Source organism: Brevundimonas sp. GW821-FHT09G01, from assembly GCF_059416065.1.
This window is the reverse complement of the sequence record NZ_JBWKOL010000009.1, coordinates 1-57671: the sequence shown is the minus strand read 5'-3', so window position 1 is coordinate 57671 and position 57671 is coordinate 1. Positions and strand designations below refer to the sequence as shown.

Here is a 57671-nt window from a genome sequence, read left to right as displayed (position 1 = left end):
TTCTCGTTGAAGGCCACCGGAGCGCCGTTCAGGGTCACCGACTGGAACAGCGGGCCGAGGCCGCGCACGCTGACGAACTGGCCCTCGCCGACCTCGCGTTCCACGGCTACGCCGGGCGCGCGCTGCAGGGCTTCGGCCAGGTTGGCGGCGGGCAGATCGCCGATCCGCCCCGCCGTGACGACGTCGGAGATGACGTCCGCCTCGCGCTTGCGGCGCAGGGCTTCGTCGATCTGCCCTGACAGCCGGCCCACGACGACGACGGCTTCCAGCTCGACCGGTTCGTCTTCTGGGGGTGGAAGAGACGGGCGCTGTGGCGAGGCGGCGGGCGGACGGGGATCGGCCCAGACGCGCACGCCGTGGGCGCCGATGAAGCGGTGGCGCAGGTCCGTGCCGCGAAGCATCTGCTCCAGGGCGGTGCGCCACGACATGCGGCCGCGCACGGCCCGGGTGCGGACGGTGGCGCCCGGGCGCTGGACGAAGGCCAGTTCGCAATCGGCGACGGCGCAGAGCTGGATCAGGGCCGAGGAGGCGTCCTGGGCGGGGATGTCGAAGGTCTGCAATCCCGCCGTCTGGGCATGGACCGGCGTCGCCGCCAGAAGCGCCAGCGCCGCCGCCAGACCTGGCGCGCGCCACGCGTTGCGCGCCGGCAGCGATCGAGCGGTCGGAGCCAAGCGCGGGACCCTGTCAGGTGGCGGTGGAAGGAACCGCGAGTCCTTACAGCCCAGGCATGACAGGTCTGCGATAGGGCCTATTCGGCCCGGACAAGGGCGCGGCCGTCCGCCGTCCGTTCGACCGTCACCGGCAACAGGGCGTCGATCCGGTCGACCAGCGACTGATCGCCATCGAGCGGCAGGATGGCGGTGACGCGCAGGGCGCCCAGCCGGGAATCGACGATGGTCAACGGCCGGTCGGAATAGCGGGACGCCGCGGCGATGACCTCCGACAGGGGGGCGTCGCGGAAGATCAGGCGGCGCTTGCGCCAGGCGGTCGCGACGTCGAGGTCGTCGCGGATGCGCCGGACGACCGGCCGCCCGGGCTGGAAGACGGCCTGATCGCCGGGGGCCATCGCCACCCCGTCCGTCAGCGCCCGTCCGTCGGCGGCGTCGCGCGTGCTGATCACGACCCGGCCTTCCAGCAGGGCGACTTCGGCGGCTTCGTTTTTCAGGGTGGTGGTGAAACGCGTGCCGGTGACGATCACCTTGCGGTCCATCAGACCGACCTGGAACGGATGGGCGGTGTCATGCGCCACCTCGAAATAGGCGGCGCCGCGCTCCAGCGTCACGCGGCGCACCTTGTCGTCGAGGGACACGCGGATCGCCGAGCCGGCGTCCAGCGTCACGTGCGAGCCATCATCCAGCACGACGTCCGAAATCCGGCCGGGGGCGCTTTCGTACAACCGCCCCGCCGGCGCGGACAGGGAAGGCCACATCAGAACGCCGCCGACCGCGGCGGCGGCGACCAGGCCGCCGGACAGCAGGAGCCGCCGCGACAGGGCGGGGTCTCGGCGCCGCCACCGGATCCTGGCCAGATCGGCCTCGAAGACTCCGCGCAACGGCTCCAGGGCCGCACTCCGCGCCTTGGCGCTTTCATAGCGGTCCAGATTGCCCGGATCGGCCTCCAGCCAGGCCGTGAACCGGTCCTGCTCACGTGCGCTGACGCCCGGCCGGCCCATGCGGGCCAGCCAGTCCTCGGCCGTTGCCGGCCGGCGGGCGAACAGTGCGGTCAGGCGGTCGATCATGGACGGGCGAAACTCTCGTGGGGCCGGCCGCGCTCAGCGTGCGCGACATGTGCTTCACAACTCACAACGACGGGGAAGCCAAACACCTCAGTCCTCCGCCGATATCTTCAGCTGACGGAGCGCTTCGGCGATGTATTTCTCGACCATGCTGACCGAGACGCCCAGCCTGGCGGCGATCTGGCGATAGGTCTGGGTCTCGAACCGATGCATCAGGAAGGCCTCGCGCGTGCGCGGGGGCAGGGCGCGGATCACGGCGGCCGCGGCGGCCAGATTCTGTCGGCCGATCAGCCGGTCGTCAGCGGGGCGGTCGTCGCTGGCGATGGCGCGCGGACCGGCGTCCAGGGTCGCGACGTCCTCGGCGACCAACCGGCGGGATTCCCGCGCGGCGGCCTTCCACCGGTCGTTCTGGATATTGCGGGCGATGACGAACAGCAGTGGGCGGGCGTCGGGAGACGACAGGTCATGGCCGGCGCGGTGGAAGCGGACGAACGCTTCCTGAACCGCGTCCTCGGCGTCGCCGAGCGGTTGTCCCTTGCGTTGCAGATAGCTGACGACATCCCGGCGCAGGCCCGCGACGGCTCCGGCCTGCCGCGCGGCCTCGCCCGCCGGACGCGCGAAGACGCCCCCTCCCTCGGAGGGGGCGTCCACCTGGGCTGTCGTCCCGGGGATCAGGATACAGCCCGTGCGCGGGTGCAGGCTTCGTGCAAGGTCAGAAGTCCATGCGCATGCCGAAGGTGACGCGGCGTCCCGACATTTCGTCCATCACCGGGAACGACGGATCCAGGGTGTAGCCCGTGGTCCGCTCGTCCGTGAGGTTGATGGCCTCGAGGTTCAGCTGGACGTTGTCGGTCAGGTTGTAGCTGAAGGACACGTCGGTCTGGCCGTAGCCGTCGCGGGTGATCGGATACATTTCGTAGCCGATGCCTTCGACGTAGGCGTCCTTGTAGTTGTACGAGACGCGGCCCTGGAAGCGGTCGTTCTCGTAGAACAGGGTGACGTTGTAGGTGTTGTCGGCCAGGCCGATGGGCGGGGTCGGGATGCCCAGGGTGGAAGAGCCGGTCAGCGAGCTGTCCAGCATGGTGTAGTTGGCGTTGATGCCGAAGCCGTCCAGCGGCGCGTAGAACATGCCGAACGGAACGACGGCCACCAGTTCCACACCGCTGACATCATACGAACCCGGCTCGTTGATCGGGCTGTAGACGTCGAAGTCGAAGATGCCGTTGACCGTGCCGTTGGCGTTATAGACGGTGACGTCCTGCACGGTGCCCGTCAGGGCCTGACGGACGACGCCCTCGATGGTCTTCGAGAAGTAGGACACGGCCAGCAGACCGCCTTCCGGCAGATATTTCTCCAGACCCACTTCCCACTGCTTGGCGTAGGTCGGCTTCAGGTTCGGGTTGCCGTCCGTGAAGCGGAACGAGCCCCAGTTGGCGGTGCGCTTGTAGGCCAGGTCCGTCAGCGCCGGGCGGATCAGGGTCTCCGACGCCGCGCCGCGGAACACGATGCTGTCGGTCAGCTCGGCGGTGAAGTTCAGGCTGGGCAGCAGCTTGTCATAGGCGCCGTCGCTGGACACCGGCGTCGGCGTATAGGTGGTGCCGCCGGTCGGCGTCTGGATCTGGTGATAGCCGGACGAGGTGATCGAGGTGTCGACGTAGCGCACGCCGGCGTTCACGCTGACCGGGACCGGCCCGAGGTCGAAGTCCAGGTTGGCCATGGCGTACGCCCCGAGGACCTGTTCGGAGACTTCGTAGTAGTCGCCGACGTTGAACGGGGTCGAGAAGCCGGCGTAGCGGAAGGTGCGACGGGCGTAGTCGTTCGAGACTTGGCTCCAGGCCAGATCCCGGATGGTGTAGGCGCCGCCGGGCGCCAGGTCGTCGCTGCGCGTCAGGGTGCTGTCTGACAGGCGGCGGGTGTTGAGCCAGGCGGTGCTGCCCGCCGTCGGACCCTGGATGTTCAGGGCGCCGTACTGGCGTTCCTTGTTCCTGTCGGTGTAGCGCAGGCCGACCTGGACGCTGGTCAGGGCCGGGAAGACGTCCAGCGCGAAATGCTGGGTGAAGTCCACCTGGGCGGCGTATTTGTCGTCGGTGATGTGCTCGAGCGTGGTCTCGTAGGCCTCGAACAGATAGCGGTCGAACGAGCTGTACATGTCGAAGCCGCCGGAGGTGGCGCTCGGGATGGTCTCGCCGCCGTTGGCGGTCCAGCGGGTCCGCGACGGGGCGTAGGCCACGTGCTTCAGGTTGGACGAATCCAGCGTCTTCTCGGCGCCCGAATAGCCGACCATGGCGTTCAGCTCCCAGCTGTCGCCGCTCCAGTCCAGCGTGCCGGCGAACTGGGAATAATCGGTCTCGTTGATCCGCTCCTTGCTCAGCATCTCGTGCTGGGTGGCGGTGTAGGAGACGTCGCGCAGGACGATGATGCCCTGGTCGGCCAGGGTGGTGGCGTCGTAAGAGTGGATGGTTTCCAGCGTGCTGCGGCTGGAGGCCGAGTAGGCGGCGGCGTCGTACTCGTCCTCGGTCGTCTCATAGCCGCCCAGCATGGCGTCGAACGTCAGGCTGAGGGTGGACGAAGGCCGGTACTGCAGCGACAGGGTGCCGCCCCACTGGTCCTGCTCGTTCATGTAGATGCGGTCGCCGACCTTGTCCTGGAAGATGATCCGGTTGGTGATGGCGGTGTTGTTGCGGTCAGCGGCCGGGATGATGATGCCGGCATCGCGGGCGAGCACGGCCAGGGCCTGCGTGCCTCGCGCGCCGGTGGAGCTGGCGAGGAAGCGCGACATCGGGCGGAAGTTGATGCCCGAGTTGGAGTCGGTGCGGTTGGAACGCTGGGCGGTCGAGAACGAGATCAGGGCGCCGAATTTGCCCCAGGTGTCGCTGGCCAGGAAGGAGACCTTCGGGTCGATCTCGTCCGAGATCGAGTTGTGCGAACCCTCGACGGAGGCCACCAGCTGGCGCTCGCGATAGTCGAACGGGCGAGCGGTCGAGATGTCGACCGTGCCGGCGATGCCGCCTTCCTCGTCCGAGGCGCGGGGCGATTTCTGGACGACGACCTGCTGGATGACCTCCGAGGCGAAGATGTCCAGCTCGACCTCGCGGCCGCCGCTGCCCGAGGCCGTGGCCAGGTCGTTGATGCTGACGAAGGTGAACTCGGCGGGCAGGCCGCGGACGCTGACCCGGCCGCCCAGGCCGCGGTTGCGTTCGATGGTCACGCCGGGGATGCGCTGCAGCGCCTCGGCCAGGTTCTGGTCCGGGAAGTTGGCGACGTCGGTGGCGACGATGGCGTCCGAGAAGCCGACGTTCTCGCGTTTGATGTCGATCGCCTGCTCCAGGCTGCGCTGATAGCTGCCGCCGGTGACGACGACTTCGTCCAGCTGGGTCGACTCGTCTTGCGGGGTGGCGGCCGGGGCCGTCTGGGCCGCCGCGGCGCCAGCGCTCATCAGGCTGATGGCGGCGCAGCCGCCCATCAGGAAGGCCATGCGGCCGATGTGGGCCTGGCCGCGATTCTGGTTCGATCCGGTCACTTCGAAATCTCCGCTGGGTCGATGTTGACGTCGGCGGCCGCCGGCGGATCGTTCCGTCCGGCCTGCGCCCCCGTGGCCCTCAACGACCTCGCGGCGAGGTCCCTCAGCGTGTGACAGCAGGTTTCATTCAAAGTTCACGGCGGTGTCGTGTTCGCCGTCCGAGCCGACCTTCGCCAGCGCCGCCTGCACCTCCGCGCGGGCCGCCTCCATGTCGCGGCGGAAGGTCTCCGAGCGCTGTTCGGCGCCGTAGATCACAGCCCCGGACAGGATGCCCGCCTCGGCGGCGCTGTAGCTGTGCGAGCCGCAGATGTAGCGGCTCTCGGCGAACTCGCGGCCCCGGGCGTAGAGGATGTCGGCCCGCTGCGGGGCCAGTTCCGCCAGGATCATGGCCACATGCATGCCGTGGGCGGAGTGGCCGGACGGATAGTCGGGATTGCCCGCCAGATGATCGGTCTTCGCCTCGCAGATCGGCTGGTACGTGCCGATGTAGGGCCGCTGCGTGGCCCAGTGGGTCTTGGCGTCGCCGACCACGGAGCGGTCGTCGCCCGACCGCTGGAGCAGGGCAGTCAGCACCGGCGTTTCGGCTTCGCTCAGTTCGATCCCCAGGGCGCCGGCGAAGTGGTGGTACATCGTCCCGCGCACGTCGTCCGCCGCCAGCGCCCAGCGCGGCGTGCCCTCAAGGGGGCGAGTCTCGCGGAAGACGCCCGCGTTGGCGATGTCGCGCGCCGAGCCGGGGGCGGGGGGCGGGGCCAGCACCGTGGTCAGATCCGGGCGATCCTCGCGCGCCAGATAGCCGCGCTGGGGCGCGCCCGCCGTCAGTTCGATCGCCAGGCCGTCGCAGCGCCCGGGGGTCCGCACCGGATTGCAGACCGCCGCCGCCCCTCCGGGCAGGCGGACCTCATAGGTCGGGAAGCGCGGGTCGGCCCACAGATAGTCGGTCGAGACATACTGGGCCCCGCTGGACAGGGCGGCGCTGCGCCGGGCGACGCTCGCCGCGCGCGCCTCGACCGTGTCCGCGTCGGCGCGGGTGCGCACGACGAAGCCCGCCTCCACCGCCGCCCGGATGCGCGCCTGCTGGGCGACCGGGTCGTTCAGGGTCAGATAGGCGGCGGCGGGGGAGGCCTCGTCCGTGTTGATGAACATGGCGCGGCCCTCCAGCGAGCGCCGCTCGCCCCGATAGCTCGCGACCTTCCGGGGACCTTCGTCGAGGGCGAAGAAGACCTTGCCGCGCGCCTGACCCAGCGTCGGCCAGCCGCCCGCCAGGACACCCTCGCGCAGGGTGCGATGGCGGCCCTGGACCTGATCCGGGGTGATCAGGCTGTCGAGAGCGAAGACCGAGCGGATCTCGGCGTCCAGCGCGTCCCAGGCGGCGGAGTCGAAGTCCAGCAGGGCGACGCCGCCGGGCAGGGAGGGCGCGCCGGTCTTGGCGTTCAGCATGATCAGGATGGGGGCGTGATCAGGGTGGGCGCGCGACCAGTCGCGGATCTCGCCCAGGCAGGCGACGAAGGTCAGGCAGGAACTGCGGAAATCCACATCCGGCATATGCAGGGTCTTGAAGCCCGGCCGGGCCATGGCTTCGGCGAAGGCCGGGCTGACCGCCGTCCCGCCGCCCAAGGCCGTGCGCGGATGGGCGTAGCGCCCGCCCTCGGGATCGTTGAGCACGTCGATCTCGATCTGGCGCGCGCCGCCGTCCAGCTGTTCGGCCAGCGAACGGTGGGCGTAGTCCAGCCCGCGCGCCGCCGGATTCGCGGCGGTCATGACGGCCATCTCATCGCCCGGAACGGCCAGCTTGTAGCTGTTGTGCGTCCCGACTGCAGACAGGTCGTTGAGGCGCAGGGTCCGATCCATCCAGGGCCGGGCGCAGGCGTCGCCGCCCGCGGCGCCGACGTCATCCGCCGTGGGAATGCAGGTCGGTTCGGGCGCGGTCTGCAGCGAGCCCGCCAGCAGGATGGTCAGCAGGGTGAACATGGCGCGCTCCTTCGATTCCGACGGCGGCCCTCCTAGCCGCGGTCCGTGAAGGATCGATGTCGTGTCGCCCGATGAACGTCAGGCGCGCCGGATCAGGGTGTCGTAGACATGGGTGACGGTGTCGAACCCGACCCTCTGGTCCTGGCCGCCGAACGGCGCCGGATCGAACCACGGGGCCGTCAGGCCCGCCTGGACGGGATCCTCGACCTTGTCGGTATTCCAGCCCAGCAGGAGCCGGCCGCCAGGCCGCAGGATCGCGGCCATCGCCGCCACCGCCCGGCCTTGCTGTTCGGCCGCATCGACCCCGTAGCCGAAGACGCCGTTGCAGATGATCGCGTCGAAGGTGATGTCGGGGAAGATCGTGTCGATCTCGCACACATCGCCGGTCCGGTGGCGGCCGCTACGGCCCCAGCGGGCCGCTTTGGGATCGATATCGGTCGTCCAGACCTCGGCCCCGCCGGTCTCCAGCGCCGCGTAGTCGGTCGCGGTGTAGGCGCGGCACCCGACCCACAGGATCCGGCCGCCGGCCGCGGCGAAGGCGGGAATATAGGCCTCGGCCATGAGCCGGCGGTCGGGCAGGTCCCGAATGTCGCCGGCGCGCGCGGCGCGCATGCGCGCCGCGGTCTCCTTGCCGAAGAGAAGAGTTGTCAGAAAGGTGCGTCCGCCCATGGCAGGCCTCGGTCAATCACGGGGGATCCGGAAGATTGGCCGATCATGCGCAGGCGTGACGGATGATGGCCAGAGCGGACGCGACCTTCATCAGCGATACGTTGGCGCAGGTCGTCGAGCTGTTGAGCCCGCACCACGGGATTGTGGATCGCCATGACATGCGTCTGGCCCGCCGAGGCCATTCTCCGGCGCAGCTTGTCGTCGGTGACCAGGCGGGTGATGGCGTCCGCGAGCCCTGGCGCTTCCGGCGGGTCGACGTACAGGGCGTGAACCCCGCTCGCCTCCCTCAGGCCGCCGCGTCCGGAGGACACCAGCGCCGCGCCGGCGGCGTGGGCTTCCAGCGCCGTCAGGCCCAGCGCTTCGGCGACCCGTGACGGGGTCACGGCGATGGCGGCGCGACGCGACACCTCGATGACCTTCGCCATAGATGCGGACTTGTGGAGTTCGACCCGGTCGCCGAACCGCTCGAGGGCGCGAACGTGCGGTTCGGCCCAGGCCTGGTTCCGCTCCCATTCGCCGAGCATCAGGGCGCCGCGCCATGTCGGGTTCCCGTCCAGAACAGTCGCCAGCGCCTCGCAGAAGGCGTCGAGCCCCTTCTCGGGCAGGGCGCGACCCGAAAACAGGATCAGCGGCTCGCGCGCCGCGACATCGCCGCGCCAGGCTTCGATGTCGATCGGATTGCAGACCGCCGAAATCGCTCCCTTGAACCGGGGATAGTCGCTCCGGAACTCGGCGCAGGCCGCCTCGCTGACGAACACGAGGTGGTTGAAGGCCTGCAGCCGGCGGCGGTAGCGGAACCGCTCGATTGGATTGCTCGGCGGCTTGATGCGTGTGTGGCGATACAGGACGTGCATCGGACCGGGCAGGAGGCGGGCCAGCTCCGCGGCCGGCCCGAGCTGCTGGTGATACTCGACGATGTCGGGCGCCAGGTCCCGCAACACGCCGGCGACGACCTTGCGGCGTTCCGCCTTGCTCAGCCCGCCGGGAATGGTCATCAGGCCGGGCATCGCCGGATCGGCGGCCCCTGCGTCGCAGATGATCCGGATATCGTCCTCGAACCGGCTGCGCAGGTTCAGCGTCAGGGCGACCGTCTCCATGGAGTTGGTATGGCCCCGCTCCATCAGGCAGCCACGGGGCATGACAACGGCGATGCGCATCTCAGGCCGCCTTGGCGCGCTGCGAGCGCGGACCGTTCAGTCGGAACAGTCGGCGCAGCTTGTACTGGGCGCGGATATAGCGCTCGAGCGGGGAACGATTGACGCTCTTGACGTCGATGAAGGTCATGCCGCCGGTTCCTGAAAGGGTGTGAAGGCCGTCGCTGAAGCCGTCGAGAAATCCGTCCGGCTCGAACCGGCGGACTTCGGTCGCCTCGAACCGGTCCGGTCCGAGGCTGTCGATCCGCAGCAGCCGGATCCGGGAGCCGTAGGCGCCGGAGCAGTCCTGGACCGGCAGGTGAAGGACGCCCTCGCGCTCGAACGCCGAGCCGCCGGGACGGGAGTCCGCCGCGCCGGTCCGCACCGGATTGCCGGCATGGGCCGTCCAGGGGCCTTTCAGCCGGTCGGCCCAGGCGACATGCAGTTCCCGCATGGCGCGGTCATCCGGTCCGGGCAGGGCGTAGAACATCCACCAGCGCGCACCGGACCGAACGACGGTGGCGTCGATCGCGGGGACATCGAGAAGGGTCTGAACGGGTTCCCACCGGTCGGGAAAACGGACGCATCGATAGAGGGTCAGGACGCCGCTCTTGTACCCCTCGGGCAGCATGTAGAGCTCGCCGCCGTCCTCGATCAGGCTGGGGTAGGAGAGGTGGAACGGTTCGGCCAGCGCCACGCCCTTATCGATCAGGACATCGTTCCGGTCGTACTGGAAATAGTGGATCTCGCCGCGGCGAACCCGATAGTCGAACGCCTCGACGAACACGGTGACGACCCCGTCGCGCTCGATGCCGAAGGGGTCGGCCACGAACTGGAAGGAACGGTCGCCCGCGGGCAGCCAGACCACTTTCGCCGGGTCCAGTCCGCCGGGTTCGAGCGCGTGGGAAAGGGGGCTTCGGATATAACCCGAGCGCCAGAGGTCAAACATCTGAGCGTTCCGGAGCTTCGCGGGTCAAAGGGGCCGCACGGTTGCGTCGGACGGCGGACGTTTCGGAGCCTCGAAGGGCTGTCCGGGACGGATCGTCTTGCGCGCCGGGGTCTGCATCGCGTCGTCACTCTCAGGGGGGTCGTCCGGACCCGGCCAGCAAGCCGGGTCCGGACGACAGGAGGGCATGTCAAAAGGGGCTCACATGCCCTCGATGGGTAAGACGGCGCCCTGGGCGGCTTGCCTCAAAAGAAACTGCGCGGCATGAAACGGCGTTGTCTGGAGAAGGCGGCGTCCATCCGACGGCGTCGGGTGTTCTGAACCGACGAGAGGGCCGCACTCTTTTGACCGCGCCGACCGCGCATCCTTTGACCGACGTCTATTTCGAGCAGCGGGACGCGCTTGCGCGGTTCCTGCGCGCGCGCCTGGGCGGCGCGCCCGATGTCGAGGATCTGCTGCAGGACCTCTATCTCAAGGTGTCCGCGGTCAGTCCCGAGGTCGAGATCCGGGATGCGCGCGCCTTCCTGTACCGGCTGGCGTCCAACCTGCTGCTGGACCGGCGGCGTTCGGCGCTGAGGGGAGCGGCCCGTGACGGGGCCTGGCGTCTGGCCTCTCACGTCGTCGGCGCGTTCGAGGACATCGACGACGCCCCGTCCGCCGAGGCCGTGGTGGCGAGCCGTGAACGGCTGGCGGCGCTGATCGCGGCGCTGGAGACGCTGCCCCGCAAGACGGCCACGATCTTTCGGATGCACAAATTCGACGGTCTCAGCTACGCTGAGGTGGCGACCCGCCTCGGGATCTCCCGCAGTTCAGTCGAGAAGCATATGATGGACGCGCTGAAGATCCTGGCCGCGAGGGCGCCGCGGTGACGGGCGCATTTTTCGCGTTTGGCGTGATTTTCCTCGGAGGTGGCGCCGCGGCAGCGACGTCTACCCTCAGAGAGCCGCTCGCCGTGGCTGAAGGTCGACAGTCGTACAGATGAATATCCATACCGATATCGAGGAGACGGCCCGGGGCTGGTTCGTGCGCCTGAACGGTCCGGACGCGTCCGAGGCGGAATGGCTCGCCTTCCAGGACTGGATCGAGGCGGAGCCCGCCCATCGCGACGCCTACGACCGTGTGGAAGCCCTCTGGATCGCGCTGGACGAGGTTCCCCGCTCGGCCCTGCCGGCGAACGACGACCTTCCGCGTCCGCGCCGGTCGCGGCCCGGCTGGCTCTACCCGGCGGTCGGCATGGCCGCGGCTTTGGCTCTGGCCGTCGGTGTGTGGCCGCTGTTCGACGCCCCCACCGAGATCTACCGGACGGAATCGGCGCCGCGCACGGTCGAGCTGTCGGACGGCTCGGTCATTCACATGAACCGCCACTCCGATCTGAGCGTGCGCATGGAGCGGGGACGACGCGAAGTCGTCCTTTCCGACGGCGAGGCGGCGTTCGATGTCGCACACAACGCCTCGCGCCCCTTCGTGATCACCGCCAGCGACCACAGCGTTCAGGTCCTCGGAACGGCGTTCAACGTGGTCAACCACGACGGACGTTTCTCCGTGAGCGTCGAACGTGGCGTGGTCGCGGTGACGCCGGCCAGCGGCAAGGAGGCCATGCGGCTGACGGCGGGTCAGAGGGTTGATCAGCTCGGCCGCCAGCCGGCCGTCCTCAGCCGCGTCGATCCCGCCAGCGCTTCGACCTGGCGCAGTGGCGTTCTGGTCTATCGCAACGCCTCTCTCGCGGAGGTCGGAGACGACCTGTCGCGCTACCTCGACAAACCGGTTAACCTATCGGTTTCAGCGCAGAATCTTCGGTTTACCGGAGTTCTGCGGGTGGCGGATGAGGCGGTCATGCTGGAACAGCTCAAGGAGCTGGCTCCGGTCGAGGTCGTCCGATCCGCCGACGGGGTGGATTTGACTGGGCGTGACTCGCGCTGATCCTTCTGCAGGCGGCAGTACGGGGCGATTTGGCTTCGTCGGCCTCGGCCTTATCCTGACTATAGCCGCACTCGGCGTGGCCCGGCCCGCCGAGGCGACGCCTGACCGGCGGTTGAACCTTCACATCCCCTCGCAGCGGGTCGAGAACGCCCTTCTGGAGCTGGCGCTTCAGGCCCGCGTTTCCCTGGGCGGCGATCTGTCGGCCTGCCGCGGCGTCGCTCCCGCCCTGAACGGAACCATGGGGCTGGACGCCGCCCTGACCCGGGTGCTCGCCGGCTCGGGCTGCACATGGTCGGCCAGCGGGAGCGGGGCGATCATCATCCGCCGCGCCGGGCGGACCCGCGCCGTGGTCGCCCCGCCGCCGCGGCTCCCCCGGCTTCCTCCGCTCACGCCGGCGCCGCTGCTGGAGACCGCCTCGGAACTCAGCGACGTCATCGTCACCGCCGAGCGCCGGCCGGAATCGCCCCAGCACGCCGCCACTCCGGTCACGGCGGTGTCCGGCGAGCAGATCAATTTCGCCGGAGCGGCCAACGCCCACGATCTGAGCAATCTGATCGCGGGAATGACGGTCACCAACCTGGGCTCGGGCCGCAACAAGATCCTGCTGCGAGGCATGTCCGACGGCGCCTTCACGGGGCTGACCCAATCAACGGTGGGGCTGTACCTCAACCTTGTTCCCATCACCTACAGCGCCCCGGATCCGGACCTCAAGCTGATCGACCTTGACCGGGTCGAGGTGCTGCGCGGGCCGCAGGGCGCGCTGTACGGCACGGGTCCGATCGGCGGCGTGGTCCGCATCGTCACCCGGTCGCCGGATCCGCTGGCCTATGCCGTGGATGTGTCCGGGACCCGATCCGTCACGGCCGGCGGCGGCGCCAACACCGAGTATTCCGCCGTCGTGAACGTGCCGTTGCCGGGCGAGCGGGGCGCCATTCGCGGGCTGGCGTACGAAGAGTCCTTCGACGGCTATATCGACGATGTCAGCCTGAGCCTGCGTCGGGTCAACGCCTCATCGCGGCGGGGTGGACGGCTGGCGGCCAGCGTGCGCCTCGCTCCCGACTGGAGCACGACCGCGGGAATCGTCCATCAGTCGATCGACACCGAGGACACCCACTACGTCTACCGCACCCTGGGCGGGCTGAAGCGCGCCAACCTGGTGCGGGAACCCCATACGAACGATTTCAACCAGGCCTACGTCAGTGTCGAAGGCCGGGGCGACTGGGGGCGGGTCGATGGATCAATCGCCTATCTCGATCACCGCTTCCTCAGCCGCTACGACGCCTCGACCGCGCTTTTGCTGTTCGGCTCCCTGGCGCGGACAGGTGCCCTGGACGAGGCGAAGTCCATCAATCTGGTGGTGGGGGAGCTGACGTTCCGGTCGCCGCCGTCCGACACGATCGAATGGCTGGCGGGCGCCTTCTTCTCGTCAGGCGAGACGCGGTCCGAGACCCTGCTTGCGGCCCTGCGGCCCACGCCCGCTGACGTCTATAATGAAGTGCGCAATGATGAGCTCCGCGAGGCGGCGGCGTTCGGCGAAGTCTCATACGCCCTGACCCCGACCGTGACCCTGACGGCGGGGGGGCGGCTCTACGGCTTCGACTACGACACGCATTCCGATGTGACCCAGAGGTTCGGGCAACGACAGTTCGAGGGCAGCCGCAGCACCTGGGGCTTTTCGCCCAAGCTGGGACTCGACTACCGCCCTGACGATCAGCTGAGCCTCTACGCCCTGGTCAGTCAGGGCCACAGGACGGGCGGGTTCAACACGGGGGGGCCGCTCTGGCAGAACTTCAACGGCGGCCCGGGCAATCCCATGCGGGAATACTCCGGCGACACGCTGTGGAACTACGAGATCGGGGGCAAGGCTCTGCTCTGGGATGGGCAGGTTCAGGCGCGCGTCGCCGTCTTCGCGGCCGACTGGCAGAACATCCAGAGCGACCAGTTCCTCCCCAGCGGCCTGGCCTATGCCGTCAATGTGGGCGACGGCGCCAACCGGGGGATCGAGATCGAGGCCAACTGGCGGCCGAACGACGAGATCGAGATCCGCGCCAACGCCCTGCTCGCCGATCCGCGGATCACCCGGCCCAACGCGAACTTCAACTCGCGGGGGGATGCGGGCCTGCCCGGCGTTCCCTCGGCGTCGGCCAACATCAACGTCTCGTGGCGGCGTCCCGTCGGGGGAGGGCTGACCGCCTTCGTGGACGCCAGCCTGGCCTATGTCGGCCCCTCGCGGCTGACGTTCGACGCCGAGCGCCGCTACCGGATGGGAAACTATCTGAACGGCCGCATGTCGACCGGTCTGGAAGCGGACAACTGGGCGATCATGGCGTTCGTCGACAACCCCTTCAACACCACGGCCAACACCTTCTCGTTCGGCGACCCGTTCCGCCTGCCCGAGGCCCTGGCCACCACGCCGCTGCGTCCGCGAACGGTGGGCGTCACCCTCAGATTTTCGAAGTAGTCCCGGGCAGCGGGCCGGCGGCCCCGCCGTCGAGGCGTCCAGCTGACGGACTTCGACTTCCGCGAGGGCGAGGTCGCGCGGTCGAGCCGCAGGGCCAGGCCTGCGCCCTGGCCGAACCGGATCCGCGGGTGCACCGCTCGCCGGTCGGGGCGTTCAACCCGGTTGCCGGATCGAATTTCGCTCCTGAGCGATCAGCCTTGGCCAAATGGCCTTCAGCTTATTGATTTCACTGCAGAAGGCCGGTGGCGGAGAGGGTGGGATTCGAACCCACGGTACCCGTAAAGGCACGCCGCATTTCGAGTGCGGTACATTCGACCACTCTGCCACCTCTCCGCGGGGCCGAAACGCTTTGGTCGAGCGAGCGGCTTCTCTAATCGGGGAGCCCCTGCGCCGCAAGCAGGGAAATGACGAAAATCGTCAGCGTAGGGCCGGAAGGGGGAGGCCCAGGGCTTCGCCGGTCGACGGGTCGCCGTCGGCGACGCGGAAAAGCTCGGCCGGGCGGCCGCCGGTGGCCGCCGACAGACGGCCCGTGGCCTCGACCAGGCCGGTGCGCTCGACGCCCCGGCGGAAGTTCTGCTTGTGCAGGGACAGGCCTGCCACGGCCTCGGCGGCGGCCTGCAGGCCGGACAGGGTGAAGGTCTCGGGCATGAGATCGAACAGCACCGGACGGTACTTCAGCTTGCTGCGCAGGCGGCCCAGCCCGGTGGCCAGGATCCGGCGGTGGTCCGAGACCATGGGGCGGCCCGGCGCGGCGGCGGGCGGAGCCTTGTCGAGGTCGCGCGCCGCTTCGTCGACCAGTCCGGCCTCGTAGAGCAGCTCATAGCGTTCCAGCACCCGGCCCTCGTTCCAGCGCTGGCCGGGGGCGGCGGCGAACAGGGCGTCGATCCGGGCGGCGCGGCGGCTGTCGCCGGCGGTCCAGTCGCGCAGGCCCTCGATCAGGGCGGCCTGGCACGAGGCGGCGCCGTCACGGCGGTCCTCCCAGGGGAAGAAGTCCAGCACGGGGGTCCAGCGGGCCTCGGCCGCTGGGGCGTCGGCGGCGTCGGCCGTCAGGGCCAGATAGCCGACCGAGACCTCGCGGTGGTGCTCCGGTCCGGGGGTGGCGCGGGGACTGGCCCGGCCCAGGTCGCCGAAGGTGTAGAGCTGTTCGACGAAACCGAGGCGGAACCCGGTCTGCGCCGTCACGAAGGCGCGCAGGGCCAGTTCGAAGGTGCGGTCGCGGGTCGGGTCGAAGGGGCCGAAGGGCAGGGCCGCCGAACCGTCGTCGCCGGTCGTGGTCAGGACGCAGGCCTTGCCGTCCCTCAGCGCGATGACCACGGCCGACAGGCCGATGCGGACCCCCTGTTCGGCCATGGCTATTCGGTATGCCAGGCGTCGGGGGCGGAGATCAGGCCCACCGCCTCGGCCAGCACCCGGTAGCGCTCCAGATAGCGCTGCTGGGCCACCGGGGCGGGCAGGGGCTCGATGAGCAGGTCATAGCCGGCCGGCGGCGCGCCGAAGATGGTCAGGGACTCGGCCTTGTTGAAGCCCGCCAGCTGGGTCGCCTCGAAGTAGGCGCAGGCGCGGTCGGCCTTCTTGATCAGGGTCTTGATGGCCACCGGGTTCTTGGGCGGCAGGCCGAAGCGGACGTGAATGGCGCTTTCCAGCCGGGCCTCGAAGGCCTTGTAGTTCACGCCCAGCGCCGCCTTGAACGGCGAGATCATGTCGCCGATCACATACTCGGAGGCGTCGTGCAGCAGGGCGGCGAGGCGCCATTTCGGCTCGAGCCCCGGCTTGATGTGGGCGGCGATCTCTTCGACGACGCAGGAGTGCTGGGCGACCGAGAAGGCGTGCTCGCCGATGGTCTGGCCGTTCCAGCGGGCCACCCGGGCCAGGCCGTGGGCGATGTCCTCGATCTCGATGTCGAACGGCGACGGGTCCAGCAGGTCGAGGCGGCGGCCCGACAGCATGCGCTGCCATGCGCGGGGCGCTTTTGACGAAGGTCGAGGTGCGGAAGCCAAGGCGTGATCCAGTTCGATTGGCTGGACGTGGTGGCCCATAGAGCCCGCGTGATCAAGGCCGGAGCGGAATCGGCGCCCCGGATTCCGTGCACGGTCCGAGGCGGAGCCTGAGCGGCGGGGCTATTCCCCGGCGTTGAGCGCCACCAGGTCTTTGGCGTCCTCGAACACCCGGCCGCGGTTGCGGTCGCGCGAGCGGACCGTGGCCACCACCAGCGGGCCGCCGACGGGGCCGCGCGCCTCGTAGCCGACCAGACGCCAGCCCCCGGCGGAGGGCCGGTTGTCGGTCAGGATCCAGCTGGCGCGGGTGGCGTCACCCGCGGCCATGGCGCGGACCTCGGCGCTGTCGTTCTGGGCGCGGACGCTGACGCTGTCGCCGTTCTCGCCGCCTTCGATATCGACCGTGCCCGAGTCGTCGTTGGCGTCGATGTGGATGCCGCCGATGCGGACGGAGGCCTGATCGCCCTTGGTCTCGATGTGCATGCCGGGCAGGCGGATGTCGGCGTCGTCGCCGTTGGCCTGGACGGCCACGTCGGCCGCGGCCTCGGCGCGGGCCTCGGCGCGGGCGGCCTCGGCCTGGGCTCGGGCGGCGTTGGCCTCGCTCCGGGCCGCGACGGCCTCGGTCCGGGCGGCGGCGTCGGCGCCGGCCCGCAGACCCGCGACGGCCTGGGGCATGTCGGACGACAGGCGTTCCTCGAAGGTCTTGAGAACCTGGGGCGGGGTGCGGTCGCCGAGCGGGACCAGCTGGAGCGTCACCTCGGCCCCCTTGGGCCCCACGTAGGTGCAGACGGTTCCCTCATTGGACGCCGAGCCCTTGCGGGTCAGCGAACCCATGGTCTGCGGGCATTGCAGGGTCTCGACGACCTTCAGCACGCCCTTGGCGTCGCTGTCGTCCGTCGTGGTCGAGGAGATGTGCACCGAGCGGTCGCCGTCGCAAGCGGCGGTCAGCGCGGCCAGGGCGCAGACGGTGGGCAGAAGGAAGGGGCGGAGCGGCATGATCCTGATCCTCAAGTCACTGACATCCTGCGCGTCGCGGGGGCTGAATCCAGTGAAATCGCGGTAACCGGCGTGACGAAACCTGTCCGCACGTGTGGCGGATCGCCCGCAAGGGCGTGATGCGGCCTCGCATCCGTAGAGCTGATCATTGTGTCCCCCCGGACCCATCGCCAATCAGACTGCCTCTATTTGCGCGCCGCGTCACCCTTGCCGTCAGGCGCCGGGACGGCCGCCCTCGCGGCGGTTGAGGAAGGCCAGGCGCTCGAACAGATGCACGTCCTGCTCGTTCTTTAGCAGGGCGCCGTGCAACGGCGGGATCAGCTTGTTGGGCGTCTTCTCGCGCAGGGTCTCGGCGTCGATGTCCTCGACCAGCAGCAGCTTGAGCCAGTCCAGTAGTTCGGAGGTCGAGGGCTTCTTCTTCAGGCCCGGCGTGTCGCGGATTTCGTAGAAGGTCTTGAGCGCTTCGGACACCAGCCGGCCCTTGATGCCGGGGAAGTGGACCTCGACGATGTCCTTCATCGTCTCGGCGTCGGGGAAGCGGATATAGTGGAAGAAGCAGCGGCGCAGGAAGGCGTCCGGCAGCTCCTTCTCGTTGTTCGAGGTGATGACCACGACCGGGCGGATCTCGGCGCGGATCGTCTCGTCGATTTCCTGGACGTAGAACTCCATGCGGTCGAGTTCCTGGAGCAGGTCGTTGGGGAACTCGATGTCGGCCTTGTCGATCTCGTCGATCAGCAGGACGGGGCGGACGGGAGAGGTGAAGGCCTCCCACAGCTTGCCCTTCTTCAGATAGTTGCGGACCTCGTGGACGCGTTCGTCGCCCAGCTGGCTGTCCCGCAGGCGGCTGACGGCGTCGTACTCGTACAGGCCGTTGTGGGCCTTGGTCGTGGACTTGATGTGCCAGGTGATGAGAGGGGCGTTCAGGGCCCGCGCCATCTCATAGGCCAGCACGGTCTTGCCGGTGCCCGGCTCGCCCTTGATCAGCAGGGGACGCTCCAGGGCGACGGCGGCGTTGACCGCGATCTTGAGGTCGTCGGTCGCGATATAGTTCGACGTGCCTTCAAACCGGGACATGGCGGCTCCTGCGTAGCGTTTGAAAACGCCTAGCGAAGGCCGGGCGGGTAAACAACGATCATGTTTGGGTTCCGGCTCGGCGGCGCGTTTTCAAAGTCGGCTCAAACATAAAGTACGATATCTGCGCCACCGGGGGCGGGGGGCTAGTTTAACCCGGTGCGGCGCGGGCGCGGGTTCAGGGCCACATTATCGAGCGTGATCAACAGACTAAGCCGCGAAAGACGCGCGGGTGCGGCTACCCGCCCCTGCGGATCAGCTCATCGGCCAGGTCGGCGGTCAGATAGCCGTCGGCGAGGCGGTTGTTGGCGATCTGCCAGCGGCGCAGGGCGGCGCGGGTGTTGGCGCCGATGACGCCGTCGACGCCCTGGGTGTCGAAGCCCAGCGCCGTCAGGGCCCGCTGGGCGCCGATCCGCTGGTCGCGCGACAGGGGGGCGTCGGTCGGCCAGGCCTTGACCAGCCCCGGCTTGCCCTGGACGCCGTCGGCGGTCAGGCCGATGGCCAGGGCGTAGCTGACCGAGTTGTTGTAGCGGCGAATGACGTAGTGGTTCGGCAGGGCCAGGAAGGCCGGGCCGCGCGCGCCCTGGGGCAGCAGGATGGCCGCCTCTTCCAGCGCCTCCGAGTCATTGGGCTGGCCGCCGCCGGCCAGGGTGACGCCCTTGGCCGCCCATTGCCGCCAGCTGTGGCGCGGACCCTCGGCCTCGGCGTAGTCGAAGCCGGCGGGCAGGGTGACCTCGTAGCCCCAGGTCTGGCCGCGCTTCCAGCCGCCCTGGGCCAGCAGGTTGGCGGCCGAGGCCAGGGCGTCGGCGTCGTCGCCCCAGATGTCGACGATGCCGTCCTGATCCTGATCGACGCCGAGGCTGAGGTAGTTGTCCGGCATGAACTGGGTCTGGCCCATGGCGCCGGCCCAGCTGCCCTTCAGGCCCGCGCGGGCGCGCCTGCCGTCGACGACGATGTCGAGCGCGTTCTTCAGCTGGCCCTCGGCCCAGTCGCGGCGGCGGCCGTCGTAGGCCAGGGTCGCCAGCGAGCGGATGACGTCATAGTCGCCCTGGACCTGGCCGAAGGCCGATTCCTGGGCCCAGATGCCGACGAGGATCTCGGACGGGACGCCGAAGCGCTGGACCACGGCCCACGGCACCCGGTCGGTGCGCTGGCGCGCCTGGGCGATGCGGGTGGCGGTGACCGCGTTCTGGACATAGGCGCCGGCGGGGCGGCTGAACTCGGGCTGGTTGCGGTCCAGGCGGATGACGGACGGATCGGGCGTCAAGCCCGCCAGCTCGCGCTCGTACTGGGCGCGGCGCACGCCGCCGTGGCGGGCGAGGAAGCCCTGCTTCCAGCCGTCGAACCCGGCCTGATCGACGACGGGCGCCGGCGCGGGCGTCGAGGGCTGCGCGGGGGCGGGGGCAGGCCGTTCCGGGGCAGGCGCGGGCGTCGGCAGGACCGTCGGCGGCTCCGGCAGCATGGGAGCGCAGGCGGCGACGGTTCCGAGCAGGAGAAGGCGAAGGCTGATACGCATGATGGTGAGTCTAGTGTCCCCGGGGGCGGCGGCCTCATAACAAGTGCGCGAGTCGCCATCCCGCCATAAAGCGCCTGGATGGCGAAAGCGTTGCCGTGTGGTTCGCCCGGCGGCGTCATTAACCCTCTTTCTTTTTGGAATGGTGAACGTGTCGGGCGTAGGGAGAACGTCGTCCTCTGATACGGCCTGGTGGCGGAGGGGCTACGCGGCGGAGGTGCAACTCCGCAGACCCTCCGTTCAACTCGGAGGCCAGGCCTCCAGGGCGAAGCCCTGGTTTTTAGTGGCGCTAGCGCTCGCGACGCGGTCGCTCGCTGCTTGAGCGCGGATGCTGACCCTTCGGAAGTCCTATAGCGGACGCTCAAGAGGCGATTTAGAATCCGGTAACGACGCGATTGGAGAAACGCGGTGCAAAACCGGTTTGTTTTGACCTTGGCGGCGTCGGAGCGGCAGCATAGGTCAGGCAAAGGTCGAGGGGGACAAACGATGGGTCAGCTTCAGAAGTATGGCTTTCCGCTCATTGGCGCGCTTTTCCTCGCGTTAGGCGTCTTCAAGTTCCTTCAGGGTGATAGCTGGGTGGTGTGGATCATCATCGGCGTCCTGTTTGGCGGTCTGAGCGCACTCAGCCGACGTAAGGACAAGCAGCCCTGACAGTCATCCGTCAGCAGGTCTGATTGTCGTTGACGCTTCGGTTTGCCTTCGTTGAGATCCAACGAGAGGCCACTTCCTTAGGTGACTGTCGGCTCCCGACCCTTAGCCGACATCAGGCTTCCGTCGTCGTTTCGAGGCGAGGGTGATGGCGGCCAAGCCCAAAAATCCTATCATGATGCCGATCGAGAACTCGGCGTAGATGTGGTTCACAAGCCAACGCCATGTTTCATCTTCGAAGCCGGGAAAGATGCCACGGGGTTGATCGTAATAGAGAAACCTAAGGCCAGCCGCCCAGCAGACGGGCAGCCCCCCAAGCACCAAACCTACGATGATGAGCCTGTCCGCGATCCTGTCTCGCAAAAGGAACCCGCATGCACCGCACGCGGCAAACCCAGCCCACGCGAGGATCACGTGCGCACGAGCGAAAATCGCAATCTCCCATAAATCTTGCACGTCCGGCCCACCGCCGTTCAGGCCTGCTAAGACAAATGCGCAATAGGCAACCGCGCATATCGCAGCTCCGAATAACGCGACAAATCTGACAGCACGCGTCTTGGTCACGATTGAGCCTACACCTGAAAGGTCCGCAATCCACCCATTGCGGACGTGAGGGCGCGCACCTAGGTCGGGGGTATGTCCTTGCTCGACAGGCTGGCGCTTCAGATCCCGATCATCCAGGCCCCGATGGCCGGAGTGTCGACGCCGCAGATGGCGGCCGCCGTTTCGGATGCGGGCGGGCTGGGGTCCATCAGCGTGGGCGCGACGAACGCCGCCGGCGCGGCGGAGATGATCCAGGCGCTTCAGCGGCTCACCGACGCCGCCTTCAACGTCAATGTGTTCGTCCACGACTCCCCGCGTCGCGACGCGGACCTGGAGGCGGCGTGGTTGAAGGCCCTGACGCCCCTTTTCAGGGGTTTTGACGCCGAGCCGCCGTCTTCGCTCACGACGATCTATCAGAGCTTCGCCGACGACGACATGCTGGCGGTGCTGATCGACCGGGCGCCGGCCGTCGTCAGCTTCCACTTCGGCCTGCCGGATGAGGGAAAAGTCAGGGCCCTCAAGGCGGCGGGCTGCGGCCTGATCGCGACCGCGACCAGTCTGGATGAGGCGTCCAGGGCGGAGAAGGCGGGGATGGATGCGGTCGTCGCCCAGGGGTTCGAGGCCGGCGGGCACCGGGGCGTGTTCGATCCCGACGGCGACGACGCCCAGCTGGGCACGATGGCGCTGAGCCGGTTGCTTGTGAGCCAGGGGCGGCTTCCGGTGATCGCCGCCGGAGGCATCATGGACGGGCAGGGCGTTCGGGCGGCCTTGAGCCTCGGCGCGGTGGCGGCCCAGCTTGGGACCGCCTTCATCGCCTGCCCGGAGAGCGCGGCGGACCCCGCCTATCGCGCCGCGCTGCAGAGCGACGCGGCGCATCACACGGTGATGACAAGGGCCGTCTCCGGAAGGCCCGCGCGCTGCCTGCGCAATCGCTTCACGGCCTGGGGCGAAGGGGTGGGGGTCCAGGTTCCGGACTATCCCGTGGCCTATGACGCCGGGAAGGCGCTGAACGCCGCCGCCAAGGCGCAGGCGGAAGGCGGCTACGGCGCCCAATGGGCGGGCCAGGGCGCGCCCCTGGCGCGCAGCCTGCCGGCCGCCGAACTGATGCGGACCCTTGCGCGCGAGCTGGCCGCATAGGGGACGCCGGAACCGCGTCTCTCCCGGTTGACCTTCCGGCGAGTCCTCTCTATACGCACCGCTCCGCCGCAGGTCCGCCCGCGGCTTTTCTGTTTTGATTTGCCTAGGACGACGACCATGAAGGTCCGTAGCTCGCTCAAGTCGCTGAAGACCCGCCACCGCGACTGCAAGGTCGTGCGCCGCAAGGGCAAGGTCTATGTGATCAACAAGACCGACCCGCGCTTCAAAGCCAAGCAAGGCTAAGCAGCCTTCTTGCGCTAACGCGCGCGACGCGGTCGCGCGCTGCTTGAGCGCCGGGTATGAACAGGGCTGCGGACATTGTCCGCAGCCTTTTTCGCGTCCGGTGTTGAGCCATCGGCTTGGGCGTGGTTAGCGTCCGATCCAACATCGTCCACGCCGCCCTCGGGCAGGGCGCGGACCAGTTCCCTTCTTCCGGAGTTCCCCCATGGCCGATGACGCCGCCTTCGATTCGTCGCCCGACGTCCTGACCGCCACGGCCCAGGGCCGCCTGCGCTCCATCATCGAGCGCCTGGAACGCCTCGAAGAGGACAAGCAGGCCGTCATGACCGACATGAAGGAGGTCTTCGCCGAGGCCAAGGGCGAGGGCTACGACGTCAAGGTGCTGCGCAAGGTCATCCGCATCCGCAAGCAGGACAAGGCCAAGCGCCAGGAAGAGGAAGCGATCCTCGACCTGTATCTGTCGGCCCTGGGCGAAATCTGAGCCTGAAGCGGACAGGGTTCGGCGGCGGCAAGGGCGGTTCGAAGAAACCGCCCGCCAGCCCGTTCGAGGCTGAACGCAAGGCCGCCCAGCGCGCGGCCCTCAACGCATTGAAGCGCGCCCGCCGCTCGGCAGAGAAGGCGGGCGTTTCGCTGTCCGAATGGGAGGGCGAGTTCCTGGACTCGGTCTCGGAGCGGGTGAAGACCCACGGCCGCGCCTTCGGCGATCCCGAACTGGGTGCGCCGGGGCAGGCCCTGTCGTCGATGCAGGGCCGCAAGCTCAAGGAAATCACCGCCAAGGCCAACGGCGAGGAGCCGAAGCGGCGATGGGGGCGGAAGGCTCCGCCCCCCAAGGCCGACGACTAGAACAGGATCTTGCGCAGCGTCAGGCTGACCACGCGGCCCTGCGGGTCGAGATAGTCGGGCTGGTAGTTGGTCGGCACCTCGCCGGACGCCACGGAGGCCTCCGGGCGGGTGTCGAACAGGTTCTGGATGCCGAACTGGATGCGCGTCCCCTTCAGGATCGGATATTTGGCGACCCAGCTGGTGCGCTGGTTCAGATCCATGAAGAGGTTCAGGTTGACCGTGGTCTGATCGGCGAAATTCAGGTCCGGACCCGTGCCGCCGTCGACGCGGGTGCCCCCGCGCCAGTTGGCGAACATGAAGCCGCCGAAGCCGTTGCGGAACACGCCGGTGACCAGCTGCAGCTCGTTGCGCGGGCTGCCGCCGCGGGACGAGGTGGCGCCGCCGTCCAGCAGGTCGATGACCGGCAGGCCGTCGGCGATGGTGATCTCATCCTGCAGGCGGATGGTGTGGTACAGCGAGATGTTGAAGCGGCCCTGGCCGGGCTGCATCGGCGGGCCGCCGCGACCGCCGCCGCCCATGCGGATCTGCTGACCGCCCCCACCGCCGCCGCCGCCCGGACCCTCGACGCGAATCTGCATGCCGCCGCCGCCGCCGCGGGGCGGACGCATGCCGCCGGGCATGCCGGGCAAGGGCGTCTGGCCGGCCGCGGCCGGGTTCGGCGTCCCGAAGGCGCGCGAGTAGTTGATGCCGGTGCGGATGTCCTGGCGCTCGTACCTGGAGAAGTTCAGCGGGCGGGAATCGATCGCCGTCAGCACGCCGTTGACGCGGGTGAAGCGGCCCGGGAGGGCGGCCTCGAGGTCCGGGGTGATGGTGGGGAAGGCGGCCAGATAGTCGTCGGTCCGGCTCACGGTCCAGGTCGTCTGGAACGACAGGTCCTGGCTGGTCATCGGCCGCCAGGTGCCGCCGATGCGGATGACCTTGCGGTTGTCGGCGTTCAGGTTCGGGTTGCCGCCGGTGGTCTGGGTGACCAGCACGGTCCGGTTGGTGGCGAAGTCGAAGACCGGGACGTTGGGCGTGGAGACGGCCGGGTCGTTCAGTTGGCTGATGCTGGGCGCGCCCTGTTCGTCGGCATAGCTGACGAGGAAGCTGAGCGGCGCGATCGGTGACCAGTTCAGGCCGATGTTGTAGCTGGGCAGGCCGCCGAAGTCGGACAGCTCCTCATAGCCGACGGTGGCGTTGACCGAGAGATCGCCGAGGAAGGGCAGAACGTCCTGGCGGCGGCTGGCGATGGGGAGGTTGAAGGTGCCCTGGCCGTTGACGCGGTCGCGCGACTGCGAGCGGTCGGTGGTCACCAGCAGGCCGGCGTTGTCCGCCCGGGTGCTGGTGGAGTCCAGCGAGCGGGTGTCGGCGCCGAATTTGAAGGTCGAGGAGACGCCGCCGGCGGGCAGGTCGAAGATGTCGCCGTTCAGTACGACCTCGGCGCTGAGCAGTTGCGAGACCGAGTTGGCGGTGTCGTTGGGGCGACGGGTGAAGTCGGCCGGGTTCAGCGCGGCGAACGGATTGGCCGCGGCGTCGTTGGCGTTCAGGCGGGTCTGGAACGGCGTGATGTCATAGCCCCGGCCGGTGGTGGTGTCGGTCTCGGTGCGCTCGTAGTTGCCGGTCAGGGTCCAGCGCCAGTCCTCGCCGAGGAAGCCGTCGACGACCACGCCCAGCTTGGCGTTCAGCGAATCCGTCTCGCGGCGCAGGGAGGCCGCGTCGTCGATGTAACGGAAGACCTGAACGGGGCCCGCGAACGGCGAGTAGGTGTTGGTGTCCGAGAGACTCAGGTTGACGCCCGGCAGGCCGTTGAAGCTGCGGCTGGAGTTGTCCTCGATGCTGCCGCTGACGGTGGCCTGGGTGGTGCTGTTGAGGTCGCGCTTCATCGTGCCGCGAACGGTGGTGCGCTCGCTTTCCGACAGCAGGGTGCGATAGGCGCCCAGGTCGCCGGTGCGCGGACCGCCGCCGGCGGCGGCGATGAAGTCCGCGAGGGTCGGGGTGGTGGTCGAACCCGGAACCCGGGTGATCGCGCCCAGCGCGGGATCGATCACGGTGCAGGTGGCCGGATTGGCCGTCAGACAGCCGGGGGAATAGCCGGGGCTGGTGACGTTGCCGATCAGGTCATAGGGCGTGGAGCCCGCCTGGCGGGTGATGTCCCGCTCGGATTCGAACAGGGGGGTGGAGCGCTCGTGCTCGGCGTCCATCGACCAGCGGTTCGAGCCGCTGATGCGCAGGACGTTGCCCTCGATCTCGGCCGTGGTGCGGCCGCCCTGGGTCGGGCCTCGGGCGGTGAGCTCGCCGGTGATGGAGTTGAAATTGGCCTTGAGGACGAAGTTCACCACCCGCTGCTCTGCGCGGTAGCCGAACTGCAGGGCGACCTGCTCGGGCAGGATGTCGGTGCGCTCGATGGCCTCGGTCGGGATGCCCTGGATTTCCTGGAAGCCCGAGATGCGGCGGCCGTTGACCAGGAAGACCGGCTGCAGGTCGGTGCGGCCGCTGGAGCTGCGGGTCAGCGGCTCCAGATAGGTCATCAGCTCGGCGATGTTCGAGGCGCCGTAGGCCTGGATCTGCTCGGCCGAAAGGGTGACGTCGGCGGGGATGTCGGTGTCGACGCTGCCGCGCGGGCGGGCGCCGACGACCGAGACGGTGCCCAGGTCATAGGCGTCGTCGTCCTCGGCCGGCGTGGCCGGGGCGGCGGTGGTCGGGGCCGGCGGCTGCTGCGGCGGCGTCTGCGGCGGGGTCGGCGCGGTCTGAATCACGCCGGCGAGGAGGCCGGACAGCGCGGTGGTCACAAGCAGCATTCGTGGGGCCTCGGGGGGAGAAGAAACTGAGCAGCAAACGTGCGGCGCCTGTGTTTCCGTCGCATTTCAGCGATGAAACCGAGAGTTGCCCGCCAGTCCGCACCTCGTCTTCAAGGGCGTTGCATGCCGACGCCAATGAACTTTAGTTCAGACTTGGGACTTCCCCGGGGCGTTGCCGATTTGCTCCACGCCGGCGTGGAGCGAAATCTGAGCCGAGCCGGACTGCGCCCAGCTCGACCGATTTCGCTTTAGCCCGCGTCCTTGAGCGCGCCTTCGAGGCCCTGTTCCCGCACCTTGCGGTAGAGGGTCGAGCGGCCGATGCCGAGGCGGCGCGCGATCTCGGACATATGGCCGGCGTAGACCTCGATGGCGTGCTGGATGAGGTCGCGCTCGATCTCCTCCAGGGTCCGCAGGTGTCCGCGATCGTCGAGGATGCGGATCGGCGTGTCCGGCAAGGGCGGCAGGTCGATGTCGGAGGGGTAGGGCTGAGCGGCCGCGGGCGCGCCCTCCGTCTCATGGCTGTCGCCATGAGCCACCTCCCCCATGGGGGGGGAGGAGAGGCCGGAGATGGCCGGGAAGTCGTGCGGCTGCAGGAAGGGGGCGTCGGCCAGGATGATGGCGCGATAGACCGCGTTCTCGAGCTGGCGGACGTTGCCGGGCCAGTCGAAGGCGGTCAGCAGGACCAGGGTCTCGCCCGACAGGCCGGCGACGCGCTTGCCTTCCTCGATGTTGAACCGGGCGATGAAGTGGTCGACCAGGGCCGGGATGTCCTCGCGCCGTTCGCGCAGGGCCGGGGCCTCGATGGGGAAGACGTTCAGGCGATAGAAGAGGTCCTCGCGGAAGCGGCCGTCGCGCACCTGTTCGGCCAGGTCGCGGTTGGTGGCCGAGATGATGCGGACATCGACCTTGACCGAGCGCTTGGAGCCGACGGGGTCGATCTCGCCTTCCTGGAGCGCGCGCAGCAGCTTGACCTGCATGTCCAGCGGCAGTTCGCCGATCTCGTCCAGGAACAGGGTGCCGCCCGAGGCCTCGGCGAACTTGCCCAGGTGCTTGTCGGTGGCGCCGGTGAAGCTGCCCTTCTCGTGGCCGAAGAGGATCGATTCCACGAGATTGACGGGCAGGGCGCCGCAGTTGACGGCCACGAAGGGCTTGCCCGAGCGGTCCGAGGCGCCGTGCAGGGCGCGGGCGATGACTTCCTTGCCGACGCCGCTTTCGCCGGTGATCAGCACCGGAATGCCCGATTTGGCGGCGCGGGCGCCCAGCGACTTGACCATGCGCATGGGCGCGCTCTGGCCCACCAGGTCGTCGAAGGAGGTGCGGCCGGAATGGTGTTTCTTCAGGCGGCCGACCTCGGCCGTCAGCTGCGTGAGCTGCAGGGCGTTGCGGACGCCGACCAGAAGGCGTTCGGCGGAGACCGGCTTGACGAAGAAGTCCTGGGCCCCGGCCTGCATGGCCTTGACGACCGCATCGACGCCGCCGTTGGCCGTCAGGACGATGACGGGGGTGCCGACGCCGGCGGTGCGGATCTCGGCCAGGGCCTCCATGCCGCTCATGCCCGGCATGACCATGTCGAGCAGGACCACGTCGGCCCCGCCGCCCTTGGTCAGGCGGTCGATGGCCTCGCCGCCGCTCTCGGCATGGACGACGACGTAACCCTCGCGCTCGAGCACCGCCTGCGCGATGCGGCGCTGGGTCGGATCGTCGTCAACGACAAGTACGGTCTTCGCCATGCGGGCGGCCCCTGTTCCATCACGTCCGGCCAGCTCTCAATGGTGGAGCTGGCTCATTCCGGGACGTTTTAGGCCTCACAAGGTGAAGATCGGGTGGTCGGGCAGGGTGAGCGGGGGGTTAACGGGGCTAGTCGATGACCGCCGAGGCCGCCTCACACTGCCGGTTCTTTATCAAGCCGCCGGACCGGTTCCCGGCAATTTCCAGATCGGGCCACTCCGAGTCCACGGGGCGGACCTGACCCTTGCGCAGGGCGTCTCGAGGGTCGGTCCGCTGGCGCGCACCTTCCGGTATGCACCAGTCGTGCGCCCAGGCGCCGACGGCGGTCCACGTGTTGTCCCGAAGGGTCCAGAACTGGATCGCACTACTGTTCGCGATCAGGACTTCCGGACGGCCGTCGCCGTTCAGGTCGATCGGGCTGGCCACGCAGGCGCCGGCGGTGTTGCAGACCTGGACGCGGTCGTCGGTGGGCCGGAGCGCTTTCGCGAATCCGTCGGGCAGGCGGGCGCCGGCGGGAACCACCTCGTAGATCGGGATGAAGTCGGGCGCGCCCACGTCGGGGACCTCCCTGCGATGGTCGATGGCTTTCATATTGCGGGCGCTGCGGGCGACCAGCGGATCGGAGGACCGGGTCAGCCGCTCCAGCGCCGCCTCGCCGGCCTTGCCGCTTTCGAAGCGCAGGAAGCGGTAGTCGAACTGGTCCGGCTTGACCGCGCCGCGCTCCAGCCGGGCGACCTGATCGGCAACGGACAGACGGGCCGGGTCGGCGATGGGGCTGAACAGGGCCAGGATGACGGCGACCTCGAGCACGGCGGTGATGACGTTGGTGCGCTCCAGCGGTTGCATCCAGTCGGCGCCCTTGCGCCAGAAGGGCTGAAGGGCGGCGAAGCCGTAGCCGGCGGCATAGGCCGCGCCGATGACGGCGCAGGCGAAGGCGATGATCCGGTCCGGCGTCAGGCCGTGCTGGCCGATGCGCAGGGCCAGACCCCAGAAGGCCAGGATGACCAGCGGCGTCAGCAGCACTGAGGCGACCCTCACCGCCCAGCGCAGGATGACCGGCGGCAGATTGTCCGCCCGGCCGTCCTGATAGGCGGTGTTGATCAGGATGATCAGGGCGGCGGCGGCGGCGAGCACCAGGGCGGTGGCGCTGCCGGTGTTCCACAGGCCGTCCAGGCCGGTGAAGGGCAGGGCGGCCAGGAAGCCCGCGGCCAGCACGGTCATGAGCAGCAGCAGCCAGGACAGCAGCATCAGCGCCACGCTGCGCACGCCCCGGATCAGTCCGTCGCGCACGTCGGTCAGGTGCACGGCCACGGCGAACATCAGGGTGGTGATCGGGATGGCGAACCATTCCTGCCGGATCAGGTCCTCAAGGAACTTCAGCCCGATGACGTTGAACAGGGCCGCGCCGAGGTGGAGCAGGATCCAGAAGGCGCCGGTGAAGCCGATGGACAGGGCCAGCTGGACGCCGGCCTTCCAGGCGGTGTCGAAATAGGTCGGGAAGGCCGCGATCCAGCGCCGCTCCATGTCCGCGCCGAGGACCAGGTGGTGGCCGATGAACAGGGCGGCGGCCGCGAACAGCGGCATGGGCATGTTCAGGAAGGGGGGATATTCCCGCGGGCCGTAGCCCGGCGAGGTCGCCTGGGACGCCACATTGTGCCAGCCCAGCAACGCCAGGAAGGCGACGGCGCCGAGCCCCCAGAGCAGCAGGGTCGCCGGGCGCATGCGGCCCACGCCGGCCAGCATCAGGACCGGGACCATGACCAGGATCAGCGCCAGTGGTCCGAACAGCTCCGGAACGGTGGCGGGCCAGCTGTAGGGCGGATTATCCGCGGTCTGGTAGAGCCACCACAGGGCCGCGCCCTGGATCAGGCCGATCGCCAATCGGGCTCCGATCAGCAGCGGCGATCCCGTGCGGCCCAGGCTGTTGCGGCCCGTGGCTTCGATGGCGTCGGTCATGCGGGGCTCCCCACCCTTGATCGGCGGCGATCCTGCCCCGGATCGCGGTCCGCGTCTTGAGGATTTCCCGTGCAGACGCCCTGTGCAGTCGCTGACGGCTTGAGTTTGCGGCGATTGCGTGTATAGAGCGCGCCTTCTCCGTCGCTGCCTTCGGGACGCGGCGGTCCTGTCCGAGAACTTCGGGGCGTGGGGGTCACCCATGCCGTAACTGTCAGAGAGCCCTCTGGCGCCGTGGGGAGATGGGGATGCAGACGACCGCCGTCACCCGGTTTTTTCGGGCGTACGGGGTTCGAGCTTCCTTCGGACAATACGACCGGCCTGAACGCTTCGCAGCGATGCGCGGCGCTTTGGCCATACGCTTCCGGGAATAAGCCCGAAGGCGAGTACCAAGACTGGAGACCGCAATGGACCGCGCACAAAAAGCCGAGTCGATCGAAACGCTGAAGGGCGTTTTCGCCGACGCGGGCGCCGTGGTCGTGACCCACAACCTGGGTCTGACCGTTGCGGATATGGAAGATCTGCGTGGCCGTCTTCGTAAAGAAGGCGGCGCGTTCAAGGTGGTCAAGAACCGCCTGGCGCTGAAGGCGCTCGAAGCCGCTGAAGGCAGCGACTACCACGGCCTGTTCAAGGGTCCCGTGGGCATCGCCTATGCCGACGACGCGGTGACGGCCGCCAAGGTCACCGCCGAATTCGCCAAGGGCAACGACAAGTTCGTCGTCCTGGGCGGCTTCATGGGTGACAAGGTTCTGGACGCGAAGGGCGTGGAGGTTCTCTCCAAACTGCCGTCGCTGGATCAGATCCGCGCGTCGTTCCTCGGCCTGCTCAGCACGCCCGCGACCCGCATCGCCGGCGTCGTGCAAGCCCCGGCCGGCCAACTGGCTCGCGTTTTCAACGCCTACGCCACGAAGGACGCCGCGTAAGCGGAACCGCCTCTTTCATCTCTGCAAAAACTCTCTGAACCCAATTCCTCCGAAGGAAACTGACTATGACCGACCTGACCAAGATCGTCGAAGACCTGTCCAAGCTGACCGTCCTCGAAGCCGCTGAACTGTCCAAGCTGCTGGAAGAAAAGTGGGGCGTCAGCGCCGCTGCTCCGGTCGCCGTGGCCGCTGTCGGCGGCGGCGCCGCCGCTCCGGCCGAAGCTGCTGAAGAGCAAACCGAGTTCACCGTCGTCCTGATCGACGGCGGCGACAAGAAGATCAACGTCATCAAGGAAGTCCGTGGCGTGCGTTCGGACCTGGGTCTGAAGGAAGCCAAGGACCTGGTCGAAGGCGCTCCGCAGAACGTCGTCGAGAACGTCTCGAAGCAAGCCGCCGACGAAGTCGCCAAGAAGCTCACGGAAGCCGGCGCCAAGGTCCAGATCAAGTAAGACGGACCTTCTCCCTCCCCCGAAGTGGGGAGGGGCGATCGCGCAGCGATCGGGGTGGAGATGTTTCGACGTTCCCCACCCTGTCGTCGCTACGCTCCGACTGTCCCTCCCCATAAAGGGGAGGGAGAAGACGGGCCGGGGAGAAATCCCCGGCCCGTTTTCTTTTGAGGTTATTTCTTCGGCGCGGGCATGTCCCGGCCGTTCTGGTGCAGGACGAGGCCGGAGACCGCGCCCGCCGCGTCGCGGGTGAAGGTGATGCGGGCGTCGACGACGCGCACGAAGAAGGCGTCCGGGGCCTCGGCGAACAGTTCGAACGGCGGCTGGCCGGTCGCCACGCCCATCAGCTTGCCGTCCACGACAGACACGGTGATGGCGAAGGTCGGGGCCAGTTCGTAGACGCCGACATAGGCTTGCAGCGCTTCCGCTCCGAGGGTGACGGCCTGGCGTTCACCGGGCAGGGAGACGGTTCCGCCCCGCGCCAGCGTCATCAGGTCGGCGCCCAGCTTGTCCGACTCGGGCCCGTTCAGATTGCCCAGCACGATGACGGTCATGCCGCCGGCGGTGTCATGACCCATCCAGGTGTTGAAGCCCTCGATGCCGCCGTTGTGGCGAACGATCGAGCCTTCGCCGGCGCGCTCGACCTCCAGGCCCATGGCGTAGTCGTTCCGCACGGGCGTGATCAGCTGCGCGAGCGAGGCCGGGTTGAGGATCCGTCCGCCGAACAGGCCCTGTTCCCACTTCAGGAGGTCGCGCGTGGTGGAGTACAGGCCGCCGGCGCCCTGCGGGACGCTCATGTCGATATAGTCGGCGTTGACGACGCCCTGGGCGGACGGAGTGTAGCCCGAGGCCCGGCGGGGCAGGATGGCGGCGTGGCTGTCATAGCCGCTGTCGGTCATGCCGAGGGGCTGGAACAGGGCTTCCGACACGAAGGCGGCGTAGGGCTTGCCGCTGACCCGTTCGATGACGGCGGTCAGCAGGACATAGCCGGAGTTGGAGTAGGCCCAGCCCCGGCCCGGCTGGAAGTCGAGCGGGCGGTCGCGGAAGCGGGCGATCAGCTCCGGCAGCGTCGTCGCCACGGTCTTGGTGGCCGCGAAGTCGTCGAAGGCGGTGAAGTTGGGAATGCCGGAGGTGTGCGTCAGCAGATGCCGGACGGTGACCTGGTCCCATGCCGCCGGGGCGTCCGGCAGATAGGTCTTCAGGGGCGCGTCCAGATCCAGTTGTCCGCGCTGGCTGAGCAGGACGGCGGCGACGGCGGTGAACTGCTTGCTGACCGAGGCGAGGCGGAATTTGGTGTCGCCGTCGTTGGGGATGGCCCATTCGCGGTTGGCCATGCCGTAGCCCCGGTCCAGCAGGACCTCGCCGCCGCGGGCGACCAGGACCGAACCCGCGAAAGCATCGCGCGCGGCGGCTTCGCTGAGGATCTGCTCCATGCGGCCGACATCCTGGGCCAGGACAGGACCGGCGCTCAGCGCGAGCGCGGTCAGCGTCGTGAGCAGCAGGCGGGTGCGAAGACCCGGGCGGGAAAGACTACGATTGAACACTGGAACCCCTTTCAAGCGTGACAGTCACGCTGGCGAGAGAAGAGGCGGCCGGCCCGTCTCATGGATGCAGGCCGCCCCATTATGTTTCCGTAATCCGGTCTCCCGCGATCAGCGCCGGCGCGGGGCGAAGATGTCGGCCAGCCGGTCGCGGGTCCCCGGGATGCGGACCAGACGCGGATAGCGCAGGCCGCCGTGGTAGTCGAAGGACAGGGTGCGGAACTCGTCGCCGCGTTTGACCACCAGCCGGATCGGTTCGGCGCTGGTCTTGGCGGCGGTGACGGCGGCGCGCAGGGCCGCGGGCGAGGCCGTGCGGTCGCCGACGGCCACCAGGTCCCAGCCCGCGCCGAGCCCCTCGGCGAAGGCGAGCGAGCCCCAGCGCACGCCGGTGATGCGGTTGCCGGCGCCCAGGTTGAAGCCGAGCGAATACTGGAAGTCGCTCGCCCAGCCGCCCAGCATGCGCCTCTCGACCGGCGTCAGGTCGTCGACCCAGGTCAGGCGCCAGCCCGCGCGCTCCAGCCCGTCCAGCGGCGCCTTGGCGTCCGGCCCGACGGCGTCCAGGCGGGTGCGCAGGAAGGTCGCCCAGTCGTGCGGATGCACCGCGTTCAGGGTCGTGACCACATCCTCGAACGTATACGGCCGCGCTTCCCAGACGCCGTCCTCGACCCCGAAGAAGGCCTTGGCGAAGTCGTCCAGCGACTTGCGCTCGCCGGTCTCGGCCCGGATCAGGGTGTCGGCGTCCAGCCAGATCAGCAGGGCCTCGCGGTAGTAGTCGCCGGTGCCGCGCATCCACGACGACCACGGATTGGTCGTGCGATAGCCCAGCAGATTGTGGTTGGTGGTGTCCTGCAGCGCCCGCCACTGGCGACCCGGCTGCTGGTCGTAGAAGCCCGCGACCTCGGCCAGGTTGATGACGGCCTCCTCGACCGTGCCGAGGCCCGAGCGCGGGGTCAGGACGTCGCCCCAGTATTCGGTCTGGCCCTCATAGACCCACATCAGGCTGTTCTGGGTCGGGACGTTGAGGTTGGGCACGTACTCGTCGGCGGGACGGCGGAATTTGCCGTTCCAGCTGTGGGTGTACTCGTGCGGCAGCAGGCCGCGCGCGCCGTAGGCGGGATTGGCGCTGGAGAAGTAGTTGGGCGCGCCCGTGTTTTCGGACGAGCGGTGATGCTCCAGCCCGATGCCGCCCAGCTTGTCGGTCATCGCGAACAGGAATTCGTAGCGGTCGAAATGCCGGGCGCCGAACAGATGGTCAGCCTGGTCGATCAGGGCCTCGTACCTGGCCGTCCACTCGGGCGTGATGTTGACCGAGGCGGCGGTGTCGCCGACCAGGTTCAGATGCACCGGCGACCGACCGCCCGGATCGATGTCGATGCGGCGATAGTGCTTGCCCGCGAACATGGGGCTGTCGGCCAGATGCTCCAGCGATATGGGGGCGAAGGTCGCCACGTCGCCCTCGCGCCGCGTGGTGGTCAGGGCCACGCCGTAGTCCCAGCCCGCCGGCAGCACGACCGAGGGGGCGAAGGTGATCCGGCTCTGGGCGTAGCCCGCCGGATAGAGCAGGGCCTTCTCCCACTGCAGGTTGACGATCTCGGGCGTCATGACCACGCGCCAGACGGCGTTGTCCGGCTGGGTCAGCCACTCGAACGCGACCTCGATGGTCGAGACCCCCGCCGGGATGTCCAGGTGGAAGGCGTGCGGATCGACGGTGTCGCGCACCCACTCGATCCGCCGTCCATTGCCGGTGACGGTGACGCCGGAGATCAGCTGGATCGGGCCGGTGTCGGCGTGGTTGCCGGGGATGTATTTCGGATACTGCAGCACCAGATGCCCGGCCGCGACCGGGATGGTCTGGCGGGTGCGGATGATCTTGTGGTCCAGGTCCGTCAGGTCGACGCGGATGCCGATGACGCCCGGATAGTCGCGGTCCTGCGGCGCCGGAATCGGCGGCAGGGCGTGCGGCAGGCTGGTGGGCGCGGGCAGGGGCGTCTGCGCCTGCGAGGCGGGGCTCTGGGCCAGGGCGGGCAGGGCCGTCGAGGCGAGCAGAAGGGCGAGGGCGGCGGGCTTCAGCATGCGGTCGGTCCTCGGAATTAGCGGCGGCGCGGGGCGAGAATGTCGCCCAGCCGGTCGGGCGCGCCCTCGATCCGCTCCAGATGCGGGTAGCGCAGGCCGCCGTGGTAGTCGAAATCGATGGTGCGGAAGCGTTCGTCCTTCTTCAGCATCATCTGGATGGGCGTGCTGTCGGCCTTCGAGGCGGTGATGGCCGCGGCGATGGCGGCGGCGCTGGCGGCGCGGCCGTTGACGGCCACGACCTCCCAGCCCGAGGTCAGCCCGGCCTCGAAGGCGGGCGAGCCCCAGCGGACGCCGGTGACGCGGTTCGACGCGTTCAGCGAAAGACCCAGCGAGTACTGGAAATCGACCCGGCCCAGCTCGGTGTTCAGGGCTTTCGAATAGTCATTGGGCGTCTCGCGCCAGACCAGCCGGTAGCCGCCGCGCTCGATCCCGGCCAACGGCCCGTGGGCGTTCGGGCCGACGGCGTCCAGACGATCCCGCAGGAAGGTGGCCCAGTCGTCGGCCTGCACCCCGTTCAGGGTCGAGGTCACGTCGGTGAAGGTATAGGGCTCCGGATCCCAGTTGCCGTCCTGCACGCCGAAGAAGGCGCGGGCGAAGTCGTCCAGCGACTTGCGGCCCTCGGTCCGCTCGCGGATCAGGGTGTCGGCGTCCAGCCAGATCATCGCGCCTTCGCGGTAGTAGTCCTCGCTGCGCTGGCGGCTGGGCCAGGGCTGGGGCCGGCGCTGGGCGATGATCGGATCGTTGGTGGTGTCCTGCATGGCGCGCCACTCGCGCCCCGGATTGCCGTCGGCGTAGGTCGCCGCGGTGTTGGCGAACACGTCCAGCGCCTGCTGCTTGGTCATGAGGCCCGCCCGCGCGGTCAGGATCAGGCCCCAGTACTGGGTCTGGCCCTCATAGACCCACAGCAGGGAGTTCTGCAGCGGCTCGTTCAGGTTGGGCGTCAGCTGGTCGGCGGGACGCCGCCATTTGCCGTTCCAGCTGTGGGTGTATTCGTGCCCCAGCAGGTCGCGGTCGGCGAGCGTCCCGGTCGGGTCGGTGAAGTATTTGGTGTCGACGCTGTTCTCGGATGAGCGCTGGTGCTCCAGCCCGATCCCGCCCAGCCGGTCGGTGACGGCCAGCAGGAAGTCATAGTGATTATAGTGCCGCGCGCCGAACAGGCGGTCGGCCTGGCGCACCAGCTCGCGGTGCTGGGCGATGTGGGCGTCGGTGGCGGCCAGCTGTTCGGCGGTGTCGGCGACCACGTTCAGGCGCACGGGCGAGCGGCCGTTCGGGTCCAGGTCGATCTGGCGGTAGTAGCGGCCGGCGAACAGCGGGCTGTCGGCGAAATGGTCCAGGGTGATCGGGGCGAAGACGGCGACGCCGTTCTGGAACGACCGAGTGTCCAGCGCCGTGCCGTACCGCCAGCCCGCGGGCAGGCGCAGGGTCGGCTGGAAGCGGATCTGGCGGGAATAGTAGCCCGCCGGATAGAGCAGGGCCTTCTCCCACTGGATGTTGAGCATGTCGTCGGTGATGACGATCCGGCCCTGATTGCCCTCGATCGGCGTCAGCCATTTGAAGGCGACCTCGACCGCCGATGCGCCGGCCGGGACCTGGACCTGGAAGGCGTTGGTGTTGACCGTGTTGCGGACCCAGCGCAGCGGCTGGCCGTTCGCGGTGATGCTGAGGTCGGCGATGTCGTCGACCGGGCCGGCCGGGCTGTGGTTGCCGGGGATCCACTGCGGATAGAGCAGGATCAGCGGACCGGGGCCGGTCACCGGCAGGGTCTGTTTGATGGAGACGATGCGGCGGTCGATGTCGGTGGCGTCCACCTCGATGCCGATCACGCCCGGATAGGCGACGTCGCGCGGGGCGGGGATCGGGGCCAGGGCCACGGGCAGGGCCGGCGTGCCGACCTGGGCCAGGGCGGGCGCGGAGCCCAGCAGCAGGGCCGCGGCGCAGGCGGAGGCGAGCAGGCGGACGGACGGACGCATCATCACAGGGCACTCGTGAGCGGGCTGGGAGGCGCAGATCACTGCGCGCCGGGATGGCGGTCAACCCGATGAGCCGACCGCCGCATTAAATCGCCGTCATGTTCCGAATCCGTCGCTTCAGATGGAATGGACTTGTCCGGCCAAGGCGGCGTGATAGCCAGGTGCTGAAAGCCACGAGGCGGAGAGACATCCCATGCGCCTGCACCGCATCCTGACCTGCGTCGCGGCCTGCCTGGCGGCGACCGGCCTGGCGACCGCCGGCGCCGCGCAGGAGAGGGCGCCGTCGTCCGAAGCGCGGGGCCCCGTTATCGAGACCGTCGATGTGGACCGGTTCTACGCCCTGTATGACGCAGCGGAGGGGCGGCCCACGGCGGAGCAGCTGCAGGCCTATCTTGACGAAGGTTCGGAAGGGCTGAGGAACCTGGCGCGGGCGCGCAACGTGACGGGCGTCCGGATCGCCGACGCCATCGCTGCGCGGCCAGGGATGTATGTCGAGGCGCGGGACTGCGCCCACATGCTGCCGCGGGTCCGGGCGCGGGTGACCGCGGCGCTGGAGCGGTTCGCCGACCTTTATCCCGAGGCGCGCTTCCCGCCGGCGACCTTCGCGATCGGGCGCGGCAAGCCGATCGCGATCGGCAGTCCGGTGACCGGCATCCAGGTGGGACTGGAAGCGCTGTGCGCCAGCGACTTCATCAATCCCGACATGGAGGACCGCTTCGTGCGGGTGCTGGTGCACGAGTATGTGCACAGCCAGCAGGCGGCCGCGCTGACCGAGAGGGAGGGGCTGACGGTGCTGGAGGTCTCCCTGGTGGAGGGGATCGCCGAGTTCGTCACCGAACTGGTCTCGGGCGATGGGGCCTACGCCTATCTGGACGCCCTGGTCGCCGGGCGCGAGGCCGAGATCGAGGCCGCCTTCGCCCCCGACGTCGACAAGACCGATCTGTCGGCCTGGGTCTACAATTCCACGCCGGAGAGGCCCGGCGATCTGGGCTATTGGGTCGGCTACCGGATCGCAGGAGCGTATCACCGCAACGCCGCCGACAAACGACAGGCGGTCGCCGACATGCTGCGGATGACGGACGCGAAAGCCTTCCTGGCCGCCAGCGGGTGGCGGCCGGGGGCGGCGCCGGACTAGGCCGCCGGCTTCACTTCCAGCAGCTCGACCGTGAACAGCAGGGTCGAGTTGGGCGGCAGCTCGCCACCGCCGACCCAGCGCTCGCCGTAGCCGAGCGAGGCGGGGATCACGAACTCGAACTTCTCGCCCTCGCGCATCAGGGCGACGCCCTCGGTCCAGCCCTTGATGACCCGGCCCAGCGGGAACTCCGTGGGTTCGTTGCGGTCATAGCTGCTGTCGAACTGGCGGCCGTCCACGAACGTCCCGCGGTAGTGGACCTTGACCGTATCGGCGGCGACGGGCCGGCGGCCCTCAGGGTGGGCGGGGCCGACGCGGCGGTACTGCAGGCCGCTTTCGGTGGTGGTCCAGCCCTTACGCGCGCCGTTGATGCGCAGGTATTCGAGGTTGCCGGCGGTCCAGCCCTCGGCGGTGCCGGTCCCCAGCGCCACGGGGGCGGGGGGCTGGGGCGCGGAGGCGCAGGCGGCGAGCGACAGGACCCCGATCAGGGTGGCGGCGGAGACGGTCAGGATACGGGTCATACGGCGACGCTAGCAGGGAGTTGGCGGTGACGGGAAGAGACCCCATATCGTCCGGCTGCGGCGGGGGTTGCGGGAAGGGCAAGGCGAATTCCGTCGAGGCGCCAAGATTTTCCACAGCGACCTTTATTTCGCCGCCAAAGCGAGTATATCACCCGGTTCCGCAATCTCTCTCAAAAGAGTCCCGCGCGAAAGCGCCGAGGCCCGGTTTGTCGCCCTCCGACCGGTGCGAAGGCGCGCTCCTCCCCATAGGAGCCATACAATTCAGGTGTCCTGGGACCGCGAGGCCCGAGGGTGGACGCCGAAACCGATTGTCACGGGTCGCCGTCCGGCGAGCCGTGGCTGCTGCATTTAAAGCGGCCTGCCCGGGCCGCATTGGGAAGACAGAATGGCCAAGTCCAAAGCGGAACTCACCGTCAGCGGTCAGTTCCTCACCGCCACCTCGTTCACCGGCAAGAAGCGCATCCGTCACTCCTTCGGTCGTATTCCGGAAGCCGTGCAGATGCCGAACCTGATCGAGGTTCAGCGCGCGTCGTACGAGCAGTTCCTTCAGCGCGAGGGCCGTCCGGGCCTGCGCACCGATGAAGGCATCGAGGCGGTCTTCAAGTCGGTCTTCCCGATCAAGGACTTCAACGAACGCGCCATCCTGGAATACGTCTCGTACGAGTTCGAAGAGCCCAAGTACGACGTCGAGGAGTGCATCCAGCGCGACATGACGTACGCCGCGCCGCTGAAGGTGAAGCTGCGCCTGATCGTGTTCGAGATGGACGAAGAGACCGGCGCGCGCTCGGTCAAGGACATCAAGGAGCAGGACGTCTACATGGGCGACATCCCGCTCATGACGGACAAGGGCACCTTCATCGTCAACGGGACCGAGCGGGTGATCGTGTCCCAGATGCACCGTTCGCCGGGCGTCTTCTTCGACCACGACAAGGGCAAGACGCACAGCTCGGGCAAGCTGCTGTTCGCCGCCCGCGTGATCCCGTACCGCGGCTCGTGGCTGGACTTCGAGTTCGACGCCAAGGACATCGTCTACGTCCGCATCGACCGTCGCCGGAAGCTGCCGGCCTCGACCTTCCTGATGGCCCTGGGCATGGACGGCGAGGAGATCCTCAAGACCTTCTACGACACCGTGCCCTACGAGAAGCGCGGCGAAGGCTGGGTCACGCCCTACAAGGCCGAGCGCTGGCGCGGCGTGAAGCCGGAGTTCGACCTGGTCGACGCCGACACCGGTGAAGTCATCGCCGCCGCCGGCACCAAGATTAGCGCCCGTCAGGCCAAGAAGCTGGGCGAGACCACGACCTCGCTGTCGCTGGCCGCCGACGCCCTGCTGACCCGCTACCTGGCCGCCGACGCCGTGAACTACGAAACCGGCGAGATCTACGCCGAGGCCGGCGACGAGCTGGACCAGGCCACGATCGAACTGCTGGAAAGCTACGGCTTCACCACCATCGACGTGCTGGACATCGACCACGTCACGGTCGGCGCCTACATGCGCAACACCCTGCGCATCGACAAGAACACCGGCCGCGAGGACGCGCTGTTCGACGTCTACCGCGTGATGCGTCCGGGCGAGCCGCCGACCCCGGAAGCCGCCGAAGCCATGTTCCAGTCGCTGTTCTTCGACAGCGAACGCTACGACCTGTCGGCCGTCGGCCGGGTCAAGATGAACATGCGTCTGGAAAGCCCCGAGGTCTCGGACGAGATCCGCGTGCTGCGCAAGGAAGACGTGCTGAAGGTCCTGCAGATCCTGGTCGGCCTGAAGGACGGCCAGGGCGAGATCGACGACATCGACAACCTGGGCAACCGCCGCGTCCGCTCGGTGGGCGAGCTGCTGGAGAACCAGTACCGCGTCGGCCTGCTGCGCATGGAACGCGCCATCAAGGAGCGCATGAGCTCGGTCGATATCGACACGGTCATGCCGCACGACCTGATCAACGCCAAGCCGGCCGCCGCCGCGGTTCGCGAGTTCTTCGGCTCGTCGCAGCTGTCGCAGTTCATGGACCAGACGAACCCGCTGTCCGAGATCACCCACAAGCGTCGCCTTTCGGCGCTTGGCCCGGGCGGTCTGACGCGTGAGCGTGCGGGCTTCGAAGTCCGCGACGTGCACCCGACCCACTACGGCCGCATCTGCCCGATCGAAACGCCGGAAGGCCCGAACATCGGCCTGATCAACTCGCTGGCCACCCACGCCCGCGTGAACAAGTACGGCTTCATCGAGAGCCCGTACCGCCGCGTGAAGGACGGCCAGGCCCAGGACGAGGTGGTCTACATCTCGGCCATGGAAGAGGCGAAGTACACGATCGCCCAGGCCAACATCGAGCTGAAGGACGGCCAGATCGTCGAGGACCTGGTCCCCGGCCGGATCAACGGCGAATCCCAGCTGCTGATCAAGGCTGACGTGGACATGATGGACGTGTCGCCGAAGCAGGTCGTTTCGGTCGCCGCCGCCCTGATCCCGTTCCTGGAAAACGACGACGCCAACCGGGCCCTGATGGGCGCGAACATGCAGCGTCAGGCCGTGCCGCTGGTCCAGTCCGACGCGCCGCTGGTCGGCACCGGCATGGAAGCGGTCGTGGCCGTGGACTCCGGCGCCGTCGTGGTCGCCCGTCGTGACGGCGTCGTCGAGCAGATCGACGGCACCCGCATCGTCGTGCGCGCCACCGGCGACCTGGAAGCCGGCCGCTCGGGCGTCGACATCTACCGCCTGTCCAAGTTCCAGCGTTCGAACCAGTCGACCTGCATCAACCAGCGCCCGATCGTGCGCGTGGGCGATGAAGTGAAGACCGGCGACGTGATCGCCGACGGCCCGTCGACGGACCTGGGCGAACTGGCCCTGGGCCGGAACGCCCTCGTCGCGTTCATGCCGTGGAACGGCTACAACTTCGAGGACTCGATCCTGATCTCGGAGCGCATCGTGCGCGACGACATCTTCACGTCGATCCACATCGACGAGTTCGAAGTGATGGCCCGCGACACCAAGCTGGGTCCGGAAGAAATCACGCGCGACATCCCCAACGTCGGCGAGGAAGCCCTGCGCAACCTCGACGAAGCGGGCATCGTGGCGATCGGCGCCGAAGTCCAGCCGGGCGACATCCTGGTCGGCAAGGTGACGCCGAAGGGCGAGAGCCCGATGACCCCGGAAGAGAAGCTGCTGCGCGCCATCTTCGGCGAGAAGGCTTCGGACGTCCGCGACACCTCGCTGCGCCTGCCGCCCGGCGTCGCCGGCACCATCGTCGACGTGCGCGTCTTCAACCGCCACGGCGTCGACAAGGACGAGCGCGCCATGGCGATCGAACGCGCCGAGATCGAACGTCTGGGCAAGGACCGCGACGACGAGCTCAAGATCCTCGAGCGCAACGTCTACGGCCGCCTGCAGCCCCTGCTGCTGGGCAAGACCGCCGTCTCGGGTCCGAAGGGCCTGGGCCGCGGCGAGATCACCGAAGACAAGCTCGGCGAGCTGTCCAAGGGCCTGTGGTGGCAGATCGCTCTCGACGACGAGAAGACGATGGGCGAGCTGGAGGCCATGAAGAAGCAGTTCGAGGACGCCCGTAAGGCCCTCGACCGCCGCTTCGAGGACAAGGTCGAGAAGCTGCAGCGCGGCGACGAACTGCCCCCGGGCGTGATGAAGATGGTCAAGGTCTTCGTGGCCGTGAAGCGCAAGCTTCAGCCCGGCGACAAGATGGCCGGCCGTCACGGCAACAAGGGCGTCATCTCCAAGATCCTGCCGATCGAGGACATGCCGCATCTGGAAGACGGCACCTCGGTGGACGTCGTTCTGAACCCGCTGGGCGTGCCCTCGCGCATGAACATCGGCCAGATCTTCGAAACCCACCTGGGCTGGGCCGCCGCCGGTCTCGGCAAGCAGATCCAGGGCCTTCTGGAAGCCTGGCAACAGGGCGGCCAGAAGCAGGCGCTGATCGATCACCTGAGCAGCATCTACGGACCCGACACTCCCCTGCCGCAAGGCGAGGACGATCTGGTCGAGCTGGCCCGCAACCTGTCCAAGGGCGTTCCGTTCGCGACCCCGGTCTTCGACGGCGCGCACATCTCGGACATCGAGGACCTGCTGGAGAAGGCGGGCCTGGACCGCACCGGCCAGTCGATCGTCTACGACGGTCAGACCGGCGAGCAGTTCAAGCGTCCGGTCACGGTCGGCTACATCTACATGCTGAAGCTGCACCACCTGGTCGACGACAAGATCCACGCCCGCTCCATCGGCCCGTACTCGCTCGTCACCCAGCAACCGCTGGGCGGCAAGGCGCAGTTCGGCGGCCAGCGCTTCGGCGAAATGGAGGTGTGGGCGCTGGAAGCCTACGGCGCCGCCTACACCCTGCAGGAAATGCTGACGGTGAAGTCGGACGACGTGGCCGGCCGTACCAAGGTCTACGAGGCGATCGTCCGCGGCGACGACAGCTTCGAGGCGGGCATCCCCGAGTCGTTCAACGTGCTCGTGAAGGAAATGCGCTCGCTGGGCCTGAACGTGGAGCTGGAGAACTCATAAGCGAAGCCAACGGTCTCCTCCCCCTTCTGGGGGAGGTGGCCCGGAGGGCCGGAGGGGGAACCTCCGCACGGTCGAAAGACCCCCTCCGTCGGCTTCGCCGCCACCTCCCCCATGAAGGGGGAGGAGAGCTCTCCAACCTTTGAGATTTATGGCGGGTCACCCCGCAGAAGGAATAAAGATGAACCAGGAAGTCCTGAACATCTTCAACCCGGTCCCGGTCACCCCGACCTTCGACCAGATCCGGATCGCCCTGGCCTCGCCGGAGAAGATCCGCTCGTGGTCGTTCGGCGAGATCAAGAAGCCGGAGACCATCAACTACCGCACGTTCAAGCCCGAGCGTGACGGCCTGTTCTGCGCCCGTATCTTTGGCCCGACCAAGGACTACGAATGCCTGTGCGGCAAGTACAAGCGCATGAAGTACAAGGGCATCATCTGCGAGAAGTGCGGCGTCGAGGTCACCCTGGCCCGCGTCCGCCGCGAGCGCATGGGCCACATCGAACTGGCCTCGCCGGTCGCCCACATCTGGTTCCTGAAGTCGCTGCCGTCGCGCATCTCGCTGATGCTGGACATGGCGCTGAAGGACGTGGAACGCGTCCTGTACTTCGAGAACTACATCGTCACCGAGCCGGGCCTGACCCCGCTGAAGCAGAACCAACTGCTGACGGAAGACGAGTTCTACCGCTACCAGGAAGAGTTCGGCGATGACGGCTTCACCGCCGAGATCGGCGCCGAGGCCGTCCGCAACCTGCTGATGGGCATCGACCTGCACGCGGAAGCCGAGAAGCACCGCGGCGAACTGGCCGACAGCCCCTCGGAAATGAAGGCCAAGAAGGCCTCCAAGCGCCTGAAGCTGATCGAGGCCTTCCTCGAGAGCGGCAACAAGCCCGAGTGGATGATCCTGACGGTCGTGCCGGTCATCCCGCCGGAACTGCGCCCGCTGGTGCCGCTGGACGGCGGCCGCTTCGCGACGTCGGACCTGAACGACCTGTATCGCCGGGTCATCAACCGTAACAACCGCCTGAAGCGCCTGATCGAGCTGCGCGCGCCGGACATCATCATCCGCAACGAAAAGCGGATGCTGCAGGAATCGGTCGACGCCCTGTTCGACAACGGCCGTCGCGGCCGGGTGATCACGGGCGCCAACAAGCGTCCGCTGAAGTCGCTGGCCGACATGCTGAAGGGCAAGCAGGGCCGCTTCCGCCAGAACCTTCTGGGCAAGCGCGTCGACTACTCGGGCCGTTCGGTCATCACCGTGGGTCCCGAGCTGAAGCTGCACGAGTGCGGCCTGCCCAAGAAGATGGCGCTGGAGCTGTTCAAGCCGTTCATCTATGCGCGTCTGGACGCCAAGGGCCTGTCGGGCACCGTCAAACAGTCCAAGCGCATGGTCGAGCGCGAGCAGCCGCAGGTCTGGGACATCCTGGACGAGGTCATCCGCGAGCACCCGGTCCTGCTGAACCGCGCGCCGACGCTTCACCGTCTGGGCATCCAGGCGTTTGAGCCGAAGCTGATCGAGGGCAAGGCCATCCGCCTGCACCCGCTGGTCTGTACCGCGTTCAACGCCGACTTCGACGGCGACCAGATGGCCGTGCACGTCCCGCTGAGCCTCGAGGCCCAGCTGGAAGCGCGCGTCCTGATGATGTCGACGAACAACATTCTGTCGCCCGCCAACGGCAAGCCGATCATCGTGCCGTCGCAGGACATCGTCCTGGGCCTGTACTACCTGTCGCTGGTCAAGGAAGGCGAGAAGGGCGAAGGCAAGCTGTTCGCCAATATGGGCGAGATCGACGCCGCGCTCGACGCCGCCGTCGTGACCCTGCACACCAAGATCAAGGCGCGCTGGACCGAGATGAACGCCGCCGGCGAAGTCGTGACCAAGGTCATCGACACGACGCCGGGCCGGATGAAGCTGGGCGCCCTGCTGCCGCACAACGCCAACATCGGCTACCGCCTGCTTGAGAAGAACCTGACCAAGAAGGAAATCGGCAACCTGATCGATCAGGTCTACCGTCACTGTGGTCAGAAGGCGACGGTCATCTTCGCCGACCAGATGATGCAGCTGGGCTTCCGCGAAGCGGCCAAGGCCGGCATTTCGTTCGGCAAGGACGACATCGTCATTCCGGCCGCCAAGGCCGGTCTGGTCGCCGACACCCGCACCCAGGTCGAGGAGTACGAGCAACAGTACGCCGACGGCCTGATTACCAAGGGTGAGAAGTACAACAAGGTCGTCGACGCCTGGGCCAAGGCCACGGACAAGATCGCCGACGCGATGATGGGCGAGATCGCCCAGCCCCGCGTGCTGATCAAGGGTCAGAACCCCGACATCAACTCGGTGTTCATGATGGCCAACTCCGGCGCCCGTGGTTCGCAGGCGCAGATGAAGCAGCTGGGCGGCATGCGCGGCCTGATGGCCAAGCCCTCGGGCGAGATCATCGAGACGCCGATCATCTCGAACTTCAAGGAAGGCCTGACCGTCCTTGAGTACTTCAACTCCACCCACGGCGCCCGTAAGGGTCTGGCCGACACCGCGCTGAAGACCGCCAACTCCGGCTATCTGACGCGTCGTCTGGTCGACGTGGCGCAGGACTCGATCGTCACCGAGGACGATTGCGGCTCGACGCGGGGCATCACCCTGCGCGCCGTGGTCGAAGGCGGCGACGTGCTGGTCTCGCTGGGTCAACGCGTGCTGGGCCGTTACGCGGCCGAGGACATCAAGGAGCCGGGCGGCGACACCGTCCTGTTCCCGGCGGACACCTACCTGCAGGAAGAAGAAGTCGAGGTCATCGACAAGGCCGGCGTGCAGTCGATCAAGGTCCGTTCGGCCCTGACGTGCGAAGCCGAAGCCGGCATCTGCGCCTTCTGCTACGGCCGTGACCTGGCGCGCGGCACCAACGTCAACATCGGCGAAGCGGTGGGCGTCATCGCCGCCCAGTCGATCGGCGAGCCCGGCACCCAGCTGACGATGCGGACCTTCCACATCGGCGGTACGGCCCAGGTGGCGGAAACCTCGTTCTACGAGGCGACCAACCCCGGCGCCGCCCGGATCAACGGCCCGACCGTCAAGGCCGCGCACGGCGATCTGGTGGCCATGAGCCGCAACGTTACGATCACCATCGTGGTCGACGGCAAGGACCGCGAGACCCACAAGGTCCCGTACGGCGCCCGCATCCGCGTCAAGGAAGGCGGCGATGTCGCCAAGAGCCAGCGTCTGGCGGAGTGGGATCCCTACACCACCCCGATCCTGACGGAAGTCGCCGGTACGGTGCGCTTCGAGGACCTGGTCGAAGGCCTCTCCGTCAAGGAAGAGACCGACGAAGCGACGGGCATCGCCCAGCGCGTCGTCAGCGACTGGCGCGCCTCGCCCCGCGGTTCGGACCTGCGTCCGGCCATGGGCGTGACCAACGGCGACGCCTACGCCAAGCTGGCCTCGGGCTCCGACGCCCGTTACCTGCTGCCGGTGGGCGCGGTTCTGTCCGTGAACAACGGCGACGAGGTCAAGCCGGGCGAAATCATCGCCCGCGTCCCGACCGAAGGCGCCAAGACCCGCGACATCACCGGCGGTCTGCCGCGCGTCGCCGAACTGTTCGAAGCCCGCCGTCCGAAGGACTGCGCCGTCATCGCCGAGATGGATGGCCGCGTTGAGTTCGGTCGCGACTACAAGAACAAGCGCCGCATCAAGATCACCCCGGAGCCGGATGCCGACGGCAACCAGGGCGAGGCGGTCGAGTTCCTGATCCCGAAGGGCAAGCACATCTCCGTCCACGACGGCGATCTGATCCAGAAGGGCGACTACATCATCGACGGCAACCCGGATCCGCACGATCTGCTGCGCATCCAGGGCGTCGAGGCGCTGGCCGAGTATCTGGTGAACGAAGTGCAGGAGGTCTACCGACTGCAGGGCGTGCCGATCAACGACAAGCACATCGAGGTCATCGTCCGTCAGATGCTGCAGAAGGTGGAAGTGCTGGATTCGGGTGAAACCACCCTGATCCGCGGCGACACCGTCGAAGTGGCCGAAGCCGTTCTGGAGAACCAGAAGGTCGAGAAGCGCGGCGGCCGTCTGGCCACCACGCAGCCGGTCCTGCTGGGCATCACCAAGGCGTCGCTGCAGACCCGCAGCTTCATCTCGGCGGCGTCGTTCCAGGAGACCACCCGCGTCCTCACCGACGCCTCGGTCAACGGCAAGCGCGACACCCTGGAAGGCCTGAAGGAAAACGTCATCGTCGGCCGCCTGATCCCGGCCGGTACGGGCGCCTACCTGCGCAGCCTGCAGAAGATCGCCAACGAGCGTGACGCTGAACTGACCCAGGCCCGCGAGGACTCGGTCGAGCCGCTGCCGGCCGACCTGGCCCTGGAACTGGAACAGTCGGAAGGCTGATCCGGGTCACGGACCTGAAAGACTGAAACGGGGGCGGTTCCGGCGACGGAGCCGCCCCTTTTCAATTGGGCGACCGTCGCTATTGCGCGCGGACCCGCGCCGAGAACATAAGCCTCGGATGAGCCGCGAGACCGTGCAGCCGCGAGGATCCGCCCGACCGCTGTCCCTGCGCTGGGTGGCGGCGGGGGCCTGTCTGATCGTGGCCGCCTATACGGCGGTGTTCCTGGTCGTCGGCCACGGCGGCGTCCCCCAAGCGCTGGCGGGCGGGATCGCCAACGCCGTTCCCGTGGTCCTGCTGGGACTGGCGGCGCGCGGACTGATCGTCCGCCATGTGCTGGGGCGGTCGCCTGTCTGGACCGCCGTGGGGCATGCCGTCCTGGCCACGGCGTTCGTCCTGCTGGCCTACTGGTCGCTGCTGGTGCTGCTGGGCCTGATCAACGGGGTGTCGGCGACCGAGTTCGACGTGCGGCCCTTTGATCCCCGGGCGATGGCCTGGCAGTCGCTGCAGAACCTGACGACCTATGGCCTGATCGCCGCCCTGACCCATCTGGACGCGCGGCCGGCCGCGGCGCCCGCCGTCCTGGTCGAGGCGGGGCAGGTCGAGGCCGAACCGAACAGCCTGTCGCGATACTTCATCCGCAGCGGCGACGACCTGCGGCCGATCGAGGTGGCGGGCATCGTCAGCATCGCCGGCGCCGACGACTATGCGGAGGTGAGGACCATCGGCGGCCGCCATCTGGTGCGGATGACCCTGGCGGAGTTCGAGGCGGCCCTGGACGCCGACCGTTTCGCCCGGGTCCATCGATCACACATCGTCAATCTGGACCGCATCGCCCGGGCCGAGCCCGCGGGCAACGGACGCCTGCTGCTGCACATGGAGGACGGGGATCTGATCCAGACCAGCCGCGCGGGTTCCAAGCGGGTGCGCGACCGCGTCCTCTAGCCGTAACCCGCCGTCGGTTCACCGACGCCGGATGTCGAACGGCCGCATTCCGGCCCGACCGTCCACGGTGACGCTATCTCCGGCGGTGAGCTGGAGGTATTCCCCATGATCCGTCTTGTATCGCTGTGTCTGGCGCTGGTGTTGTGTGTTTGGTCCGTGGAGGTGCGGGCCCAGGCTCCGACATTTGACACGCGCTTCAGCGCAGCGGCCGCGCAACTGCTCGACCGGTCGGCGGACGCCGCGCCGACGGGCCGGCGATTGCGGCTGCTGCTGGCCGCCGGACGATACGCCGAGGCCGAGGCGGCGGCGGTGACGCTGGCCGACCAGCTTCGTGCGCAGCAGCCCGGGCGCGCCGCGGCCCTGACGCCGCTGCGCATCTACGCCCGGGCCCGCGCGCACGAAGCGGCGGGGATCGGCAAGGACGCGGCCCTGGCCCGAGCATTCGCGGAGCTGTACGCCGCGCTGCCGGACGGGGAGATGGCGGCGGTGCTGCCGTACTACGGCGCGAACCTTGAGCAGATGCGCGAGCGGGCGACGCAGGCCGCGGCGGCCTGCGCGGGCGTCGCCCTGACGGAGTGCGACACCGGCACCGACGCAGTGTCGGCCTGGGCGACGCTGGAGGTCTGGAGTTATCTGATCCCGGCGTCCGAACCGCTGATCCGCGCCGACGCCGAACGCCGCTTCGTCGTCGACGACACTCTGCTGGTTCCGACCGCCGACGGGGTTGAGATCGCGGTCCTGCTGGTGCGGCCCCGGACAGCGGCCGCCGAGCGGCTGACGACCCTGATGAGCTTCACGATCTACAACCGCGACGACTGGAGCTTCGCGGACGCCGTCCAGATGGCGTCCAGGGGCTATGCGGGCGCGGTGGCCTATTCGCGGGGAAAGGGGCGCAGCACCGGCGATCCGGTTCCCTACCTGCATGACGGCGCCGACGCGGCCGCCGTGATCGACTGGCTGGCCGCGAGGGACTGGAGCGACGGCCGCGTCGGCATGTTCAGCGGCAGCTACAACGCCTTCACCCAGTGGGCGGCCCTGAAGCACCGGCCCAGGGCGTTGCGCGCCATCGCCACCAACGCCTCCAACGCCCCGGGGATCGACTTCCCCATGCAGGGCGGCGTCTTCCAGAATTTCACCTATCCGTGGCCCCTGTATGCGGCGAGCGGATCGGCGCTGGACGAGACCACCTATGGCGACCGCGACCGCTGGGCGCGGCTGAACCGGAACTGGTTCCTGAGCGGGCGGCCCTATCGCGACCTGCCGAGGATCGACGGCCGGTCCAATCCGATCTTCGCCTCGTGGCTGGACCATCCGGACTACGACGCCTTCTGGCAGGCGATGATCCCGCAGGGGCGCGAGTTCGCCGACATCGACATCCCGGTCTACGTCCAGACCGGCTATTTCGACGGCGGCATGGTCGGGGCGCTGCACTATTTCCGGGAGCATCTGCGCCACCGACCCGACGCCGACCACCGCCTGATTGTCGGCCCCTATCACCACACCGCCCAGCAGTCGGGGGTCCTGGCGTCGATCAACGGTTACGATCTGGACCGCAGCGCCCTCATCGACCTGACGGAGATCCGGATGCAGTGGTTCGACCATGTGTTCCGCGGCGCGCCCTTGCCAGAGGCGTTGAGCGACCGGGTGAATTTCCAGGTCATGGGCGCCGATGTCTGGCGCCACGTTCCGACGCTGGAGGCGATGGCCCCGGATCGCCTGAGGCTGTTCCTGGGGGAGGCGGCCGAGGCGGGCGGCGGGCACGCCCTGTCCCCGACGGCGCCGACCGCTGGTGCGGCCATCGACCTGACGGTGGACCTGGCCGACCGCAGCGGCCTGGACGTCGAGGTTCCGCCCGGCCGGCTGGATACCTCGGCGGCGCTGCGGTTCGAGACCGAGCCGTTTCCGAACGGGCTGGAGATCGCCGGGTCGTTCCTCGGACGGCTGGAGGTGGTCACCAACAAGCGGGACGTAGACCTGGAGGTGGTCCTGTTCGAACACCGCGCGGACGGCGGCTATTTCAGGCTGAGCTCGTGGATGAGCCGCGCCAGCTACGCGGACGACCGGCGGTCGCGACGGCTGCTGACCCCGGGCGAGCCCCGCACGCTGGCGTTTGAAAGCGAGACGGTGACCGGACGCCGACTGGCGCCCGGCAGTCGGATCGTCGCCCTGGTCGGGGTTCCGTTCAGGCCGGACGTCCAGATCAATTATGGGACGGGCCGCGACGTCAGCGACGAATCGATCGCTGACGCGGGGGACCCGCTGACGGTCCGGTTCCTGCCGGGCGGCTATCTGGAGCTGGGAACCCGGCCTGGACCGTGAGGGGACGATCCTAGTCCCGGGGGGCGGAGGAGCCGGGGGTCAGCGACCCGCCGCCCGGACGGGGGCCGTCGCGGCGGGTGCGGATGTTCTGGGTCGAATCCGGCTGGAACGAGGGATCCAGATGCGCGCCCGCCACGCCCATGCCGAAGTTGGAGCCGGGGCCGTCCTGTACGCCCACCACGCCGGTCCCACCGGCCAGGGGGCGGCGCCGCGCCTCATACTGGGCCAGGGCCTGCGCGCCCTCGCGGGCGAACTGGGCGTCCCGTTCGGGATTGCCGGCGCCCTCGATCGGAGGCGCGGCGGCGGCCCGTTCGGCGAAGCGGTCCTCGCACACGGCGCGCTCCTCGCGGCTCAGCAACTGGGGACTGGCGCAGCCCGGCCCCCGCGTGCGCAGGCCGCGCCCGACCCGGTCGCCCAGGGTGTCGGGCCGCACCTGCCAGGCCCCGGCCCCCGCCGGCGGCGCGGGCGCGCCGGGAACGGGAGAGGCGAGTCGGGGCGCGGGCGTCGAGGGCCGGTTCTCGTCCTCGTCCCTATTGCGCTGGAACGGCAGGCGGAAACCGAGGACCGAGCGCTGGGCGCCCGCCGGAGTGACTGGGTCGACCGGTTGGGCCGACGGCGGTTCGGGCGTCGGACGCGGCCGCGGCCGCTCGTTCTCCAGCAGGGGGCGGGGCTCGATCTCGACGTAGAGGATGGTCGGCTGGACCGGAAGCTCACGGGTGTGCTCGTCCAGCACCGTCACGGCCAGCCCGCCGAGGACCAGGACGTGAGCGGCCACGGAGGCGCCGACCAGCACCGGCTTGCGCCAGCGGTTCCTGTCACCAGACTTCACCCGCGTCGGCGCCGCCATTCGTCCTCCCGATCCAGCGTTCAGGGGAGGGGGCGAGCGTGGCCTTATTGGGGCGCTGGGCGGCCGCTTCACTCTTCTCGTCGCTGGTTGGGCAGGAAGCCGTGGATGCTGGAGAACAGGCCGACGCTCACCTCGACCCCGCAGTCCGCGACCGGGCCGCTCTTTTCGCATTCGGCGCGCTGCGAGGCCCGGGTTTCACGCCGTTCCGCATAGCCGGCGAGTTCACGCGCGCCCTGGCGGGCGAAGCGGGCGTCGCGCTCGGGGGAGCCCGTGCCCGAAACGGGAGCGGCCTCGGCGCTCTGGTCGCCGAAGCGGTCCTCGCACAGGGCGCGGTCCTCGCGGCTCAGCAACTGAGGGCTGGCGCAGCCCACGCCGCGGGTGCGCAGGCCGCGCCCGACCCGGTCGGCCATGGTCTCGGGCCGGACCTGCCAGGCCCCGGCGCCGGATGGAGGCGCAGGCGCGCCGGGAACGGGCGAGGGAAGGCTGGGCTCGGGCGTCGAGGAAGGAGCAGTCTCATCCTCCTTCCGGTCGCGCCGGAAGGGCAGGCGGAAGCCGAGGACCGAGCGCCGGGCGTCCGTCGGGGCTGCAGCTTCGACCGGTTGAGCTCTCGTCGGTCGGGGCGCCGGCCGCGGCCGCTCATTCTCCAGCAGGGGCCGGGGCTCGATCTCGATGTAGAGAACGGTCGGCTGGGGCGGCATCACGCGGGCGGGCTCGTCCAGCACCGTTACGGCCAGCCCCCCGAGGACGAGAATGTGAGCCGCCACGGAGGCCGCGACCAGTCCCGCCCGCGTCCTCGCCGCCTGTCGCGCTGGTCCCGCCAACCGCCACCCCCGATGTCCACGCACAGGGGAGGGGGCCAGCGTGGCCGTATTGCGGCTTGATCCGGGCCATTCCGCGAGCGGACAAGGCGTGAGAGAACGGGGGATGTTCGCTCTCGCGCTTCTCACCGTTCTCGCCGCGCCGCAGGATCCGGGGACCTTGCCCGAAACCACCCTACCTGATGTGGTCGCCGAGGCGCCGCTTCGTGGGGGACGGGTCGTGCTCAGCTGCGTCGTTCAATCGAACGGCGCCCTGAACGACTGCCAGGTCGTTTCCGAGACGCCGCGGGGCGCCGGCCTCGGCGCGAGGGTCCTGGAGGGCGCCCGGCGGGCCCGAACGAATCCGGGCGGACGCGGTGGCGACAGTGGGGGGCGCGTGACCTTCACTGTTCACATCACGCCTCCGTCGGCCGCGCCCACCGACCGTTAGCGCAGCCAGCCCTTCTTCTTGATGTAGATCAGCGGCAGCAGGGCCGCGAGCAGGGTCAGGACGATGGTGAAGCTGAAGCCGTGCTTCCACGCCAGCTCCGGCATGACGGCGAAATTCATGCCGTAGAAGGTCGCCACCAGGGTGGGCGGCAGGAAGACCGCCGTGATGATGGTGAACACCTTGACGATCTCGTTCTGCTTGACGCTGAGCGAGGTCATCACCGAGTTCTGCAGGTAGCGGACCTTGTCGTGCTCGAACCCGGCGTGCTCCTTCACGCTGGCGATGTCCGAGATCAGGGTCTCGACATACTGGCGCAGGTCCCGGGCCTCGCCGCCGATCTCGAGGCGGAGATAGCGGGCCGCGCGCTCCAGCAGGAGCTGGCTCTCCTGGATGCGCGAGATCAGCTCTTCCTTGTCGTTCAGGTCGGCCATCGCATCGTGGATGTCGCTGGAGTCGATGCTCTGGCCGGTCTCGTCGACCCCTTCCGCGATCATGCGGATCCGGTCGTTGACGCCCTCGAGCGCCCCGCTGGCGAGGCCGAGCACATGGTCCGTGTTGGCGTTCAAGGCCAGCAGCAGGACGTACATCACCGCCGCCCGGCCCGCGCCCAGGTCGGGCCGCCGCGCCAGCATGGCGGGCGCGCGGTCGAAGGCCGGGAAGCCGTCGGCGGGCTCCAGGGTGATCAGGACGTCGTCGCCCAGGGCGAAGATCACGGTCTGCTGGCGCACCTCGGAACCGTCCCGCACCAGGCTGGCGACGGGCAGGTACAGGAACCGGGCGTCCTCCTCGAAGACATCGTCGGCGGCGGGGAAGCGGCAGCCGTGCACGGCGGCGGCGTGGGCCAGGGCTGCGCCGTCGCCGCGGCGCAGGCGCAGCCAGGCCGTCGGCGAGACCTTCGAGGCATGGGTGGTGAGCAGGTCGGTCATTGCGCGCCCTCCTGCCGGACGGGGGCGTCCGCGTGGCTGGGGGAGGTGGACGACGTGACCGTCGGATGGGTCTCGTCGTCTCCGCCCAGGGCGAAGTGGACGATCAGCATGGCGCCCGAGAGCACCAGGTACAGAACCACCACGGCGGTGATGACTTCGCGCTCCAGGCCGGAGGCGGCGTGGGGTTTGCGGGGCGTGGCGGGGGTGGTTTGGCGGCGGATGTTCATCGCTCGTCTCCTTGCGGCCGGCGCGGACGCCGGCGGGACGAGCGGAGGCCGAAGCCCCTAGCCGAGACTCCGGATCACGCCCGTCCGACCGAGGTCGGCGGCGACCTTCGATGTCTTGCGCGAGGAGGCGGTGGTGATGACCGCGCCTCCGATGCGACTAGGATAGGGGTCCATGGTTCGGATTCGTTCTGCGCCTCGGAAATGAGGCGTGGCGGACCTAGGCTTGGGGGCAGGGGGTGTCAACCCCGGCCCGCGGGGCGCTGCGCCCTTGACCTGACGGGCCTCCGCGCGTAGAAGCCGCCCACTTTCGCGAGGGATGTCCCCGGACCTCCATCCTGATCGTGACAATCGAATGCGACGGGCTGTGCCCGCCGGAACGCCCAAAGCGCGCGTTCCGGTTTTTGCGTTTGACCCCGGTGTTGCGCGTGTTGCGCACCATCGACAACACCCGGGCGGCCCCTCGTCGAGAGACGGTCGTCCAAAAGAAGGTTCACCGAGGCGCTCCGGCCGAAAGGCACACGCTTCCATCGATCGAAGAGAACGAGTTTCGAATGCCGACTATCAACCAGCTGATCCGCAAGCCGCGCGCCCCCAAGCCGGTCCGTAACAAGGTCCCGGCCCTGAAGGGGTGCCCGCAACGCCGCGGCGTCTGCACCCGCGTCTACACCACGACCCCGAAGAAGCCGAACTCGGCGCTTCGTAAGGTCGCCAAGGTCCGTCTGACCACCGGCATCGAAGCCGTGTGCTACATCCCGGGCGAAGGCCACAACCTGCAGGAGCACTCGGTTGTGCTGATCCGCGGCGGCCGCGTGAAGGACCTTCCCGGCGTTCGCTACCACATCCTGCGCGGCGTGCTCGACACGCAAGGCGTCAAGGACCGCAAGCAGCGCCGTTCGCACTACGGCGCCAAGCGTCCGAAGTAAGCGATCGCTTCATTCCATTCGCCGGCCGGGACCTTCGGGGTTCGGGCCGGCCGTCCGATACCGATTTAGAAGGCCAAGCCCATGTCCCGTCGTCACCGCGCACAGAAGCGCGAAGTTCTGCCGGATCCCAAGTTCAAGGATCTGACCGTCACCAAGTTCATGAACTACGTCATGTACGAAGGTAAGAAGGCCGTCGCCGAGAACATCGTGTACGGCGCCTTCGACATCCTGGCCGACAAGAAGAAGGACCAGGAGCCCGTCGCGACCTTCCACACCGCGCTGGAAAACGTCGCCCCGGCCGTCGAAGTCCGCTCGCGTCGCGTCGGCGGCGCCACCTACCAGGTGCCGGTCGAAGTCCGTCCGGACCGCCGCAAGGCCCTGGCCATCCGCTGGCTGGTCAACGCCGCGCGCAAGCGTGGTGAGAACACCATGACGGAAAAGCTGGCCGCCGAGCTGCTGGACGCTTCGAACAACCGCGGCACCGCCGTGAAGAAGCGCGAAGACACCCACAAGATGGCCGAAGCCAACCGCGCCTTCAGCCACTACCGCTGGTAAGCCTTTCGGGACGCCGCCGGTCTTCAAGATAAGGCCGGGGGTTCCTATCTACCGACTATCCGGCGCGGGCGGTTTGAGCTAAATCGCCCGCGCTCGCTTATCCGAACATTCCCGAGGCGCCCGAAGCGGCGCCGCATTGACCGCAAGGCACGCTCCCATGCCCCGCACGCATAAAATCGAAGACTACCGCAACTTCGGCATCATGGCGCACATCGACGCCGGCAAGACGACGACGACCGAGCGGATCCTGTATTACACCGGCAAGTCCCACAAGATCGGCGAAGTCCACGACGGCGCCGCCACCATGGACTGGATGGACCAGGAGCAGGAACGCGGCATCACGATCACGTCGGCCGCGACGACCGCTTACTGGAAAGAAAAGCGCCTCAACATCATCGACACCCCCGGGCACGTGGACTTCACCATTGAAGTCGAGCGCTCGCTGCGCGTCCTCGACGGCGCCGTGACGGTGCTGGACGGCAACGCCGGCGTCGAGCCGCAGACCGAAACCGTCTGGCGTCAGGCCGACAAGTACTCGGTGCCGCGCATCGTCTTCGTCAACAAGATGGACAAGATCGGCGCCGACTTCGACGCCTCGGTCCAGTCGATCCGCGACCGTCTGGGCGCCAAGGCCGTGCCGATCCAATTCCCGATCGGCGCCGAAAGCTCGCTGTCGGGCCTGGTCGACGTCGTCGAAATGCGTTCGGTGGTCTGGGACAACGACGCCCTGGGCGCCAACTTCACCGTCGGCGAGATCCCGGCTGACCTGATGGACAAGGCCGTGGCCGCCCGTCAGTACCTGATCGACAACGCCGTCGAACTCGACGACGAGGCGATGGAAGCCTACCTCGACGGACAGGAGCCCTCGGTCGAGACGCTGAAGAAGTGCATCCGCAAGGCTGTGCTGACCGGCGCCTTCTACCCGATCCTGTGCGGCTCGGCGTTCAAGAACAAGGGCGTGCAGACGCTGCTGGACGCCGTCGTCGACTACCTGCCGTCGCCGCTGGACATCCCGCCGACCCCGGGCATCGACTTCCGCACCGAAGAGCCGGTCGTGCGTCACGCCTCGGACGATGAACCCCTGTCGGTTCTGGCGTTCAAGATCATGGACGACCCCTTCGTCGGCTCGCTGACCTTCTGCCGCCTGTACTCGGGCAAGATGGAAACCGGCATGTCGCTGCTGAACTCCAGCCGTGACCGCAAGGAACGCGTCGGCCGCATGCTGCAGATGCACTCGAACAACCGCGAGGACATCAAGGAAGCCTACGCCGGCGACATCGTCGCCCTGGCCGGCCTGAAGGACACCCGCACCGGGGACACCCTGTGCGACCCGATCAAGTCGCCCGTCATCCTCGAGAAGATGGAATTCCCGGCGCCGGTCATCGAGATCTCGGTCGAGCCCAAGACCAAGGCCGACCAGGAGAAGCTGGGCATCGCCCTGGCCAAGCTGGCCTCGGAAGATCCCTCGTTCACCGTCTCGACGGACCACGAGTCGGGCCAGACCATCCTGAAGGGGATGGGCGAGCTTCACCTGGACATCAAGATCGACATCCTGCGCCGCACCTACAAGGTCGACGCGACGATCGGCGCCCCGCAGGTCGCCTACCGTGAATCGCTGGGCCGCAAGGTCGACATCGACTACACGCACAAGAAGCAGACCGGCGGTACGGGCCAGTTCGCCCGCGTCATGATCACCTTCGAGCCGGGCGAGCCGGGTTCGGGCTTCGTGTTCGAATCCGCCATCGTCGGCGGCGCGGTGCCCAAGGAATACATCCCGGGCGTCGAGAAGGGGCTGGAGTCCATCAAGGACGGCGGCCTGCTGGCCGGCTTCCCGCTGATCGACTTCAAGGCGACCCTGACGGACGGCAAGTTCCACGACGTCGACTCCTCGGTCCTGGCGTTCGAAATCGCGGCCCGCGCCGCGTTCCGCGAACTGAAGGAAAAGGGCGCGCCGAAGCTGCTCGAGCCGATCATGGCTGTGGAAGTCGTGACCCCCGAGGACTACCTCGGTTCGGTCATCGGCGACCTGAACGGCCGTCGCGGCATGATCCAGGGTCAGGACATGCGCGGCAACGCCACCGTCGTGAACGCCTTCGTGCCGCTGGCCAACATGTTCGGCTATGTGAACACGCTTCGCGGCATGTCGCAGGGCCGCGCGGCCTTCACCATGCAGTACGACCACTATGAGCCGGTGCCGCAACACGTCGCCGACGAAGTCATCAAGAAGTACAGCGCCTAAACCCCAACCCATCCCGGCGGATCCGCAAGGGTCCGCCGGACCCCTGAAAACTAGGACAAAGCCCCCTGTTCAGGGGACGGAGAGAAGAGAATGGCCAAGGAAAAGTTCGAACGCACCAAGCCGCACTGCAACATCGGCACGATCGGTCACGTTGACCACGGCAAGAC

The 57671-nt window shown here is 68.4% G+C and carries 45 protein-coding genes and 1 tRNA gene (1 of these 46 running past the window's edge); 20 read left to right on the top strand and 26 right to left on the bottom strand.

Annotated features, from left to right (window positions below; translation table 11 throughout):
- The 8 genes from AC07NB_RS15500 to AC07NB_RS15465 all read right to left on the bottom strand — a co-directional run.
- Positions 1–671 carry the 5' portion of a TonB-dependent receptor gene (locus AC07NB_RS15500; protein ID WP_494572100.1) on the bottom strand. 2323 nt of this gene lie to the left of the window's left edge, so 671 of the gene's 2994 nt are visible here — the first part of the coding sequence; the start codon lies at positions 669–671; the stop codon falls past the left edge of the window.
- A 77-nt stretch (positions 672–748) separates the two neighbouring features.
- Positions 749–1738 (bottom strand): FecR family protein, encoded by a 990-nt coding sequence (locus AC07NB_RS15495; RefSeq protein ID WP_494572101.1) that lies wholly within the window; start codon positions 1736–1738, stop codon positions 749–751.
- Between the two features lie 87 nt (positions 1739–1825).
- On the bottom strand, positions 1826–2386 hold the full coding sequence (locus AC07NB_RS15490; protein WP_494572102.1) for an RNA polymerase sigma factor: 561 nt from the start codon (positions 2384–2386) through the stop codon (positions 1826–1828).
- A gap of 61 nt (positions 2387–2447) precedes the next feature.
- Entirely contained in the window at positions 2448–5255 is a 2808-nt protein-coding gene (locus tag AC07NB_RS15485) for a TonB-dependent receptor (RefSeq protein ID WP_494572103.1), read from the bottom strand.
- A 123-nt stretch (positions 5256–5378) separates the two neighbouring features.
- Entirely contained in the window at positions 5379–7223 is a 1845-nt protein-coding gene (locus tag AC07NB_RS15480) for a Ca2+-dependent phosphoinositide-specific phospholipase C (protein WP_494572104.1), read from the bottom strand.
- A gap of 78 nt (positions 7224–7301) precedes the next feature.
- Positions 7302–7835 carry a class I SAM-dependent methyltransferase gene (locus tag AC07NB_RS15475; protein WP_492312675.1) on the bottom strand — a complete coding sequence of 178 codons (534 nt, stop codon included), beginning with the start codon at positions 7833–7835 and terminating at the stop codon, positions 7302–7304.
- Positions 7836–7870: 35 nt separating this feature from the next.
- Positions 7871–9049 (bottom strand): glycosyltransferase family 4 protein, encoded by a 1179-nt coding sequence (locus tag AC07NB_RS15470; RefSeq protein ID WP_494572105.1) that lies wholly within the window; start codon positions 9047–9049, stop codon positions 7871–7873.
- 1 nt (position 9050) lies between these two features.
- Positions 9051–9974 (bottom strand): glucosamine inositolphosphorylceramide transferase family protein, encoded by a 924-nt coding sequence (locus tag AC07NB_RS15465; RefSeq protein ID WP_494572106.1) that lies wholly within the window; start codon positions 9972–9974, stop codon positions 9051–9053.
- A 365-nt stretch (positions 9975–10339) separates the two neighbouring features.
- On the opposite strand from AC07NB_RS15465, the gene AC07NB_RS15460 reads away from it, so the two are divergent.
- From AC07NB_RS15460 to AC07NB_RS15450, 3 genes are all read left to right on the top strand, one after another.
- Positions 10340–10840: an RNA polymerase sigma factor gene (locus AC07NB_RS15460; RefSeq protein ID WP_291833253.1), complete on the top strand. Its 501-nt coding sequence runs from the start codon at positions 10340–10342 to the stop codon at positions 10838–10840.
- A gap of 109 nt (positions 10841–10949) precedes the next feature.
- Positions 10950–11891, top strand: coding sequence for a FecR family protein (locus AC07NB_RS15455; RefSeq protein ID WP_291833256.1), 942 nt, complete (start codon positions 10950–10952; stop codon positions 11889–11891).
- Positions 11892–12003: 112 nt separating this feature from the next.
- A complete protein-coding gene (locus AC07NB_RS15450; RefSeq protein ID WP_494572107.1) occupies positions 12004–14352 on the top strand; it encodes a TonB-dependent receptor in 2349 nt (782 codons plus the stop codon).
- Positions 14353–14595: 243 nt separating this feature from the next.
- Here the strand turns inward: AC07NB_RS15450 and AC07NB_RS15445 are convergent.
- The 6 genes from AC07NB_RS15445 to AC07NB_RS15420 all read right to left on the bottom strand — a co-directional run bounded on the left by AC07NB_RS15445 (position 14596) and on the right by AC07NB_RS15420 (position 19929).
- A tRNA-Ser gene (locus tag AC07NB_RS15445) sits at positions 14596–14685 on the bottom strand.
- An 84-nt stretch (positions 14686–14769) separates the two neighbouring features.
- Positions 14770–15702: an NUDIX hydrolase gene (locus AC07NB_RS15440; RefSeq protein ID WP_494572108.1), complete on the bottom strand. Its 933-nt coding sequence runs from the start codon at positions 15700–15702 to the stop codon at positions 14770–14772.
- Positions 15703–15704: 2 nt separating this feature from the next.
- Positions 15705–16298 carry a YfbR-like 5'-deoxynucleotidase gene (locus AC07NB_RS15435; RefSeq protein WP_291833264.1) on the bottom strand — a complete coding sequence of 198 codons (594 nt, stop codon included), beginning with the start codon at positions 16296–16298 and terminating at the stop codon, positions 15705–15707.
- A 171-nt stretch (positions 16299–16469) separates the two neighbouring features.
- Positions 16470–17342: a methyltransferase type 11 gene (locus tag AC07NB_RS15430; protein WP_494572109.1), complete on the bottom strand. Its 873-nt coding sequence runs from the start codon at positions 17340–17342 to the stop codon at positions 16470–16472.
- Positions 17343–17555: 213 nt separating this feature from the next.
- Entirely contained in the window at positions 17556–18416 is an 861-nt protein-coding gene (locus AC07NB_RS15425) for an AAA family ATPase (RefSeq protein WP_492312681.1), read from the bottom strand.
- A gap of 235 nt (positions 18417–18651) precedes the next feature.
- Entirely contained in the window at positions 18652–19929 is a 1278-nt protein-coding gene (locus AC07NB_RS15420) for a lytic murein transglycosylase (protein WP_494572110.1), read from the bottom strand.
- A gap of 483 nt (positions 19930–20412) precedes the next feature.
- Here AC07NB_RS15420 and AC07NB_RS15415 point away from each other — a divergent pair, with 483 nt between their 5' ends.
- The gene (locus tag AC07NB_RS15415; RefSeq protein WP_291839019.1) at positions 20413–20577 is read left to right on the top strand and encodes a hypothetical protein; all 165 of its coding nucleotides are present in this window, start codon (positions 20413–20415) and stop codon (positions 20575–20577) included.
- A 102-nt stretch (positions 20578–20679) separates the two neighbouring features.
- Here the strand turns inward: AC07NB_RS15415 and AC07NB_RS15410 are convergent, their stop codons facing one another.
- Complete coding sequence (locus tag AC07NB_RS15410) at positions 20680–21138, bottom strand: Loki-CTERM sorting domain-containing protein (protein WP_291839016.1); 459 nt, start codon at positions 21136–21138, stop codon at positions 20680–20682.
- Positions 21139–21210: 72 nt separating this feature from the next.
- Here AC07NB_RS15410 and AC07NB_RS15405 point away from each other — a divergent pair, with 72 nt between their 5' ends.
- The 4 genes from AC07NB_RS15405 (at position 21211) to AC07NB_RS15390 (ending at position 23337) form a co-directional block, all read left to right on the top strand.
- Positions 21211–22254, top strand: a complete 1044-nt coding sequence (locus AC07NB_RS15405) for an NAD(P)H-dependent flavin oxidoreductase (protein ID WP_494572111.1) — start codon at positions 21211–21213, stop codon at positions 22252–22254.
- Between the two features lie 117 nt (positions 22255–22371).
- Positions 22372–22497, top strand: coding sequence for a type B 50S ribosomal protein L36 (gene ykgO / locus AC07NB_RS15400; protein ID WP_045655953.1), 126 nt, complete (start codon positions 22372–22374; stop codon positions 22495–22497).
- A gap of 202 nt (positions 22498–22699) precedes the next feature.
- A complete protein-coding gene (gene gapR, locus AC07NB_RS15395; RefSeq protein WP_291839000.1) occupies positions 22700–22975 on the top strand; it encodes a nucleoid-associated protein GapR in 276 nt (91 codons plus the stop codon).
- Positions 22976–22977: 2 nt separating this feature from the next.
- Positions 22978–23337: a hypothetical protein gene (locus tag AC07NB_RS15390; RefSeq protein ID WP_492312729.1), complete on the top strand. Its 360-nt coding sequence runs from the start codon at positions 22978–22980 to the stop codon at positions 23335–23337.
- Here AC07NB_RS15390 and AC07NB_RS15385 read toward each other — a convergent pair.
- The 3 genes from AC07NB_RS15385 to AC07NB_RS15375 form a co-directional block, all read right to left on the bottom strand.
- Positions 23334–26114: a TonB-dependent receptor gene (locus AC07NB_RS15385; RefSeq protein WP_494572112.1), complete on the bottom strand. Its 2781-nt coding sequence runs from the start codon at positions 26112–26114 to the stop codon at positions 23334–23336. The genes AC07NB_RS15390 and AC07NB_RS15385 overlap by 4 nt on opposite strands.
- Before the next feature lie 248 nt (positions 26115–26362).
- Positions 26363–27844: a sigma-54-dependent transcriptional regulator gene (locus AC07NB_RS15380; RefSeq protein WP_494572113.1), complete on the bottom strand. Its 1482-nt coding sequence runs from the start codon at positions 27842–27844 to the stop codon at positions 26363–26365.
- Positions 27845–27971: 127 nt separating this feature from the next.
- On the bottom strand, positions 27972–29798 hold the full coding sequence (locus AC07NB_RS15375; protein ID WP_494572114.1) for an FG-GAP repeat domain-containing protein: 1827 nt from the start codon (positions 29796–29798) through the stop codon (positions 27972–27974).
- Positions 29799–30202: 404 nt separating this feature from the next.
- On the opposite strand from AC07NB_RS15375, the gene rplJ reads away from it, so the two are divergent.
- Complete coding sequence (gene rplJ / locus AC07NB_RS15370) at positions 30203–30718, top strand: 50S ribosomal protein L10 (RefSeq protein WP_291835067.1); 516 nt, start codon at positions 30203–30205, stop codon at positions 30716–30718.
- Between the two features lie 65 nt (positions 30719–30783).
- Positions 30784–31167, top strand: a complete 384-nt coding sequence (rplL, locus tag AC07NB_RS15365) for a 50S ribosomal protein L7/L12 (RefSeq protein WP_291835063.1) — start codon at positions 30784–30786, stop codon at positions 31165–31167.
- Between the two features lie 170 nt (positions 31168–31337).
- Here the strand turns inward: rplL and AC07NB_RS15360 are convergent, their stop codons facing one another.
- The 3 genes from AC07NB_RS15360 to AC07NB_RS15350 all read right to left on the bottom strand — a co-directional run bounded on the left by AC07NB_RS15360 (position 31338) and on the right by AC07NB_RS15350 (position 36748).
- Positions 31338–32708, bottom strand: coding sequence for a serine hydrolase (locus tag AC07NB_RS15360; RefSeq protein WP_494572115.1), 1371 nt, complete (start codon positions 32706–32708; stop codon positions 31338–31340).
- Between the two features lie 108 nt (positions 32709–32816).
- The gene (locus tag AC07NB_RS15355; protein WP_494572116.1) at positions 32817–34778 is read right to left on the bottom strand and encodes a M61 family metallopeptidase; all 1962 of its coding nucleotides are present in this window, start codon (positions 34776–34778) and stop codon (positions 32817–32819) included.
- 17 nt (positions 34779–34795) lie between these two features.
- Positions 34796–36748 carry a M61 family metallopeptidase gene (locus tag AC07NB_RS15350; protein WP_494572126.1) on the bottom strand — a complete coding sequence of 651 codons (1953 nt, stop codon included), beginning with the start codon at positions 36746–36748 and terminating at the stop codon, positions 34796–34798.
- A 193-nt stretch (positions 36749–36941) separates the two neighbouring features.
- On the opposite strand from AC07NB_RS15350, the gene AC07NB_RS15345 reads away from it, so the two are divergent.
- The gene (locus AC07NB_RS15345) at positions 36942–37883 is read left to right on the top strand and encodes a DUF2268 domain-containing putative Zn-dependent protease (RefSeq protein WP_494572117.1); all 942 of its coding nucleotides are present in this window, start codon (positions 36942–36944) and stop codon (positions 37881–37883) included.
- On the opposite strand, the gene AC07NB_RS15340 is transcribed toward AC07NB_RS15345, so the two are convergent.
- Positions 37880–38401, bottom strand: a complete 522-nt coding sequence (locus AC07NB_RS15340) for an FKBP-type peptidyl-prolyl cis-trans isomerase (protein WP_494572118.1) — start codon at positions 38399–38401, stop codon at positions 37880–37882. The genes AC07NB_RS15345 and AC07NB_RS15340 overlap by 4 nt on opposite strands.
- Before the next feature lie 385 nt (positions 38402–38786).
- Here AC07NB_RS15340 and rpoB point away from each other — a divergent pair, with 385 nt between their 5' ends.
- The 4 genes from rpoB to AC07NB_RS15320 all read left to right on the top strand — a co-directional run bounded on the left by rpoB (position 38787) and on the right by AC07NB_RS15320 (position 50539).
- On the top strand, positions 38787–42902 hold the full coding sequence (gene rpoB, locus AC07NB_RS15335; RefSeq protein WP_492312692.1) for a DNA-directed RNA polymerase subunit beta: 4116 nt from the start codon (positions 38787–38789) through the stop codon (positions 42900–42902).
- Between the two features lie 178 nt (positions 42903–43080).
- Positions 43081–47277 carry a DNA-directed RNA polymerase subunit beta' gene (gene rpoC / locus AC07NB_RS15330; protein ID WP_494572119.1) on the top strand — a complete coding sequence of 1399 codons (4197 nt, stop codon included), beginning with the start codon at positions 43081–43083 and terminating at the stop codon, positions 47275–47277.
- 118 nt (positions 47278–47395) lie between these two features.
- Positions 47396–48220 (top strand): LytR/AlgR family response regulator transcription factor, encoded by an 825-nt coding sequence (locus AC07NB_RS15325; RefSeq protein WP_494572120.1) that lies wholly within the window; start codon positions 47396–47398, stop codon positions 48218–48220.
- Between the two features lie 105 nt (positions 48221–48325).
- A complete protein-coding gene (locus AC07NB_RS15320) occupies positions 48326–50539 on the top strand; it encodes a CocE/NonD family hydrolase (protein ID WP_494572121.1) in 2214 nt (737 codons plus the stop codon).
- A 10-nt stretch (positions 50540–50549) separates the two neighbouring features.
- On the opposite strand, the gene AC07NB_RS15315 is transcribed toward AC07NB_RS15320, so the two are convergent.
- Both AC07NB_RS15315 and AC07NB_RS15310 read right to left on the bottom strand, forming a co-directional pair.
- On the bottom strand, positions 50550–51386 hold the full coding sequence (locus tag AC07NB_RS15315; protein WP_494572122.1) for a hypothetical protein: 837 nt from the start codon (positions 51384–51386) through the stop codon (positions 50550–50552).
- Between the two features lie 68 nt (positions 51387–51454).
- Complete coding sequence (locus tag AC07NB_RS15310) at positions 51455–52150, bottom strand: hypothetical protein (protein WP_291839781.1); 696 nt, start codon at positions 52148–52150, stop codon at positions 51455–51457.
- 160 nt (positions 52151–52310) lie between these two features.
- On the opposite strand from AC07NB_RS15310, the gene AC07NB_RS15305 reads away from it, so the two are divergent.
- Positions 52311–52634: a TonB family protein gene (locus AC07NB_RS15305; RefSeq protein ID WP_492312698.1), complete on the top strand. Its 324-nt coding sequence runs from the start codon at positions 52311–52313 to the stop codon at positions 52632–52634.
- Here the strand turns inward: AC07NB_RS15305 and AC07NB_RS15300 are convergent.
- Positions 52631–53560: a CorA family divalent cation transporter gene (locus AC07NB_RS15300; RefSeq protein WP_492312699.1), complete on the bottom strand. Its 930-nt coding sequence runs from the start codon at positions 53558–53560 to the stop codon at positions 52631–52633. The genes AC07NB_RS15305 and AC07NB_RS15300 overlap by 4 nt on opposite strands.
- Entirely contained in the window at positions 53557–53787 is a 231-nt protein-coding gene (locus tag AC07NB_RS15295) for a hypothetical protein (RefSeq protein ID WP_291839787.1), read from the bottom strand. The genes AC07NB_RS15300 and AC07NB_RS15295 overlap by 4 nt, the downstream gene beginning before the upstream one ends.
- A 551-nt stretch (positions 53788–54338) precedes the next feature.
- Here AC07NB_RS15295 and rpsL point away from each other — a divergent pair.
- The 4 genes from rpsL to AC07NB_RS15275 all read left to right on the top strand — a co-directional run.
- Entirely contained in the window at positions 54339–54710 is a 372-nt protein-coding gene (gene rpsL / locus AC07NB_RS15290) for a 30S ribosomal protein S12 (protein ID WP_056453566.1), read from the top strand.
- Positions 54711–54791: 81 nt separating this feature from the next.
- A complete protein-coding gene (gene rpsG, locus AC07NB_RS15285) occupies positions 54792–55265 on the top strand; it encodes a 30S ribosomal protein S7 (RefSeq protein ID WP_168044696.1) in 474 nt (157 codons plus the stop codon).
- A gap of 157 nt (positions 55266–55422) precedes the next feature.
- Positions 55423–57504: an elongation factor G gene (fusA, locus tag AC07NB_RS15280; RefSeq protein ID WP_492312701.1), complete on the top strand. Its 2082-nt coding sequence runs from the start codon at positions 55423–55425 to the stop codon at positions 57502–57504.
- A gap of 90 nt (positions 57505–57594) precedes the next feature.
- Positions 57595–57671: hypothetical protein (locus AC07NB_RS15275; protein ID WP_007443273.1), on the top strand; the 77-nt coding region annotated here is incomplete at its 3' end.

Coding starts and splice junctions, on each gene's coding strand:
- AC07NB_RS15420 (WP_494572110.1), bottom strand. CDS start 19,929: ATGCGTATCAGCCTTCGCCTTCTCCTGCTCGGAACCGTCGCCGCCTGC.
- AC07NB_RS15305 (WP_492312698.1), top strand. CDS start 52,311: ATGTTCGCTCTCGCGCTTCTCACCGTTCTCGCCGCGCCGCAGGATCCG.
- rpsG (WP_168044696.1), top strand. CDS start 54,792: ATGTCCCGTCGTCACCGCGCACAGAAGCGCGAAGTTCTGCCGGATCCC.
- AC07NB_RS15470 (WP_494572105.1), bottom strand. CDS start 9,049: ATGCGCATCGCCGTTGTCATGCCCCGTGGCTGCCTGATGGAGCGGGGC.
- rpoB (WP_492312692.1), top strand. CDS start 38,787: ATGGCCAAGTCCAAAGCGGAACTCACCGTCAGCGGTCAGTTCCTCACC.
- AC07NB_RS15455 (WP_291833256.1), top strand. CDS start 10,950: ATGAATATCCATACCGATATCGAGGAGACGGCCCGGGGCTGGTTCGTG.
- AC07NB_RS15415 (WP_291839019.1), top strand. CDS start 20,413: ATGGGTCAGCTTCAGAAGTATGGCTTTCCGCTCATTGGCGCGCTTTTC.
- AC07NB_RS15405 (WP_494572111.1), top strand. CDS start 21,211: ATGTCCTTGCTCGACAGGCTGGCGCTTCAGATCCCGATCATCCAGGCC.
- AC07NB_RS15435 (WP_291833264.1), bottom strand. CDS start 16,298: ATGCTGTCGGGCCGCCGCCTCGACCTGCTGGACCCGTCGCCGTTCGAC.
- rpsL (WP_056453566.1), top strand. CDS start 54,339: ATGCCGACTATCAACCAGCTGATCCGCAAGCCGCGCGCCCCCAAGCCG.
- AC07NB_RS15480 (WP_494572104.1), bottom strand. CDS start 7,223: ATGTTCACCCTGCTGACCATCCTGCTGGCGGGCTCGCTGCAGACCGCG.
- AC07NB_RS15375 (WP_494572114.1), bottom strand. CDS start 29,798: ATGACCGACGCCATCGAAGCCACGGGCCGCAACAGCCTGGGCCGCACG.
- AC07NB_RS15380 (WP_494572113.1), bottom strand. CDS start 27,844: ATGGCGAAGACCGTACTTGTCGTTGACGACGATCCGACCCAGCGCCGC.
- rplL (WP_291835063.1), top strand. CDS start 30,784: ATGACCGACCTGACCAAGATCGTCGAAGACCTGTCCAAGCTGACCGTC.
- AC07NB_RS15440 (WP_494572108.1), bottom strand. CDS start 15,702: ATGGCCGAACAGGGGGTCCGCATCGGCCTGTCGGCCGTGGTCATCGCG.
- fusA (WP_492312701.1), top strand. CDS start 55,423: ATGCCCCGCACGCATAAAATCGAAGACTACCGCAACTTCGGCATCATG.
- rpoC (WP_494572119.1), top strand. CDS start 43,081: ATGAACCAGGAAGTCCTGAACATCTTCAACCCGGTCCCGGTCACCCCG.
- AC07NB_RS15430 (WP_494572109.1), bottom strand. CDS start 17,342: ATGCCGCTCCGCCCCTTCCTTCTGCCCACCGTCTGCGCCCTGGCCGCG.
- AC07NB_RS15495 (WP_494572101.1), bottom strand. CDS start 1,738: ATGATCGACCGCCTGACCGCACTGTTCGCCCGCCGGCCGGCAACGGCC.
- AC07NB_RS15325 (WP_494572120.1), top strand. CDS start 47,396: ATGAGCCGCGAGACCGTGCAGCCGCGAGGATCCGCCCGACCGCTGTCC.
- AC07NB_RS15475 (WP_492312675.1), bottom strand. CDS start 7,835: ATGCGCGCCGCGCGCGCCGGCGACATTCGGGACCTGCCCGACCGCCGG.
- AC07NB_RS15345 (WP_494572117.1), top strand. CDS start 36,942: ATGCGCCTGCACCGCATCCTGACCTGCGTCGCGGCCTGCCTGGCGGCG.
- AC07NB_RS15355 (WP_494572116.1), bottom strand. CDS start 34,778: ATGCTGAAGCCCGCCGCCCTCGCCCTTCTGCTCGCCTCGACGGCCCTG.
- AC07NB_RS15350 (WP_494572126.1), bottom strand. CDS start 36,748: ATGCGTCCGTCCGTCCGCCTGCTCGCCTCCGCCTGCGCCGCGGCCCTG.
- AC07NB_RS15385 (WP_494572112.1), bottom strand. CDS start 26,114: ATGCTGCTTGTGACCACCGCGCTGTCCGGCCTCCTCGCCGGCGTGATT.
- AC07NB_RS15340 (WP_494572118.1), bottom strand. CDS start 38,401: ATGACCCGTATCCTGACCGTCTCCGCCGCCACCCTGATCGGGGTCCTG.
- AC07NB_RS15320 (WP_494572121.1), top strand. CDS start 48,326: ATGATCCGTCTTGTATCGCTGTGTCTGGCGCTGGTGTTGTGTGTTTGG.
- gapR (WP_291839000.1), top strand. CDS start 22,700: ATGGCCGATGACGCCGCCTTCGATTCGTCGCCCGACGTCCTGACCGCC.
- AC07NB_RS15295 (WP_291839787.1), bottom strand. CDS start 53,787: ATGAACATCCGCCGCCAAACCACCCCCGCCACGCCCCGCAAACCCCAC.
- AC07NB_RS15425 (WP_492312681.1), bottom strand. CDS start 18,416: ATGTCCCGGTTTGAAGGCACGTCGAACTATATCGCGACCGACGACCTC.
- AC07NB_RS15315 (WP_494572122.1), bottom strand. CDS start 51,386: ATGGCGGCGCCGACGCGGGTGAAGTCTGGTGACAGGAACCGCTGGCGC.
- AC07NB_RS15465 (WP_494572106.1), bottom strand. CDS start 9,974: ATGTTTGACCTCTGGCGCTCGGGTTATATCCGAAGCCCCCTTTCCCAC.
- ykgO (WP_045655953.1), top strand. CDS start 22,372: ATGAAGGTCCGTAGCTCGCTCAAGTCGCTGAAGACCCGCCACCGCGAC.
- rplJ (WP_291835067.1), top strand. CDS start 30,203: ATGGACCGCGCACAAAAAGCCGAGTCGATCGAAACGCTGAAGGGCGTT.
- AC07NB_RS15300 (WP_492312699.1), bottom strand. CDS start 53,560: ATGACCGACCTGCTCACCACCCATGCCTCGAAGGTCTCGCCGACGGCC.